Here is a 57204-nt window from a genome sequence, read left to right on the forward strand (position 1 = left end):
CGCTCTTGTTCGCGCCCTCGCCGCTCATCACGATCTCGACGATGCCGTGTTCATGCCGCCGCACGCGCAGCGCATGATAGTGGGCGTAAAAAGGATCGTTCATCGGCGGACCTCCTTTGCTTCGGATTGCTGATTACATGAATGCGATGACCGTGCGGCTCATCAATGCGGCTGATACACCCACTTGCCATCGCGGATCTCGACCATCACGCGCGCTCGCGCATCGAGGCCGAGGTGATCGGTGGCGCTCATGTTGACGACGCCATTGGTGTCGTGCAGATCGTGCGTCGCTTCGAGCGCGTCGCGCAGCGCGTGGCGAAACGCGGGCGTGCCGGGCGCCGCCGCCTTGAGCGCAACGGGTATTGCGTTCTGCAGCAGGAGGCCCGCGTCCCACGTGTATGCACCGAACGCCGACACCGTGCCCGCGCCGTTGCGTGCTTCGTAGCGCGAAATATAGTCGAGCGCGAGGCGACGGCCAGGCGCATCTTCGGGCAGCTGCGCGGCCACGAGCACCTGGCTCGCGGGCAGGAACGTGCCGTTGCAGTCGGCGCCGCACACGCGCAGGAAGTCGCGATTGCCCACGCCGTGGTTGTGATAGATGACGCCCTTGTAGCCACGCTCCTTGAGCGCCTTCGGCGGCAGCGCGGCAGGCGTGCCGGCGGCGCCCACCACGACGGCGTCGGGGTGGGCCGCGACGATCTTGAGCACCTGCCCCGTCACGCTCGGGTCGGTGCGATTGAAGCGCTCGTTAGCGACGAGCTTGATGTTGCGCTGCTGCGCGGCCTTCGCGATCTCCGCATAGAACGTCTCGCCGAGCGCGTCGGCCTGGCCGATATAGGCGAGCGTCTTCACGTTGTGCGCGGCGGCGTGCTCCATGATCGCGCCGGCCATCATCGCGTCGGTTTGGGGCGTCTTGAACATCCAGTGACGCTTGTCATCGACGGGCTCGATGATCTTCGCCGACGAAGCCAGCGATATGGTGGGCGTCTCTCCCTGCGCGATCACGTCGAGCATCGCGAGCGAATTCGGCGTGATCGACGAGCCGATGATCGCATCGACATGCTGTTCGTCGATGAGCTTCTTCGTGTCCTGCACGGCCTGGGTCGTGTCGGAGGCGTCGTCGAGCACGATGTACTGGACTTTCTGGCCCGCGATCTCGGTGGGGAACATCGTGGCGGTGTCGCGCGCGGGAATGCCGAGCGAGGCGGCCGGGCCCGTGAGCGACAGCACGAGGCCGATCTTGACCTGCGCGAGCGCAAGCGTAGGCACACCGATACCGAACAGCAGGGCGATACGTGCAGCAAGACGGCTGGGGCGAGAAGCGTTCACGATGTCTCCTTGTCGTTATGCATTCGTTTTGCGTTTTTTTCTGCATGCGGATGCTGCGTGCTTCTACGGCTCGTACTTTGACTGGTCTCCCCGACTTCTCTCGAAGAAAAAAGGGCGTTCGCCAGTGTAGCCGCACGCGTGGCGCGCGGCATCCGGCGAAACCCTTCAGCGCTTGCGTGTCACTGCTGCGTCACTGCTCGCCGTGGAGCGACGCCACCGCCTGATCGATCGCACCGAAAATCGACTTGCCCGCTTCGTCGAGCATTTCGATCTTCACGCTGTCGCCGAACTTCATGAATTCGGTGCTCGCCTGGCCGCTTTCGATCATTTCGAGGCAACGCTTCTCGGCGATGCAGCAGTAGCCGCGCTTGGCGTCCTTGTTCGAGACCGTGCCCGAACCCACGATGGCGCCCGCGCGCAGATTGCGCGTTTTCGCGGCGTGAGCGATCAACTGGCCGAAGTGGAACACCATGTCCGTGCCCGCATCGGGCTGACCGACCTTCTTGCCGTTCCAGTGCACGATGAGCGGCAAATGCACGCGCCCTTCGCGCCAGTGTTCGCCGAGTTCGTCGGGCGTAACCATCACCGGGGCGAACGCGCTGGCCGGCTTGCTCTGGAAAAAGCCGAAGCCTTTCGCGAGTTCCGCCGGAATGAGGTTGCGCAGCGAGACGTCGTTGACGAGCGTGACGAGCCGCACGGCCCTGAGCGCTTCGTCGGGGCTCGCGCCCATCGGCACGTCGCCCGTCACGACGGCGACTTCGGCCTCGAAGTCGATGCCGAACGCCTCGGATGCGCACACGATGTCGTCGCACGGTCCGATGAAGTCGTCGCTGCCGCCCTGGTACATGAGCGGGTCGGTCCAGAACTCGGCGGGCATTTCGGCACCGCGCGCGCGGCGCACGAGTTCGACGTGATTCACGTACGACGAGCCATCCGCCCATTGGTACGCACGCGGCAGCGGCGCCATGCAGTCGCGCGTGTCGAAGCTGAACGCGTTGCGCGCGCGCCCGTAGTTCAACGCGTCATACAGCTCGGCGAGCTGCGGCGCGTAGAAGCGCCAGTCGTCGAGCACGCGCTGCAGCGTGGGCGCGATCGCGTCGGCGATGGCGGCGCTGCGCAGGTCGCGGGAAACGACGATCAGTTGCCCGTCGCGGGTGCCGTCCTTCAGCGTGGCAAGTTTCATGGAATCAGACGTGAGTGACGATAAGGGAAATGTATTCTACGATGGTGAATCGGCGGGGCCCAAGCGGGGCGCGCCGCACGCCCTCAGTTGCCGTACATCGAACACCACAACGCCTCCATGCCGCCTACCGTCCGATCCGCCTCGCCACGCGCGAGCGCCACAGACGCCACGAACACCGAAGATCTCGCCGACGCCCTCGACACCGCCGAAGCCCCGGAAGGCTCTGAAGGCCCCGAAGCCGGCGAAGAAAAGCTGCGCTCGGGCATCCAGTCGATCGAAGTGGGTTTTCGCCTGCTCGAAGTACTTACCAGCGAGCCGCGCGCGATGATGCTGCGCGACCTCGCGCAGCGTGCGGGCATGAGCCCGGCGAAGGCGCATCGCTATCTCGTGAGCTTCATGCGCCTCGGCGTCGTTGCGCAGGACCCGCTTTCGGGCCGCTACGAACTGGGCGGCTTCGCCTTGCAGCTCGGCCTTGCCCGTCTGGCGCGCGTGGACGGCGTCAAACTCGCGCGCATCGCGCTCACCGAATTGCGCGACGCGCTCGACATTACCGTGGGCATCGCCGTGTGGGGCAACCAGGGGCCGACCGTCGTGCACTGGCTGGAGTCGAGCCACCCGGCGAAAGCGTCGCTCAAGCTCGGCGACGTCATGCCGATGCTCAGTTCCGCCACGGGCCTGCTGTTCGCCGCCTACCTGCCGCGCAGCAAGACCGCCCCGATGATCGAGCGCGAACTCGCGGGCGCGCAGCACTACTCGTACGGTTCCACGCCGCGCACGGCAGAAGCGCTCGAACGCGCACTCGCGCAAGTGCGCGAGCATGGCGCCGCCCGCGTGGAAGGCATGCTGCTGCCGACCATCCACGCGTTCTGCACACCCGTGTTCGACGCGAGCGGCGAACTCGCGCTCGGGCTCATCGCGCTCGGTCACGAAGGCGCGTTCGATATCGCCTGGAACGGCGCCGTGGACACCGCGTTGCGCGGTTGCGCCGAGAAACTGTCGTACGAATTGGGGTACAGTCCGACGCCGCGCTGAACGCTGGACAGCCCGGGCGGGTTGCATGTGACCCCGCCTCGCGCGGCGTCGGGCTTTCTGCGCGTCCCCGGCACGTTGTGTCACAGTAACGTCCGACAGATACAGACTGACGAACCGCCGATGTCCACCCCCGCCGCCCCGCGCGAGGCTCGCCGCCTCGACACCGACTCACGCAGCTCGCAGCGCTCGCGCGCGTGGCGCTGGGTCGGCGTGTTCGTCGCGGTCACGGCGCTCCATTGGCTCGCGGCCGAATGGTTCGAGCGGCATCACGGCGCGCCGCCGCCGGTCGCGCACGTGCGTGTGCCGGTGCAGGTGGCGCTTCTCAAGCCAGAGCGCATCGAGCGCGAGGCACGGCCCGCGGGCCCGGCGGCGGCGCCCGCGCATGCCGCGCCCAAACCCGCGCCAAAGCCTGCCGAGCCGCATACGCTGCATGCTGTCGCGCCGCCGAAACCGCACCCCAAAGCGCCTGCCTCGCCGCCGGATACGCAAGCGGCGCCTACGCCCGCAGCCGCTTCAGAAGCCGCCGCGAGCGCCGACGGCTCGAGTGACAAAAACGGCACGGCAAGCACCGCGCCCGGCAACGGCAAGCAGCCTTCGGCGCAAGCCACGCAGGCCTCGCATGGGCTGAAGTTTTCGGTGCCCCCATCGGGCGAACTGCAGTACGACACGTTCTATAACGGCGTGCGCAATCAGCCCGGCACGATCCACTGGTCAAGCGACGGGCAAGCCTACGAGATGGTCGTGCGCGTGCCCCTGCCCTTCGTCGGCGAGTTCAGCTGGACGAGCAAGGGCCGCGTGGACGCCTTCGGCCTCGCGCCCGATCAGTACATCGAAAAGCGCGGCCATCGCCCTTCGGATGTGACGATTTTCAATCGCACCGACAAGCAGATCGTGTTCACGCGCACGCCCAACTCGCTCGCGCTGACCGACGGCGCGCAGGACCGCTTCAGCATGGTGATGCAGCTCGCGAGCCTCGTGCGCGGCGACCCCGACGCGTACAAACCGGGCGTCACGCGCGAGTTCTATGTCGCGGACAACGACAGCGGCGAGACCTGGCCCATCACCACGATCGGCGACGAAACCGTGAGCACGGATCATGGCTACGTCACGGCTCGCCACTTCATGCGCCTGCCGCGCCGCGAGGGCGACAAGCGGCGCATCGACGTGTGGCTCGCGCCAGCGCTCGGCTGGCTGCCCGTGCGCCTCGTGCAGACCGAGCCGAGTGGCAACCAGTTCGAACTGGTGTGGCGTGGCGCGCTGACGGTGCCGAGCGCTGCGAACGCGCCGACGCCCGAGCCCTCGACGGCCGCGCCCACGACCGCCGCGACGCCCAACGCCACACCCGACACAACATCGCCACAATCCGCAACACCGCAGACTGCGCCAGACTCTGCGCCGCAGCCGCAATCGCCAGAGCAACCGGCGCCACCCGCCAATGCGCAGACAGAATCACCGTCGCAACCGTCCGCGGATGACGAACCGTCCCCCGCCTCGCCGGGCGCAATGCCCGAGCATCCCTGAGCGCGCCACCGCACGCAAACGCACGCATCGCCCGATCCAGCCGGCCCGCTTCACGACACAAACGCGTGAAATGGCGCATACTGGAATCGAGCCATGCGTCAAGGATCGCAAGGCGTTGCGCGCAGCATGAAGGGCCAAAAACAAGCAGACGAAACACGGCAACACGACACCGCGCGCAACTAGCGAATCAACGAACGGACCAGCACCAGCAAACCGATACAACGCTGCAAAAGACGGACAAAATCGGCACAACACAATAAACGGCGCAGCAAACAGGGACGCGACACACAAGCTAACGAACATCGCATCGCGCATCGTCTGCGCGCCCCAGGCGCGCGGATTGCTCCACCAGCATCGCGTGCATGCAGTACCTCGCAAACGGCTTGACTCCCAGCCTGGAAGGCGAAGGAGGAACCCATGCAAGTGACTGTCAACGGCATCGATACGCACTATGTCTTCGACGACAGGAGCGGTGGGCCCGCGCTGGCGTTCATTCATCAACTGGGCGGCGACCTTGGCGTGTGGGACACGCTCGCCGGACATTTCCGCCATCGTCACAGCGTGCTGCGCTATGACGTGCGCGGGCATGGCGCAAGTGCGGTCGCAAGCGAGCCCTTCGGCTTCGTGGATCTCGCCGCCGACCTCGATGCGCTTTTCGACGCAACGGGTGTCGAGCATGCCCATCTCGTTGGCATGTCGATGGGCGGCATGATCGCGCAGCAGTTCGCGCTCGATTACCCCGAACGCGTAACGACGCTCACGCTTTGCGACACGGCGAGCCATACGCCGGCACAAGCGCGCGAAACGTGGAACGAGCGCGCCGCCACCGTGCGCAGCGACGGTCTTGGCGCGCTCGTCGACGCGACGATGGCGCGCTGGTTCACCGCCGACTTCCGGCACACGCATGCGCCGACTGTCGAGCGAATTTGTGACGTTTTATTACGGACCCCTGCAGAAGGCTATGCGATGGCCTGCGAGGCGCTACGCGATTTCGACGTGGAAAAGAGGCTCGCGCAACTGCGCGTGCCGACGCTCGCCGTGGCAGGCCGCCATGACAGCGGCACGCCGATGGCCATGACGCAGGCGCTGGCAAGAGCGATAGAAGGGTCGCATTTCGTGGTGCTCGATGCCGCGCATCTGGCCCCGGTAGAGGAGTCTCACCGTTTCACCGCGTTGCTCGAAACGTTTCTCAAGCAGTTGGTCTAAGCAGTTCGAAGTAATAGTTCGAAGCAAATGCATCATGGCAGTGGCAGCAGACGCAGTTGAGAAGTGAAGTATAAAAAGGGAGAGCAGTCCACATAAGAGGTGATGCGGGACCCACCCCTTGAATTCCAGAACGAACGCTCCAAGTATTGACCGAGAAGGTCAGGGAGCACAGGAAAAAGGAGTGTCGCCATGCAAATGATCTACAACAGTCCCAACTATTGCGTCGTCGAGTTCCCACCGCAGGACGGCCACAGCGCCATGCGCGCAGGCGGCTACGAGATCGTCGACAAAAACGCACGCCGCGAGATCTTCATCGACGGCGTGATGGCGGCACGTTTTCGCGAAGACGTGCAAAAACTGATGGACGCAGACCAGTCGCTCGACGAAGTCGACGAATTCCTCGGACAGTTCGACAGCCTCATGCAGCAACCCGTTGTGCTTCACTGACGCTAGCGCACCCCGCGGCACTCAACGCGCAGCGTCCTTCACACGAAACCCCGCCCGGCTTGCCTGGCGGGGTTTTCTTTTGGCCGCTTCGTTTGCCCTTGCGCGCACGCCGCCACGGTTGCTCGCGCGCGACGCCGCAGGCAGCGGCCCATTGCCGCAGCGGCTACAATATGAGGTTTCCCAGTTCAACCGGCACCACGCCCGCCCGCGATCCATGAACCAGCCCGCAGCCCTTGCCTCGCGCCCCGCCGGGGACGCCAAATACACGCGCGGCGCAGCGCTTCCCGCGCTGCTCGCCTCGCGTATCGTGATCCTCGACGGCGCAATGGGCACGATGATCCAGCGCTACAAGCTCGACGAAGCGGCATACCGCGGCGAGCGCTTCAAGGACTACCCGCGCGACATCAAGGGCAACAACGAGCTGCTCTCGCTTACGCAACCGCAGATCATCAGCGAGATTCACGAGCAGTATCTCGCGGCGGGCGCGGACATCATCGAGACCAACACGTTCGGCGCGACCACGGTGGCTCAGGACGACTACGGCATGGGCGAGCTGGCCGTCGAGATGAACATCGAGTCGGCGAAACTCGCGCGCGCCGCATGCGAGAAGTATTCGACGCCGGACAAGCCGCGCTTCGCCGCAGGCGCAATCGGGCCGACGCCGAAAACAGCGAGCATCTCGCCCGACGTGAACGATCCGGGCGCGCGCAACGTCACGTTCGAAGAGCTTCGCCGCGCGTACTACGAACAGGCGAAGGCGCTCATGGATGGCGGCTGCGACCTCTTTCTCGTCGAGACGATCTTCGACACGCTCAACGCCAAGGCCGCGCTCTTCGCGCTCGACCAGCTCTTCGAAGACACGGGCGAGAATCTGCCGATCATGATCTCGGGCACCGTTACCGACGCCTCGGGCCGCATTCTCTCGGGCCAGACCGTCGAGGCGTTCTGGAATTCGCTGCGCCACGCGAAGCCGCTCACGTTCGGCCTGAACTGCGCGCTGGGCGCGGCGCTCATGCGCCCGTACATCGCCGAGCTGGCGAAGCTGTGCGACACCTACGTCTCGTGCTATCCGAACGCAGGCCTGCCCAACCCGATGAGCGACACCGGCTTCGACGAAACGCCCGCCGACACCTCGACGCTGCTCAAGGAGTTCGCAAGCGCCGGTCTCGTGAACGTGGCGGGTGGCTGCTGCGGCACGACGCCCGAGCACATCGCGGCCATCGCCCGGGCGCTGGCCGAAATCAAGCCGCGCCGCTGGCCCGGCCAGTACCGCGACGCCGCCTGAGAACACGTTCGATCGCTGCTTCCGAGTCCCGCTCCAAACAACATACGATCCGGTCCCACGCCATGACTGACCATACCCTGCGCCTTTCCGGCCTCGAACCCTTCAACGTGACCGAAGGCACGCTGTTCATCAACGTGGGCGAGCGCACCAACGTGACCGGCTCGAAGGCCTTCGCGCGGATGATCCTCAACGGCCAGTTCGACGAGGCGCTCGCGGTTGCGCGCCAGCAGGTCGAAAACGGCGCGCAGGTCATCGACGTCAACATGGACGAAGCCATGCTCGACTCGAAGGCGGCGATGGTGCGCTTCATGAACCTCATCGCCTCCGAGCCCGATATCGCGCGCGTGCCGATCATGATCGACTCGTCGAAGTGGGACGTGATCGAGGCGGGCTTGCAGTGCGTGCAGGGCAAGGCCATCGTCAACTCGATCTCGCTCAAGGAAGGCAAGGAGCAGTTCGTGCATCACGCGAAGCTGATTCGCCGCTACGGCGCGGCGAGCGTGGTGATGGCGTTCGACGAGCAGGGCCAGGCCGACACGTTCGCGCGCAAGACCGAGATCTGCAAGCGCTCCTACGACATCCTCGTGAACGAAGCGGGCTTCGCACCCGAGGACATCATCTTCGACCCGAACATCTTCGCAGTGGCAACGGGCATCGAAGAGCACAACAACTACGCGGTGGACTTCATCGAAGCCACGCGCTGGATCAAGCAGAACCTGCCCTACGCGAAGGTGAGCGGCGGCGTGTCGAACGTGTCGTTCTCGTTCCGCGGCAACGACCCGGTGCGCGAGGCCATCCACACGGTGTTCCTCTATCACGCCATCCAGGCGGGCATGGACATGGGCATCGTCAACGCGGGCCAGCTCGGCGTGTACGCCGACCTCGACGCCGAGTTGCGCGAACGCGTGGAAGACGTGGTGCTCAACCGCCGCGACGACGCGACCGACCGTCTGCTCGAAATCGCCGACAAGTTCAAGGCCGGCGCCGCGAAGAAGGAAGAGAACCTCGAGTGGCGCAACCAGCCCGTCGAGAAGCGTCTCGCGCACGCGCTCGTGCACGGCATCACGAACTTCATCGTCGAGGACACCGAAGAAGCGCGCGAGAAGATCATGGGCGCCGGCGGCCGGCCGATCAATGTGATCGAAGGCCCGCTGATGGACGGCATGAACGTCGTCGGCGACCTGTTCGGTCAGGGCAAGATGTTCCTGCCGCAGGTGGTGAAGTCGGCGCGCGTGATGAAGCAGGCCGTGGCGCACCTGATTCCGTTCATCGAGGAAGAAAAGCGCAAGCTCGCCGAAGCGGGCGGCGACGTGCGGGCGAAGGGCAAGATCGTCATCGCGACCGTGAAGGGCGACGTGCACGACATCGGCAAGAACATCGTGTCGGTGGTGCTCCAGTGCAATAACTTCGAAGTGGTCAACATGGGCGTGATGGTCCCGTGCAACGAGATTCTCGCGAAGGCGAAGGTCGAAGGCGCGGATATCGTCGGCCTCTCGGGGCTCATTACCCCCTCGCTCGAGGAAATGGCCTACGTCGCGAGCGAAATGCAGCGCGACGACTATTTCCGCGTGAAGAAGATTCCGCTGCTGATCGGCGGCGCGACCACCTCGCGCGTGCATACCGCGGTGAAGATCGCGCCGCACTACGAAGGCCCGGTCGTGTACGTGCCGGACGCGTCGCGCTCGGTTTCCGTGGCGTCGAGCCTGCTTTCGGACGAAGGCGCGACGAAGTACATCGACGAACTGAAGACCGACTACGAGCGCATTCGCGAGCAGCACGCCAACAAGAAGGCGCAGCCGCTCGTGACGCTCGAAGAGGCGCGCGCGAACAAGACGAAGATCGACTGGGCGAACTTCCAGCCTGTGAAGCCGAAGTTCATCGGCCGCCGTGTGTTCAAGAACTTCGACCTGAACGAACTGGCGAACTATATCGACTGGGGTCCGTTCTTCCAGACGTGGGATCTCGCAGGTCCCTATCCGCAGATCCTCAACGACGAGATCGTGGGCGAGTCGGCGCGCCGCGTGTTTTCCGACGCGAAGTCGATGCTTGCGCGCCTGATCCAGGGCCGCTGGCTGCAGGCCAACGGCGTGATCGCGCTGCTGCCCGCCAACACGGTCAACGACGACGACATCGAAATCTATACCGACGAATCGCGCAGCGAGGTCGCGCTCACGTGGCGCAATCTGCGCCAGCAGTCGGTGCGCCCCGTGGTGGACGGCGTGATGCGCCCGAACCGGTCGCTCGCCGACTTCATCGCGCCGAAGGACTCGGGCGTGGCCGACTACATCGGCATGTTCGCGGTCACGGCGGGCATTGGCGTGGACGTGAAGGAAGCGCAGTTCGAAAAGGACCACGACGACTACAGCGCGATCATGCTCAAGGCGCTCGCCGACCGCTTCGCGGAAGCGTTCGCCGAAGCGATGCACGCGCGCGTGCGCCGCGACCTGTGGGGCTATGCGGCCAGCGAAACGCTCGACAACGACGCGCTGATCGCCGAGAAGTACGCGGGCATTCGCCCGGCTCCCGGCTACCCGGCCTGCCCGGACCACCTCGTGAAGCGCGACATGTTCGACTTCCTGCAGGCGGGCGAAGTCGGCATGAGCGTGACGGAATCGCTCGCCATGCTGCCGGCTGCGAGCGTTTCGGGCTTCTACCTCGCGCACCCGGACAGCACGTACTTCTCGGTGGGCAAGATCGGCCAGGACCAGCTCGCCGACTACGCGCGCCGCATGTCGCTCTCCGACGAGGACGCCCGCCGCGCGCTCGCGCCGCAGCTTTAAGCTTCAATTCACAGACGGTACTGCGCGCCGCCCTTGTGCGGCGCGCTTCTTCCTGCTGCGCCCCTCCGCTTCACTACCCCCGTTGTCACCGCCCGACATACGCCATCCGGCAAGGTGAAAATTACGCGCGCGCAATTTTTCGGCTTTGTAAGATGGCCCGGCAAGACCCTCGTATGACCCGGCAGCACCTGCATGACGCCCGGCCACACGCGGCAACGCCGCGCCGGCTCGATCATCAGCAAATCCTTAAAACGCAAAATCGAAGCAACCTCGACGGAGAAATCGTATGAAGAAGCTGATGTTGATGTTGACCGCCTTCGGCGTGGCGGCGCTTGCGCAGCCGTCGTTCGCCCAGCCGGCCGCGCCGGAGCAGGCGAGCCCGGTAACGTCGTATTCGGCGCCTACCGAAAAGCACGTGAAGAAGCCGAAGAAAAAGAAGGTGAAGAAGTCGGAGGCCTCCGCTGCCGAGCCGGCGGCCGCCAGCGAGTAACGTGCGCCTAAGGTGAACAAAAGCAAAGAGCCCGCAACATTGCGGGCTCTTTGCTTTTGGAGCATCGGATCAGGCGGGGGTGCCCAGGCGGGCGCCACAAGCTAGCCAGCGCGCGTATTGGACGCAGCGCGACCACGCGCTTCCACGCTCAGGGACATCGAACAGGAAGCTCAAATGCCCCACAGAACGTCGTTGTCTTCCTTCTTCGCGGCGCGCAGCATGTCGAGGAAAGGAAAGGCGCGTTGCGCGAGGCCGACCGGCAGTTCGTGATGAGCGTGGTCGTCCTCGCCTTCGTGAAAGTGGCCTTCCTGCTCGTGGCGCTCTTTCTTGTCCGTGGCAATTGCCGCTTCGAGCTTGCTGATGGCGGTGTCGAGTTCGTCGTGGGTAATCACCCCGCGCGGACCGAGCCGCTTGCCAATGATGCCGAGAAGGTACTGTGCGAGGTTCTCCAGCATCGTGACGTCAGGCGCCGCGTGACATTTGAAAGTAACCAGCATGTCTGTTCCCTTTATGATTTTTTCGGATCTGCGCGTGACGTTCAGCCCTGCGAAGCCTGATGGGCCAAGGCGGCCCGTGTCGCGCTACCTCATTTCACATATTAGCACCTGCTAAAATCCGTCAGGACGGAATTACCCGCAGGGCGCGGCACCCGGACGTTCCGGCGTCAAAGACGCCGCCACGCCGCCTGCCGCAACGAGGCCGCCCGCGCATTGGCGCACGGTAGGCGGCCTGCCGCAAGGCTGACGCGCCCTCACCCGTATTCGGCGGTCCACGCCGGCAGCCAGAGGCCACATGCCTGAAGCGCCGGCCCCGCATCCCATTACCCGCACAGGACTTGCAACCAGCATGCTGCCCGCACAGAAACACACCCTGGAGACCCTGCTCGCGCAAGCCGTAGCCCAGGTGGCGAAGGCCACCGAAGGCGCGAGCGAAGCCGCATTCGTCGTGCCCGCGATCACGCTCGAGCGCCCGAAAGTCGCCGCGCACGGCGACGTCGCCTGCAACGTCGCGATGCAGCTCGCCAAGCCCATGCGCGCGAACCCGCGCCAGCTCGCCCAGCAGATCGTCGACGCCGTGCTCGCCCAGCCCGAGGCCGCAGGCCTCGTCGAGGCGGCCGAAGTGGCCGGCCCCGGCTTCATCAACCTGCGTCTCACCGCGAACGCGAAGCGCGCCGTGATCGGCGCCGTGTTCGAGCAGGGCGAGGCATTCGGCCGCTCGCAGCGCGAAGCCGGCCGGCACGTGCTCGTCGAGTTCGTCTCGGCCAATCCCACGGGCCCGCTGCACGTAGGCCACGGCCGTCAGGCCGCGCTCGGCGACGCCATCTCGAACGTGCTCGCCTCGCAGGGCTATGGCGTGCATCGCGAGTTCTACTACAACGACGCGGGCGTGCAGATCGGCAACCTCGCCGTCTCCACCCAGGCGCGCGCACGCGGCTTCAAGCCCGGCGACGCCGAGTGGCCCGAAGCCGCCTACAACGGCGAATACATCGCCGACATCGCGCGCGACTATCTCGCGGGCGAAACCGTCGCGGCCAAGGACGGCGAGCCCGTCACGGGCGAAAAGGATCCGGAGAACCTCGAAGCGATCCGCCGCTTCGCCGTGGCCTATCTGCGCCACGAGCAGGATCTCGATTTGCAGGCGTTCGGCGTGAAGTTCGATCGCTACTACCTCGAGTCGTCGCTGTACACGGAAGGCCGCGTCGAGAAGACCGTCGAGGCGCTGGTCGCGTCGGGCGAGACCTACGAGCAGGAAGGCGCGCTGTGGCTCAAGACCACGGACTACGGCGACGACAAGGACCGCGTGATGCGCAAGTCCGACGGCACCTACACCTACTTCCTGCCGGATGTGGCCTACCACGTCACGAAGTGGGAGCGCGGCTTCACGAAGGTCATCAATATCCAGGGCTCCGATCACCACGGCACGATTGCACGCGTGCGCGCGGGCCTGCAGGCGCTCGGCATCGGCATTCCGAAGGGATACCCCGACTACGTGCTGCACAAGATGGTGACGGTGATGCGCGACGGCCAGGAGGTGAAGATCTCCAAGCGCGCGGGCAGCTACGTAACGGTGCGCGACCTGATCGAATGGTCGGGCGGCGCGAACCCCGGCAGCGAAGTTTCGCCGGACTTGCTCGACGAGGCCACTATCCGCCGCGGCCGCGACGCGGTGCGCTTTTTCCTGATCTCGCGCAAGGCCGACACCGAATTCGTGTTCGACATCGACCTCGCGCTGAAGGAAAACGACGAAAACCCGGTGTATTACGTGCAGTACGCGCATGCGCGCATCTCGTCGATTCTCGGCGACTGGCAGGGCAAGTTCGGCGGCAATCTGGCCGCGCTGCCCAAGGTCGATCTCGCGCCGCTGTCGAGCGAGCGCGCGCTCGCGCTCATCGCGAAACTCGGCGAGTTCCCCGACATGCTCACGCATGCCGCCAGCGAACTCGCGCCGCACGCGGTGGCGTTCTACCTGCGCGAACTCGCCGCTGAGTTTCACTCGTTCTACAATGCCGAACGCGTTCTCGTCGACGACGCCGCCGAGCGCGACGCCCGCGTCGCCCTCCTCGCGGCCACGCGCCGGGTGCTCGCGAACGGCCTGGCCGTGATCGGCGTATCCGCGCCGGAGCGCATGTAACGAGACGCGCGAGACCCGCGCACAGAAACATGTTTGGGGCCGCCGCCTCGCGCGGACGGCCATTCCAGGATTCTCTTGTTTGCAGGTGATTCAGACGATGGCAAAACCGCGCCGCACTACAAAACAGCAGTCGAAGCAGTCCGGGGGAACCTTTCTCGGCATCGTGCTGGGCCTGATCGTCGGCCTTGCGATCGCGGTGGTGGTGGCGCTCTACATCACGCGCGCGCCCACGCCGTTCGTCTCGAAGGTCGCGCCGCCGGCCGCCTCCGACGTCAGCCAGAACAACGAGCAGGTCGACCCGAACCGCGCGCTGCAGGGCAAGTCGCCTGGCCAGCCGGTGCCGCAGGCGGCGCAAAGCACGCCGCCCAACACGGCGCCGGGCCAGACCACGAACCAGTCGCAGTCCTCGGGCATGCTCGAAGAGCCGCAAATCGTCGAAGTGCCGCCCTCGGGTGCGAACAACAACAGCGCCAACGGCGTAGCCGTTGCGCCGCAGCCGTCGACGGGTGAAACCGTCACGGGCGGCACGGCCATCGCGAAGAAGCCGCAGTCGGCCAGCAACTCGAACAGCGCGACCAACGCGACCAACCCGGCGCAGATTCTCGCGGGCAACCAGCCGCAGAAGCCCGCCAACGCGGTGCCGACGCCCCCGGCCGCCAAGCCCGGCAGCGCCACGCCCGCACCGGGCGACGCCAACACCGGCTACTTCCTGCAAGTGGGCGCGTACAAGACTTCCGGCGACGCCGAGCAGCAGCGCGCACGCCTCGCGTTCCAGGGGTTCGAGTCGAAGGTGACGCAGCGCGACGCCGGCGGTGTGACGTACTATCGCGTGCGCATCGGTCCGTTCACGAAGTTCGACGACATGAACTCGACGCGTCAGCGCCTGTCCGATGCCGGTATCGATACCGCCGTCATCCGCTTCACGAAGCAATAATCGCCGTTCCGCGCCGCGCACCCCGCGGCGCGGCGTCCTCTACGAGCAGCACCCCGGCAGCACCCCGGCAGCACCCCGGCAACAACCAGGCAACAACCAGGCAACACCCAGGCAACACCCAGGCAAAACTCGCGCAGCACCCGCCCGCGCCTCGTTCGCGCGAACGGCGTCCTGCGGCAAACAACCGGCCGCCGCCGGTCCAAGAACAGTGGATTCCTACGCCATGAAACGACTTCTCGGTACGCTTTTTCTCTCGCTTTCGCTGATCGCCGGCGTCGCACACGCCTCCGCCGACGCCCCCGTGGCCGGCAAGGACTACACGGTCCTGAAAACGCCTCAGGCGCTCGACGTGCCCGCGGGCAAGATCGAGGTGATCGAGTTCTTCTGGTACGGCTGCCCGCACTGCAACGCGTTCGACCCGTTCCTCGAATCGTGGATCAAGAAGCAAGGACCGGACGTCGTGTTCAAGCGCGTGCCGGTGGCATTCCGTGACGATTTCATCCCGCATTCGAAGATGTACTACGCGCTCGACGCGCTCGGCCTCGCCCAGAAGCTCACGCCGGTCGTGTTCCACGAAATCCACGTGAACAAGAACTACCTGCTCACGCCGGAAGAGCAGGCGAAGTTCCTCGCCACGCAGGGCGTCGATTCGAAGAAGTACATGGAAGCGTACAACTCGTTCTCGACGCAGAGCGCGCTGCAGCGTGACAAGGCCCTGCTCGATTCGTACAAGATCGACGGCGTGCCGACCATCGCCATCCAGGGCAAGTACGAAACCGGTCCGGCCATGGTCCAGGGTCCGGAAGACAAGGCGCTGCCGGGCACGCTGCAGGTGATGGACTTCATCGTCTCGCAGGTCCGTTCGAAGAAGATGTAATGCACAGCGCCATGCAAGACGCGCCACTGAAGGTCTTCATCACCGGCGCGTCGAGCGGCATTGGCGCCGCGCTCGCCGCCGAATACGCGCGGCAGGGCGCCGTACTCGGGCTCGTCGCGCGCCGCGGCGAAGCCCTTGCCGGCTTCCGGCAGTCCCACCCCGATCACCCCATCTCCATCTATCCCGCCGACGTGCGCGACGCCGATGCGCTCGCCGCCGCCGCGCGCGACTTCATCGCACAGCACGGCATGCCCGACATCGTCATCGCCAACGCGGGCGTGAGCCGCGGCGTGCTGACGGGCGAAGGCGACCTCGCCACGTTCCGCGATGTGATGGACACCAACTACTTCGGCATGGTCGCCACCTTCGAGCCGTTCGCCTCCGCCATGGCGAAAGCGAAACGCGGCACGCTGGTGGGCATTGCGAGCGTGGCGGGCGTGCGCGGGCTGCCGGGCTCGGGCGCATACAGCGCCTCGAAGGCCGCAGCACTCGCTTATCTCGAAGCGCTGCGTGTGGAAATGCGTCCGTTCGGCGTGCCGGTGGTCACAATCGCGCCCGGCTATATCCGCACGCCCATGACAGCGAAGAACCCCTACCGCATGCCCTTCCTGATGGATGCGGACCAGTTCGCGGCAAAGGCCGCGCAAGCCATCGCGCGCGGCACCGCGTTCGCGGTGTTCCCCTGGCCGATGCGCGTGGCCGCCACGATGCTGCGCGCGCTGCCGCGCTGGGTCTACGACCGCGTGTTCGAAAAGGCGCCGCGCAAGCCGCGCACGGCGAGCCACTGAGGCTCGTCTCATGGCGCGGGCCGCCTCCTGGCCCGCGCGCCGGACACTCGCACGGCGAGCCCATGCCATATGGGTATGTGGATTAAATTGTTGTCTCGGCATTTTCCCTTCGATAAGCTTGCCTCGTCCGGGCGCCCTTCCTGGCCTTCCCGCCTCTCCCGAATCAAACCAAGCCGCAAACAAAACGGGGCGCCGCCCGCCACCGAAGAACCACGGAGATCCCATGCGCTTTACCTCGCCCACCGCGCGCGCGCTTGTACCAGGCGTACCTGGAGTATCTGGACTCGTGCTCGCAGCTGCGCTTGGCGCCGCCTGCGCGTTCGCGGCCACGCCCGCGCTCGCCAAGCCGCTGACGGTCTGCACCGAGTCGAGCCCTGATGGCTTCGACGTCGTGCAGTTCAACTCGCTCGTCACGACCAACGCTTCCGCCGACGTCATCTTCAATTCGCTCGTGGCCTACGACGAAGCGCAAAAGAAGGTCGTGCCCTCGCTCGCGGACAAGTGGGATGTGAGCGCCGACGGCCTGACCTACACGTTCCATCTGCGGCCCAACGTGGCGTTCCAGACGACCGAATGGTTCAAGCCCACGCGCGCGCTCGACGCCGACGACGTGGTCTTCACGTTCGAGCGCATGCTCGACGCGAACAATCCGTGGCACAAGGTGGCTGGCGCGAGCGGCTTCCCGCACGCGCAGTCGATGGGCCTCGTGAAGCTCGTGAAGTCGGTCACGAAGGTCGATGCGAACACGGTCAAGTTCGAGCTCAACGAGCCGAACGCCACGTTCCTCTCGATCCTCACGATGGGCTTCGCGTCGATCTATTCGTCCGAGTACGCCGACCAGTTGCTCAAGGCCGGCAAGCAGGTCGACCTCAACGCGAAGCCGGTGGGCACGGGCCCGTTCGTGCTCAAGAGCTACACGAAAGACGCGCTGATCCGCTACGACGTGAACCCGGCCTACTGGGGGCCGAAGCCGAAGGTGGACCGCCTGATCTACGCGATCACGCCCGACGCCGCCGTGCGCGCGCAGAAGGTGAAGGCCGGCGAATGCCAGATCGCGCTCTCGCCCAAGCCCCAGGACGTGAGCGCGGCGAAGCAGGACAGCGCGCTCAAGGTGGTGGAAACGCCCGCGTTCATGACGGCATTCGTTGCGCTCAACACGCAGAAGAAGCCGCTCGACAACCAGAAGGTGCGCCAGGCGCTGAACATGGCGTTCGACCGCACCACCTACCTGAAGACGGTGTTCGACAACACGGCCACGCCCGCGACAAACCCGTGGCCGCCCATCACCTGGGGCTACGACAAGTCGATCCAGCCGTACCCGTATGACCCGGCGAAGGCGAAGCAGCTGCTCGCCGACGCGGGCCTGGCGGGCGGCTTCTCGACGACGCTCTGGGTGCGCCCGAACGGCAGCGTGCTGAACCCGAACCCGCGCGCGGGCGCCGAGCTGCTGCAGGCCGATTTCGCGAAGATCGGCGTGAAGGCCGAGATCAAGGTGATCGAGTGGGGCGAGCTGATCAAGCAGGCGAAGCAGGGCCAGCACGACACGCTTTTCATGGGCTGGGCCGGCGACAACGGCGACCCCGACAACTATCTCTCGCCGCTCTTTAGCTGCAATGCGGTGCAGTCGGGCATCAACTTCGCGCGCTTTTGCGATCCGCAGCTCGACAAGCTGATCGCCGACGGCAAGGCCACCGCCGATCAGGCCAAGCGCGTGAAGCTCTACGAAACCGCCCAGCAGATCATCCACGACCAGGCGCTGTGGATTCCGCTTGGCTACCCGACCGCCGCCGCGATCACGCGTACGAACGTGAGCGGCTATCAGGTGAGCCCGTTCGGCCGCCAGAACTTCGCAAGCGTCGCGGTGCAGTAACGGCAGCATTCACTGCGAGTGCGAGCCGGGCGTTTCGCGCCCGGCTCGCCGATTACAGACCTGCCCTGACGATCACGAATTGAAACACCGCCGCATGCGCGAAACATGCGAGAGCCCCGCCACAGGCGGGCGCGCGACCTTTCCTCCCATTACCGCCCGTAAAATTCGCGCGCAGTTTGTTGCAGTTTGGTAACTCAAGCGGGCGAGCGCCTGGCTACATTGAACCCATCGAATCTTCAACCGAAGGGGCTCAAAATGAAAACCAAACTCTTTGCCGCGCTGGGTGCTGGAGCACTCGTCCTGGCCGCCTCGCAAACCGCGATGGCCGGTGTGGTAGTCGGCCTGAATGTCGGCGTGCCCGCTCCGGTTTATGTTGCACCCGCGCCCGTGTATGTCGCGCCACAGCCGGTTTATGTCGCGCCGCGTCCGGTCTACGTCGCGCCGCCCGTGCGCGTGGGCTACGCGCCGCCGACTATCGTGGTCGGCTGGCACGGCGACCGCTACTGGGACGGCCATCGCTGGTACGGCCGCCGCGATGGGTACGGCCGTCGCGGCTGGTACTAAGCCGGTTTAGCGCCGCAACCGGCGCCACGAACGAAAACGCCTCGCAGATGATTTGCGAGGCGTTTTTTCGTGCGCGGGGGAAGAGAGTTACTTGCGGTCCGCCACGATCTGATCGAACGTGCCGCTGTCGGCGAAATGCGTGGCCTGCGCGTTCTGCCAGCTGCCGAACACCTGCTCGACCGTGAATGTCTTGATCGGCTTGAACTCGCTTGCGTGCTTCGCGAGCACGGCGGCATCGCGCGGACGCAGATGGTGCTGCGCGATGATCTCCTGTGCGGCGGGCGAATACAGATAGTCGAGATATGCCTGCGCGGTCTTGCGCGTGCCGCGCTTGTCCACGACCTTGTCGACGATCGTCACCGGCGGCTCAGCCAGCAAGCTCACCGAGGGATAGACCGCTTCGAAGTCCTTCGCACCCACCCCCGTATCGATGAGCGCCACTTCGTTTTCGAAGGTCACGAGTACGTCGCCGATGCCGCGTTGCGTGAACGTCGTCGTCGCGCCCCGGCCGCCCGCGTCGAGCACCGGCACGTTCTTCAGCAGGGCGCGCTCGAAGTCGAGCGCCTGCGCGTCGCTTGCGCCTTGTTGCTTGCGGTAGCCCCACGCAGCCAGATACGCGTAGCGGCCATTGCCCGAGGTCTTCGGGTTGGCGATCACGACCTGCACGCCGGGCTTCGCGAGATCGTCCCAGTCCTTGATGTGTTTGGGATTGCCCTTGCGCACGAGGAACACCATCGTCGTCGTATAGGGCGCGCTCGCGTCGGGCAGACGCGTACGCCAGTTCGCGGGCACGAGATGGCCCTGCTGCGCGAGCAGGTCGATGTCATTGGGCTGGTTCATCGTCACGACATCGGCTTGCAGACCTTGCAGCACCGAGAGCGCCTGCGCGCTCGAAGCGCCGTGCGACTGCTTGATCGACAGGGTCTCGCCGGTCTTCTTCTGATAGTCGGCGATGAAGCTCGCGTTGATGTCCTTGTACAGCTCGCGCGTCACGTCGTACGAGACGTTCAAGAGCGACGTTTCGGCATGCGCCGCCGCTGCGCTCAATGCGATGATGCCCGCGCCGAGCCAGCGCGCCGTGCGTCCCAAACCTGCCATGGTGATCCCCGTCTGTCGTTGAAAGGCGTTTCGGCCTGCTTGCATGATTTTCGTAAGCAGGCCGAACGCTCGATTCTAGCGAGCCGGGGCGCACGGCTTATACCGATGCGAGCTTTGCTATTCGGCTTTCGTGCTAAGCGTGCGAAGTGTGCTCTTACGCCATGATGTGCGCGCCGCCGTCGATGTACACGGTGTTGCCGCTCATGCGGCGCGCGTAGCGCGTGGCCAGATACGCGGTGGCATAACCCACGTCCATGATGTCGACGAGTTCGCCGAGTGGCGCGCGGTCCACGGCCTCCGCGAGCATGCGGTCGAAGTCGGGCAGGCCCGAGGCCGCGCGCGTCTTGAGCGGCCCCGGCGAGATGGCGTGCACGCGAATGCCGAGCGGCCCGAGTTCAAACGCGAGATAGCGGCACGACGCTTCGAGCGCCGCCTTCACCGGGCCCATGAGGTTGTAGTTGGGCACGACGCGGTTCGCGCCGTCGTAGCTCATGGCGAACAGTGTGCCGCCGTGCGGCATGAGCGGTGCGGCGCGCCTGGCCATACGGATGAACGAGTGGCACGACACGTCCATCGCATAGGCGAAGCCCTGCGCCGACGAATCGAGCAAACCGCCCTGCAGATCTTCCTTCGGCGCATAGGCGATGGAGTGCAGCACGATGTCGAGCGCGCCCCACGTGTCGCGCACGGCATCGAACACGGCATCCAGTTGCCCGTCCTCCTCGACGTTCAGCGGCAGCAGCAACTGCGCACCCAGTTCGTTGGCGAGCGGTTCGACGTAGGGCCTGGCCTTGTCGTTGAGATAGGTGATGGCGAGTTGCGCGCCAAGATCGGCAAATGCGCGGGCGCAGCCGTAAGCGATTGAATCCGCGTTCGCGATGCCGGTGACGAGCGCGCGCATGCCGGCAAGCGGCCGTTCGGGAGGGGTATGCATGGCTGACCTCGCAGTGGATGACGGCCTGTGACGGCCGCGGATGCAGTTGCCGATCTGGCGGCCGATGTGCCGGCATCAAAACGACGCGCCGCATCGGCGGGGATGCGGCGCGTCGAGGTGACACTGGAATGGACTGCTCTTTGCTCTTCCTTACTCGCCCGCGCTGCGCGTCGCGCGGCGGCGCGTGGCCGTCGCGCCCGCGGCGCGCGTAGCGGTGGGCGTAGACGCCGCGCGCGAGCGGCGCGCCGCCGATTTGGCGGCAGCCGGCGCCTTCTTCGCTTCGGCCGGCTCCGCCGCCTTCACCTTCACGCCGGCGCGCGCCGCACGAATGTGTTTTGCCGGGGCCGCGCTTTCGCTCGCTGCGGCGGCCTTCGCGCGGGAGGCCCTCGCGGGACCCGCCGGCGCTTCAAGTTCATCAGCTTGTGCGGCGGCGGATGCCTTGACGCCCGGCTCCAGGCTACTGTCGCCCGCCGCACCGCCGCCAGTGCCAGAAACGCCGCCGCCATCCGACGACGACCCGCCGCCATCGAGCGGCGGCAAGCCCGTCTTCTCGCTGCCCGGCTCGACGCCCAGCGCACGCTGCACGTCGCGATAGCGCTCGCGCCGCTCGCCTTCGAGCGGCCCGGACACGGTCGCGATGCGGTACACGGCCGCGAGCAGCGCGCGGCGCAACTTCATGTCGGGCACGATCTCGGGCAAGGCCTCGATCGCCGCCTGCGGGTCGAGCTGCACGATCGCGCCCTGGCGGCGCGCCGCTTCCTTGAGCTCGGCAATGCTCGGCTGACGATCCCCGAGATACTCGCGCGCGAGTTCACGCATGCGCTGGAACGGCCGGTACTGCACGGTATGCATTTCGTCGACGATGTACGCGGCAATGCGCATGAACGCGTCGACGAGCGTGCCCTTCGTGAGGTGCGCGCGCGCCGCGCGCAGGCGGTACTGCGCAAGTTCCTTGCGCAACGCCATGAGCGGCGGCGCAATCGGCTCGAGCGGCTGGTTCGGCGTCACGCCCACCCAGGCCTGCACCCACGGCGCGGTGTAGACGTTGTAGAAGGTGCTTTCGATCCAGGCGTCGCGCGCGTCGCGGTACGCATCCAACGACGCCTCGATGGTGGCCGAAGCCTGCTTTTCGAGCAGCGTGAACGGATTGTCGGGGGCGACCGGCTTGCGATGTTCCCGCACCGCTTGCGCGACGGCAGGCAGCACGCCCAGCGCGGGGTTCGCGTCGCTGATCACGCTGCGCTCCACGCGCGACGGGTGCGACTCGCGCAGCGCATGCGCGCTGTACGCATTGCTCGACGCGCGCACGAACGGTGAAACGACCAGGTCATAGAGACGCTGGTTGTTCTCCGCAAAACGGCGCACCACTTCGAAAGGCTGTTCGTCGTCGCGGCCGTCGTCGAGCGAGAGAATGTCTTCGATCGTGCGGCGCTCGAAGCGGATCTCGTAGCGCCCTTCGAGCGCTTCGAGCCGCCCGGCTTCCGGCGTCGAGTCGGTGATCTTCGCTTCGTAAAGGCCCGGCGGCAGCACGTCGATCAGGTCGAGCGCCGAGAATAGTTCGGTGTGCTCCTTATTGGCCACGCTCGCCGAAACGAAGATGCCGAGGTGCCCCACCTTGTCGTGCAGGCAGTACACGATCACCTGCTCGTTGGCGACGATCTCGTCAACGCTCGCATACAGGTCGGGAATCCAGTTCAGCGCCTGCTGCGGCGGCGTGATGTTGTCGCCCCAGGAGGCGAGCACGATGATCGGCGTGCGGATGTTGCGCAGATCCACCGGCGAGCGCGCGTTCTTCGCGAACACTTCGTTGCGCGTGAGGTGATTGCCCACGAACAGGTTCTGCACGATCCAGTCGATCTCGGCGCGGTTCAACTGGAAATGGCCGCCCCACCAGCGCTCGAATTCGAGGAAGCGCTCGCGCTCGGAATCGACCCTCGAATAGAGGTTGTAGAGCTTGCCCCAGTACGTGTTGGCCGGATTCAGGTACTCGAAGTTCTGCACGAGATACGCGCCGTCGAAGCGGCCGTCGCCCAGGTCCGCGGCGAGCGAGGACATCCACGAGCCGCCCAGCATGCCGCCCGAATAGCGCATGGGGTTCTTGCCGCGCACGCCGGCCCAGTACGACAGCGGCGAGCCCGCGAGCATGAGCGGGCCGACCAGCGCGGGCGCGGAAGCCGCGAGCAGCGCCGCGGCCCAGCCGCCCTGGCAGTTGCCGATGATGAACGGCAGGCCGTCCGCGTCGGGATGCAGGTCGCGCACGCGTTGCACGAATACGCCTTCGGCCTGCGCGACTGACTGGATCGTTTGTGTTTCGCAGGGCACCGGGAAGAAGGTCACGAAGTAGCACGGGTGACCCTTGCGCAGCGCGATGCCGACTTCGCTGTCCATCTTGAACCCGGCAATGCCGGGGCCGTGGCCCGCACGCGGATCGATCACGACGAACGGGCGCATGCGCGGGTCGGTCGGCACGCCTTCTTCGGGCTTGATGCGCAGGAGAGCGTAGTTGCAGGGATCGTCGAGTTCGCGGCCGTCGACAACCACTTCGTAGTCGAACGCGAGCACGGGCGGCATGCCCGCCTGCTCGTGCACATACGTCTGGTTGCCGCGCTCGCGCAGCACGTCGAGGAACAGGACGCTGCGCTGCCAGGCGTCGTAGAGGTAGTCGTAGAGCGGTTGCGCGGGCATAGGCGTGGCCTGCGCCGACTCGATGGCCTGGGTGACAACCGAAGAGACAGCCGAAGCCGCTTCGGTCAGCGGCGTGCGGGGCGATGACGCCTCGTCGGACGCGCCCGCGAGGGGCCAGAAAGACGCGAAGGGCCAGAAAGACGCGCCCGATGCGAGTGCGGGCAAAAAGGAAAACGGCGACGAAAGCTGCGGCGAGGAGGGGGAAACTGCCACGAGACGAATCTCCTTTAAGGGAGCGCCTGCTCGCCTCGCGGCAAGCAAGCGCCAGGCCGGCGCGGGTTGTGGACGCGCGCCTTCACGACGGATGGCGCGCGAGGCCTGACCGTTGCCCGCGCCGCCCTCGCGCGGGCGGCATTGCGGACGACGGGGCCGGCAAAGATATTCACGGCGGACATGCACGGCCGCGCGCGCGTTCCTTGCGCCTCGCGGCCGCGACATGAAAAGAGCCAGATCATGTTGCACTGCGGCATCTAAAAAGTTAGGCGGCGACATGCCGAAAGTCAAGGCACACCGCGGCCCCAAGTGCCTGCTCCATGATCACCCCGCGCTGTGAACGAAGCGTGACAGGCGCGCCGGACAACGCTTCGCGTGGCGTGTCACGATGTCGCGGCACGCTGGCGCGCATCTGGCCGACTGCGTCACTCACGCTGGTCTACACTGTTACGGCTTTGCGCGCCGCAGCATGGTTCGAACGCAGTGGTTCAAACGCAGGTCCTCGTGGAGACCGCCATGACGTCATCGCCCGACAAGTATTCGGTTCTGCTCGCCCGTTGCGGCGGCCTCGCGCCCGTGCCCACCGCCGTGGCGCATCCGTGCGACGTGTCCTCGCTCACGGGCGCGCTCGACGCCGCCAACCTCGGCTTGATCGTGCCGATCCTGGTGGGCCCCGAAGCGAAGATCCGCGCGGTGGCCGAGGAAGCCGACCTGCGCCTCGACGGCATCACCATCATCGACGCGCCGCACAGCCACGCCGCCGCCGAACTCGCGGTGCGCGCCGTGCGCGAAGGCGAGGCCGAACTGCTCATGAAGGGCAGCCTGCACAGCGACGAGCTGCTGCACGAAGTCGCGCTCGGCGCGAACGGGCTGCGCACCGAGCGCCGCCTCTCGCACGTGTTCGCAATGGACGTGCCGTCGTACCACAAGCCGATCTTCATTACGGACGCGGCCGTCAACATCTTCCCGAAGCTCGCCGACAAGGCCGACATCGTGCGCAACGCGATCGATCTCGTGCAGGCGCTGGGCGTCGGCACGCCCAAGGTCGCCATTCTCGGCGCGGTCGAAACCGTGTCCGAAAAGATGCCCTCCACCATCGACGCCGCCGCGCTCTGCAAGATGGCCGACCGCGGCCAGATCACGGGCGGCCTGCTCGACGGGCCGCTTGCCTTCGACAACGCGATCAGCGCCGAGGCCGCGCGCATCAAGGGCATCACCTCGCCCGTGGCCGGCGACCCCGACATCCTGCTCGTGCCCGACCTCGAAGCGGGCAACATGCTCGCCAAGCAACTCACCTTCCTTGCCGGTGCAGAAGCGGCCGGCATCGTCCTCGGCGCGCGCGTGCCGATCATCCTCACGAGCCGCGCCGACAGCGTGCGCTCGCGCATCGGCAGCTGCGCGATCGCCGTGCTGCTCGCACACGCACGGCGCGCGCGCAAAGCGACGGAGATCCTGTGAGCAGCGTCCAAGCCCAGCCGGCCGATCAAGGCCATGTCGTGCTCGTCGTGAATGCGGGTTCGTCGAGCATCAAGTGTTCGGTGTATCGCGTGATCGAAGACAACCACGTGGAAGGCGGTGCGCGCGCGCTGCATGGCGCGGGCGGCCAGATCGAGGGCATCGGCGTCGCGCCGCGCGTGGTCGCGCATATGGCCGACGGTCGCCTGATCGTCGACGAGAAGTTTCCGGTCGCCCAGGTCGCCGATCACGACGCCGCGTTTCGGCTTCTGCGCCTCGTGCTCGCCGTGGGCCTGCGCGACACGCCGCCCGCCGCGATCGGTCACCGCGTGGTGCACGGCGGTGCACGCTACGCCGACGCCGTGCTCATCAACGACGAAGTGATCCAGGAACTCGACGCGCTCACGCCGCTCGCCCCCCTGCATCAGCCGCACAATCTCGCCGCGATTCGCGCGGTGCGCCAGGCCGCGCCCGAACTGCCGCAGGTCGCATGCTTCGACACCGCGTTCCACGCCGGCAACGACATCATGGCGCAGCTTTTCGCACTGCCCTACAGCTATTACGGCGAGGGCGTGCGGCGCTACGGCTTTCATGGCCTCTCATACGAGTACATCGCCAAGCACATGCATCAGGTCGCGCCCGACATTGCGCGCGGGCGCGTGATCGTCGCGCACCTGGGCAACGGCGCGAGCCTGTGCGCGATGAAGGACGGCAAGAGCGTGGAGACGACCATGGGCCTCACCGCGCTCGACGGCCTGCCCATGGGCACGCGCTGCGGCGCGCTCGACGCGGGCGCCGTGCTCTGGATGATCGCGAAGGGCATGGATTACCACGCCATCGAGAAGGTGCTGTATCAGGAGTCGGGCCTCAAGGGCTTGTCGGGACTGAGCAGCGACATGCGTGAGCTGCTCGCGAGCGGCAGCGACCGGGCGAAGCTCGCGATCGACTTCTATACGTATCGCATCGCACAGGAGGTGGGCAAGCTCGCGGTGGTGCTGGGCGGCCTCGATGGCCTCGTGTTCACGGCGGGCATTGGCGAACACGCCGCGCCCATACGCGCGCAGGTGTGCGAACGGCTCGCGCCGATTTTCGGCACCGTGCTCGACGCGCAAGCCAACGAGGTGGGCAGCAGTCAGGGCAATGAACGGGTGAGCGCGCGCGAAAGCCGCGTGCCGGTATTCGCGATCCGCACCGACGAAGAAGGGATGATCGCACTCCACACGGCGCGGTTGTTGCGCTCAGCGCTCAAGCACTGAGCGCAAGGAACGCTGAACCGCAGTTTGCTGCGGCTCGGCTCAGGCGTACGCCGGACCGCTCTGGTCGAACGCCTCGTCGCGCAGCCGCCCTGGTGCTGCGCCGTGGATCAGCGTATCGACGAAATACTTGGCGCGCGGCCATGGGCCGAAGCCTGCCGCCGTGTTGATGTGTCCTGCATCGCCGAGGTTCACGAACGTGCTGCCCAACTGCTGCGCAAGCGCGCGGGCGCCTTCGAGCGGCATCCACGGATCGGTTTCGCTGCCGATGAGGATGGACGGCACGGGAAGCTGCCGCGCCTCGAATGCGCCGGCAAAGCGGAACTTCTCAGGACTCGCGGGCGCGACGAACAGCACGCCCGCAATGTCGGCGCCGTTTTCCCCCAGCACCCCCGTATGCAGCGCATGCGCCGTCACAAGGCAGCCGAAGCTGTGCGCGGCCAGCAGGAACGGCCCGCGCTCCCCGGCGAGCCGCCGCGCGAGCGCCGCACCCCAAACCGCGAGATCCGGCGCGTCCCAATCGTCCTGCTCCGCGCGCAGCGAGCGCGCGAACTGCCGTTCGAGCCAGCTCTGCCAGTGAGCGCCGTCGCTGCCGTGCAGGCCCGGCACGGTGACGAGGCGGGGCGGCCAACGCATTTGCGCGCACGAAAGCATGATTTTTTCCTCGCTGGAACACGGCGTGAAGGGATTGTGGCTTGCAAGCCGCGCGCGCCGAACCAATTTTTTTTGCTTAGCTTTTCCGCGCCCTCGCAGCGGCCCGGCGGGAGGCACGCCGCGCCGCGATTTGCCCGGCGGCCGCAGGCCCGAAAAAGTAGAATGGTGCCAGTGCACGCGGCGCTACCGTGCCGTTGGCAGCCACACCCGCATACCAGGGACAGGTTCACCCATCATGAAGATCATTTTCTGGTTCCCGCAGACCGACGCCTCCACATGGCTGCACGGCCTCGCGCGCGCCCTGCCCGACGCCGAGTTGCGCGAGTGGCAGCCCGGCGACACCGATCCCGCCGATTACGCAGTCGTCTGGCACCCGCCGCGCGAGCTTTTCGGCGTGCCGGGCCTGCGCGCCATCTTCAATCTGGGCGCGGGCGTCGACGCGATCCTCGCCCACGAACGCGAGCGGCCGGGCACACTGCCGGGCACCGCCATGCTCGTGCGGCTCGAAGACTCGGGCATGGGCCGGCAAATGAGCGAGTACGTGCAGCACGCCGTGCTGCGCTACCTGCGCCGCTTCGACGAATACGCGCTCGCGCAGGCGCGCCGCGAATGGCACGTGCTCGCGCCGCATCCGCACGAAACCTTCACGGTCGGCGTGCTCGGCCTTGGCGTGCTGGGCGCGCAGGTCGCGCACGCGGTCGCCGCGCTCGGCGTGCCGGTGCGCGGCTTTTCGCGCAGCGCGAAGACGATAGAGGGCATCGAAACGTTTTCGGGCGAGCTGCATGGCGAGCAGTTCGACGCTTTCCTCGACGGCGTCAAGGTGCTCGTGAACCTGCTGCCCGCCACGCCCGACACCGAAAGCGTGCTCAACGCGCGCACCTTCGGCAAGCTCCCGCGCGGCGCGTATCTGGTGAACGTGGCGCGCGGCACGCATCTGGACGAACAGGACCTGCTCGACGCGCTCGCCAACGGCACGCTCGCGGCGGCCACGCTCGACGTGTTCCGCGAAGAGCCGCTACCGCCCGATCATCTCTTCTGGCGCGAGCCGCGCATCACGATCACGCCGCACAGTTCGGCGCTCACGTTGCGCGACGAAGCGATTTCGCAGGTCGCCGACAAGATCGGCGCGCTCGCTCGCGGCGAAACCGTGAGTGGCGTGGTGCACGTCGGGCGCGGTTACTGAACGCGAGAACATCGAAGCATCGCAAGGCATTTCAAATATTCGTTGGAGACACGGCAATGGCATTACCCACCGCAGTGAAGATCGTCGAAGTCGGGCCGCGCGACGGCCTGCAAAACGAGAAGGAATTCGTTCCCACCGCCACGAAGATCGAGCTCATCAACCGGCTATCGGCCGCTGGCTTTCCGAACATCGAAGCCGCCTCGTTCGTCTCGCCCAAGTGGGTCCCGCAGATGGCCGACGGCGCCGAAGTCATGGCCGGCATCGAGCGCCGCGCGGGCGCGATCTACTCGGTCCTCACGCCGAATTTGCGCGGCTTCGAAGGCGCGCTCGCCGCGCGTGCGGACGAAATCGTGATCTTCGGCGCAGCGAGCGAGGCGTTCTCGCAGAAGAACATCAACTGCTCGATCGCGGAAAGCATCGAGCGCTTTGCGCCCGTGGCCCAAGCCGCGAAGGAACACGGCGTGCGCATTCGCGGCAGCGTGTCGTGCTCGCTCGGTTGCCCGTACCAGGGCGAAGTACCGGTCGCTTCGGTCGTCGACGTGGTGGAGCGCTTCGCGGCGCTCGGCTGCGATGAGATCGACATTGCCGACACCATCGGCGTGGGCACGGCCAGGCGCGTGCACGAAGTGTTCGAAGCGGTGACGAAGGTGTTTCCGCGCGAGCGGCTCTCGGGCCACTTCCACGACACCTACGGCCAGGCGCTCGCCAACATCTACGCGGCGCTCGAAGAAGGCATCGCGATTTTCCACGCGTCGGTCGCGGGGCTTGGCGGCTGCCCGTACGCGAAGGGCGCCACGGGCAACGTCGCGACCGAAGACGTGCTGTACCTCATGAACGGCCTCGGCATTCAAACCGGCATCGACCTGAACCAGGTGGTGGCGGCGGGCGACTTCATCTCGACGGCTATCGGCCGGGCGAACGTCTCGCGCGCGGGCAAGGCGTTGCTCGCGAAGGCGCGCAGCGAAGTCGCCTGCTCGTGAAGCGCGATGCATCGACTATCGAATCGCAGTACGAAGGAAATCAACTCATGACGGAAACCCTCGACAACCTCGACGCCCTGCCCGACTCCGCGCGCCGTGTGGCCCTGATGCTGCGCGAGCGCGGCCACGCCAAGCCGGTCGTGATGCTGCCGGAAACCGGCAAGACTTCCGCCGAAGCCGCCGCGGGCCTTGGCTGCGAAGTCGCGCAGATCGCCAAGTCGATCCTGTTCCGCCGCCGCAAAGACGATGCGCCCGTGCTCGTGATCGCGAGCGGCGCAAACCGCGTGGACGAAAAGAAAGTGGCTGCGCACGTGGGCGAAATCGGCCGCGCCGACGCGAAGTTCGTGCGCGAGAAAACCGGCTACGCGATTGGCGGCGTGTGCCCGATCGGCCACGCCACGACGCCCGTCACGCTGATCGACGCCGATCTGTTCGAACTCGAAAGCCTGTGGGCCGCTGCAGGCCATCCGCATGCGGTGTTCAACCTCTCGCCGCAGGAGCTGGAAGCGCTGACCGGCGCGCCCGTGGTGGACGTCGCGCTGCGCGACGCGTGAGCATGACCGCGACTCGCGACAGCCTGGACAACGTAGTGCCGCCGCCCTCGCCTTGCATCAACATCTGCCGCATGGATGAGCGCAGCGGCTTGTGCGAGGGGTGCCTGCGCACCATCGACGAAATTGCCAGCTGGTCCACGCTCGACGAAGCGGCAAAGCGCGCCGTCTGGGACGCGATCGACGCGCGGCACGCCGAATGGGTTGCGCAGCGCTTCGAATCGCAAGGGCGAGCGCAAGGAGAAAAACAATGAACGCGCCCGCCCGCGTCGTCACGCTCGGGGAAACGTTTCGCTCGACGCTGCAGCTCACGCCCGAATCGGTGAAATCGTTCGGACTGCTCGTGAACGACCTGAACCCGCTGCACCACGACGAAGCGTACGCCGCACAAAGCCGCTTTGGCGGCCTGATCGCTTCGGGCACGCAACCCACCGCGCATTTCATGGCGCTGCTCGCCACGCACTACTCGCAGTACGCGCAGCCGCTCGGGCTCGAATTCGACATGAAGCTCAAGCGCGCCGCACACGCGCACGACACGATCACGTTCGAATGGCGCGTGGAAGAAGCGTGGTGGAAGCCGAGCCTGAATGGCGACCTCGTGAAGCTTGCGGGCGAGGCTGTGAACCAGAAAGGCGAACTGCTCGTGGTGGGCCGCGCGACGATCCTCGTCATGCCGAAACCGGAGCACGCGCAAGCATGAGTGCAACGCCCGCACTCCCTGAATCGATCCGCGTTTTCGAGCGCGGCTGGCTCTCGTCGAACAACGTGCTGCTCATCGACGAGGCGCGCGCCGCACTCGTCGATACCGGCTACGCCACGCACGCCGAACAAACCCTCGCGCTCGTGCGCCACGCGCTGGGCCCACGAGCGCTCGACCTGATCGTCAACACGCACCTGCATTCGGACCATTGCGGCGGCAACGCGCGGCTGCAGGCGCACTGGCCCTGCGCAACGCTGATCCCGGCTGCGAGCGCGGCGATCGTGCGCGACTGGGACGAAACGCGTTTGAGCTTTCTCGCCACCGGTCAGACCTGCGAGCGATTCGCGTTCACAGGCACACTCGCGGCAGGCGAACGGCTCACGCTAGGCGGCTTCGAATGGGAGGTGATCGGCGCGCCGGGGCACGATCCCGACTCGGTGATGCTCTATGCCGCCGAGCCGCGTCTGCTCATCAGCGCCGATGCGCTTTGGGAGCACGGCTTCGGCGTGATTTTTCCCGAGCTCGACGGCGCAAGCGGTTTCGCCGAGCAGCAAGCGGTGCTGGAAGCCATTGCGAAGCTCGACGTGCGCACGGTCATTCCCGGCCACGGCAAGCCGTTCGCTAACGTCGAAGCGGCGCTCGAGCGCGCGTTTTCGCGCCTTGCGTGGCTGCGCGCCGACCCGACACGCAACGCGAAGAACGCGCTCAAGGTGCTGATCGTCTTCAAGCTGCTCGAGGTACGTGCGATGACTTTCGACTCGCTCATGACGATGCTCGAAAGTGCCGCCTCCCTGCGCGCCGCGGCGCAGCAGCTCGCCCCGCGCAGCGCGTGGCCGGCGCTGCTGCGCGAGCTGGCCGGGGAGCTGGCGAAGAGCGGCGCGCTGATCGCGAATGGCGAGCGACTCGAAACCCCGGCGGCAGCGGTCTAGCCGGGCCGCATAAAAAGGCGAAAAAAAACGCTCGTCCGTTTCCGAACGAGCGTTTGAATTAGCTCTGACGTGATCAAACTGTCAAACCATGATACTCGCGCCAAAAATCCCGAAGCATCGGTGATTTCCCTACAGATGACCTACGGCTGCGGTTTCGCGCGCCTCTGCCCGGGTGATTGATCTGGAATACGAATCAAATCAGTAACCCATCTTCAGCCGCGCAAGCTCGAACAGATGCGAGCACAGATAGAGCCCCAAGCCGATTGCGCCGCCGATCACCGTGCCGTTCACGCGAATTTCTTGCAGATCCTTGCCGATTTTGAGCTCGATGAGCCGCGCCGTTTCGCGCGTGTCCCAGTTCTGCACGGTGTCGCGGATGTGATGCGTGAGATAGCGCGCGAAGTCGGGCGCCATGGCGCGCGCGGCGTCCTCGAGGTGACCGTTGAGCGAGGCGCGCAGCTCGGCGTCGGCGGCGAGCGTCTCGCCTAGCCACCGGCCCGTTGCGGCCACCTTCGCGTGCAGTTCGGAGTCCTCTCGCGCGAGATCGTCGCGCAGCCACGCGCGCAGACTGTCCCACAGCGCGCGCGTGTACTCGTTGAGCGCGCTGCCCTCGCGCAGGCTCGCCTTCAGCTCCTCGCCTTTGCGCAGGAAAGCCGGATCGCTCTTGAGCTGCACGATCAGCTTTTCCACCACTTCATCGAACTTGCGACGCAGATGATGCTCGCGATCCCCGCTCACCTGCAGCAGCAGCCGGTTCACCGCGCTCTCCACCACGCGCGCGCCGCTCTCGCCAATCCACTCCGTTGGCAGAAACTTCTCGGTCGTCGGATAGTCGCTCTTGAGCCAGTCGACGATGGCCGTTGCGACGAACGCGCGCGTGCCCTCGTCGCGCAGCAGCGCGCCGAGCTGGTCGAGCACCTGGTCAAGCAGTTCCTGGTGGCGGCCGTCTTTGGTGAGCGTGTCGAGAATCGCGCCCGCCGACTTCGAGAGATCGACGCGCTCGAGTGCGGCATGCAGGCCCTCGCGGATGAAGTTCTGGATGCGCGCGTCGTCGGTGAGGCCGAGCACGCCCGACATCATGCGCACCGCGTACTTGCCCAGGCGCTGCGCGTTGTGCGGCGCGCTCAGCCACGTGGCAAGCCGCTCGACCGGGTCGTGACGGCGGATCAGACCGACGAGCGAGCCCACGTCGAGAAATTTGTCGCGCACGAAGTTGGCGAGCTCGTCGGCAATGCGGTCCTTGTTGCGCGGAATCACGCCCGTGCGCGCCGAAACGAACGGAATCGGCACGCGGCGAAACAGCGCGACTACGGCGAACCAGTCGGCGAGCGCGCCGACCATGGCGGCTTCGCTCACGGCCTTCACGCCATCGATCACGATGCCGGGCGGCGACAGCGCCGTGCCGACGAACACGGCCGCCGCACCGAGCAGCAGCAGCAGCGCGCGGCGCTTGGCGCGCGCGAGTTCGGCTTCGTCCTGGTTGGCGGGAAATTGCGTCATGCGGGGAAAAGGTCGCGGGTTCGAACCGCGCCATTATGCGGCCAGGGCGGCCACCCCCACATGACGAAGCACAGGTGCGTCAGGCGCGCCTCAGGCGCCGGTCACGCCGAACGCGTGTCGCGCCGTTGCGGCACGATCCGCCAGCCGAGATTCACGCCTGCCGCCGCGACCAGGATCAGCGCGGCGCCCACCACCTGGATCCACGCGAGGCGCTGACCGAACGCGAACCAGTCCACGAGGATCGCGACCACCGGGTAGATGAACGAGAGCGCGCCTGTCATCGCTGTGGGCAGCTTCTGGATCGCGCCGTAAAGCAGCACGTACATGATGCCCGTGTGCACGACGCCGAGCGTGACGAGCTGCGCCCAGTGCAGCGGCGTGGCCGGCAGCGTGCCGTAGTGGATGAACGGCGCGAGCGCGAGCGCGCCGAAGGCGAGTTGCACGAGCGCGAGGAGATGCGGCGGCGTGCCCTTCAGATGCCGCGTAATGATCGACGAAATCGCGTAGAGAAACGCCGCGCCCGCCGCGTAGGCCACGCCTTGCAGATACTCGCCGGGTACCGCGAGCACGGCGGGCTGCACCTCGACCACGCACACGAGGCCAAGGAAGGCCACCGCGAGCCACGCGAGCGTCGAGGCGCTCACGCGCTCGCGCAAAATGACCACGCCGAGGCCGACGAGCATGAAGGGCTGCGTGTTGTAGACGGCCGTAGCCATGGAAATCGATGCACGCGAATAGGCGGCGAACAGCAGCACCCAGTTCGCGACGATAGCTGCGCCCCCCAGCACGGCGAGCGCAAGCGTGCGCGGCGGCAGGTGCTTGCGGCGCAGCAGGCCGAGCGCGGCGCACACGAGCGTGAGCGTCGCGCCGCCGAGCACGCAGCGCAAGAAGGCGATATTGATCGGGGCCTGCCGCGAGGCGACCACGAGCCAGCCGATGGTGCCGGACATCAGCATCGCGACGATCATCTCGGCCGCGCCGCGGCGAATTTCGGGAGTGGTGGAAGACATGAACTTGCATCCTCTATATGGCGGACAAAGGGCGCGCAGCCCTTCGCATCTGCCAGCCAGTTTATCGGCTGCAAGGCGGGGAATACATGGCTAAACTTAGGCGAAAGGCTACACTTGCCTTCGATTGAAAGGCTAACTTGGCGGAGCACCCGCGCGATCATGAACCGACGTCCCAACCCGACGCCCGCCGCCGCGCCGCTCGACGACATCGACCGCATGCTGCTCGCGGCGCTCGCCGAGGACGCCCGGGCGAGCGTCGCCGAACTGGCCAAGCACGTGGGGCTTTCGGCGCCGAGCACGTCCGAGCGGCTGCGCCGGCTCGAAGCGCAAGGTGTGATCGGCGGCTATACGGTGCAGATCGATCCGCGCGCGCTTGGCTACACGCTGCAGGCCATCGTGCGCGTGAAGCCGCTGCCCGGGCAATTGCATCTGGTGGAAGAGGTACTGCGGCGCATTCCCGAATTCGTGGAGTGCGACAAGGTCACGGGCGACGACTGCTTCATCGCCCGGCTTTATCTGCACTCGATCGAACAGCTCGACGAGATTCTCGCGAAAGTCACCGAGCGCGCCGAAACCAGCACGGCCATCGTCAAGTCCACACCAGTGCCGCGCCGACTGCCGCCGCTGAGCTGATGCAGTGGTGCGGCGGCCAGGCGCCGCCGCCGCTCATTGCTCCGTAGTCTCGAAGAACGCCAGCATCTCCTCGACCAGCGCCTCGCTCGCCTCCTCGGGAATGTAGTGGCCGCACGGCAGCGCGCGCCCACTCACGTCGCGCGCCACCTTGCGCCATTCGGCGAGCGGGTCGAAGCAGCGCTCGATCACGCCTTCCGCGCCCCACAGCACACGCAGCGGACACGCCACCTTGTTGCCGCGCTCGAGGTCGGCGCGGTCGTGCTCGAGGTCGATGGTCGCGGAGGCGCGGTAGTCCTCGCACATCGCGTGCACCGCGCCCGGCTGGCGCAGCGCCGCGCGGTAGGCGCCGAGCGCCTTCGGCGCGAAGGGTGCGAGGCCCGCGTGGCGGCTGCCCATGACGCGCTCGATATAGACGTCGGGGTTCGCTTCGATGAGCGTTTCCGGCAACGGCTCGGGCTGGATCAGGAAGAACCAGTGGAAGTAGAGCGTGGCGAATTCGCGGTCGGTTTGCTCGTACATGGCGAGCGTGGGTGCGATGTCGAGCAGCATGAGCCGCTCGACCGCGTTCGGGTGGTCAAGCGCCATGCGATGCGCGACGCGCGCGCCGCGGTCGTGTGCGCAGACCAGAAAACGCTCGTGACCGAAGTGGCGCATCACCTCGACCTGGTCGGCCGCCATCGTGCGTTTCGAATAGGCGGCGTGTGTGTCGTCGCTGGCCGGTTTCGAGGAGGCGCCGTAGCCGCGCAGATCCGTCGCGATGACGGTGAAATGCTGTGCGAGCGCCGTGGCGCACCGGTGCCAGATCATGTGAGTTTGCGGATGGCCGTGCAGCAGCAATAGCGGCGGTCCGTCGCCGCCCTTCACGCCGCAGATGTCTACGCCGCCCGCAGTGCGAACGGTGAAAGGCTGGAATCCGTCGAAGGGCATGGGGCTCGTCTCTTGTGTTTGTTGGTCTGCGGTCATTGTATGAGGCGAGCACAACTCGCAAACGTGCTTTTGGGCCCACAACGGTAGAAACCGAACACTCCCTCGAATGCCGCGCGAGAGATGCCCGAACGACCCCAAGCCTATAATCGAACGGCCGTTTTCGCGATCGAATCACGTCGCGATTTCCTGTGCGATTGCGCCTGATCAAGTTAAATCGCGCCCAGTCGATACCGGCACCCCGTTCGCGTGCGCCCGCCGCGCCACCTGCCGAAGCGCCGCAAGGAGACCTCCCCATGGCACTCCCCGCCGTCCTGCAAAACCTCTCGCTGCCCGTCGTGGGCTCGCCGATGTTCATCGTCAGCTACCCGCAGCTGGTGCTCGCGCAGTGCAAGGCGGGCATCGTCGGGTCGTTTCCGGCGCTCAACGCGCGACCTGCCGAGGAGCTGGGTGTCTGGCTCACGCAGATCCGGGAGGAACTCACCGCGTACAAGGCCGCGAACCCCGAAGCCGTCATCGGGCCGGTCGCCGTGAACCAGATCGTGCATCAGTCGAATGCGCGGCTCGAGCACGACGTGCGCGTGTGCGTCGAGCACCACGTGCCGATCTTTATCACGAGCCTGCGCGCGCCGCCGCGCGAACTGCTCGACGCCGTGCACAGCTACGGCGGCATCGTGCTGCACGACGTCATCAACCTGCGCCATGCCGCCAAAGCGCTCGAAGCGGGCGTGGACGGCCTGATCCTCGTGGCCGCGGGCGCGGGCGGCCATGCGGGCACAATCTCGCCGTTCGCGCTGGTGGGCGAAGTGCGGCGCATCTTCGACGGCCCGATCGTGCTGTCGGGCGCGATCGCCAACGGCGGCTCGATCCTGGCCGCCCAGGCCATGGGCGCGGATCTCGCCTACATGGGCACGCGCTTCATCGCGACCAAAGAGGCGCACGCGGTGGAGGACTACAAGCACGCCATTCTCGAAGCGAAGGCCGCCGACATCGTCTATACGAACCTCTTCACGGGCGTGCACGGCAACTACATCCGCGAGAGCATCGTGAACGCCGGGCTCGATCCGGATGCGCTGCCCGAGTCGGACAAAACGAAGATGGATTTCGGCGCGGGCACCTCGAAGGCGAAAGCCTGGAAAGACGTGTGGGGCGCAGGCCAGGGCGTGGGCCTGATGGATGACGTGCCCTCCGTGGCCGATCTCATCGAGCGCCTGAGGCGTGAGTACGAAGAGACGAAAGCGCGGCTCGGCGTGAGCCGCTCGGCATAGCGAGGGCTGACGTCAGCGCGCGGTGGCGGCGCTTCGTGCGGCGTCGGCATTGACCGCCGCCGCGCGGATCGCCTCCACGCCCGGCCACAGTTCGCGCTCCGAAAAGCGCGCGGCCAGGAAGTCGACGAACGAGCGCACCTTCGCCGAAAGATGGCGGCGGCTCGCGTACACGGCGTAGATCGGCAGCTCGCGCGGCGGCAGCGCGTCGACGAGCAGCGGCACGAGGCGCCCTTCGGCGATATCGTCGCCCACCACCTCGGTGCCGAGCATCGAGAGCCCGCCGCCCTGCAACACCACCACGCGCAGCGCCTCCAGGTGATTGACGATGAGGTTGCCGCCCGGCTTCGGCTTCACGCCGCCCGCGCCCTCCGCGAACGGCGCGAGTTCCTGGGCCGACGCCCCCGCGTACTGAACGAAGTTGTGCCGGGCGAGATCGGCCACGGTCTTCGGCACGCCGTGGCGGCGCAAGTACTCCGGCGACGCGCACAGCACGATGTGCGCGGTGGCGAGCGGCCGCGCGATCAACGACGAAGACTTGAGCCCCGAAGGCGCGGCGCGGATCGCCACGTCGAAACCCTCGTCGATCAGCTCGACCACGCGGTCGGAGAGCGTGATGTCGACGGTCACCTGCGGGAATCCGGCTGCGTAGTCGGCAACCGCGCCCATCACATGACGCAGCCCGAACGCCGTGAGCGACGACACGCGCAGCCGCCCCTGCGGCACGACGCTCGCCGCGCCCACCGCCTGGCCGGCTTCGTCGAGCTCCGTGAGCGCCAGCGCCACGCGCTCGTAATACTCGCGCCCCGCCTCGGTGGGCGCGACGCGGCGCGTGGTGCGGTTCAGCAAACGCGCGCCAAGCTGCTGCTCCAGATGCATCACATGCTTGCTCGCCATCGCGGCGGACATGTCCATGCGCTCGGCCGCCGCGACGAAGCTGCCCGCCTCCACCACCTGGCGGAACACTTTCATGCTGACGAGGGTATCCATGGTGCGGCCTTCAACTCGAACATAAATAAACGGGAATCAATCGTCGATATTTTCCTCGTTTTATCAATTGCGGGTGTTGAAACGCGCAGGTACGCCTGGCATCTGGCGGCCCAGAAAGCAAAAAACCCCGCGCTGCACGCAGCGCGGGGTTTGGCTGTCGAACCTTGAACGTCGACCTGAGCGGCAGCGCCGGTCAGAACTTCGCGCGCAGACCCACGCCGTAGGTCTGGCCGCTCGACATGTTGTCGAAGTGGTCGTACATGTACGCCGCGTAGACGTCGGTGCGCTTCGAGAGCGGATAGTCGTAACCGATGGCCGCCGTCTGGCGCGTCTGGTTCAGGCCGCCGCCGTTGCGCGAGTAGGCGTACGAAGCCATGACCGTGCCCGGGCCGACGGGCGCCGTCACGCCACCCTGCGCCGTGTTCACGTGCCAGCTGCCTTCCTGCTGCCAGTTCGCCGTGTACATGTACTGACCGAAGAACTTCACGAACTTGAGATCGTACGAGAGACCGAGCTGTGCGACGCCCTGGCTCTTCAGGCCGACGATGGTCGTGTCGCCGCTCACGATGCTGCCAATGTCGCCCGGCGTGTTGTTGAAGTTCACGTACTGATAAACGGCGGTGGCAGCAAACGGGCCATGGAAGTACAGACCCTGCACGCTCCACTTCTTCGAGCCGTTCGAGCCGGCCTGGTTGCCGAACGCGTACATCGCCGAGCCCGAGAGGCCGTTGAAGTTCGGCGTGGAGTACTGGACCGCGTTGTTCCAGCCCGAGTCGCCCACCACGCCCTGGTCCGTCGTGTAGGTCGGGAACGTCGAGAGGCCGAGGTACACGTGGTACACCATCGGCGAGAAGGTGTACGAATCGCCAAACGGGTTGAAGAGAATCGTCGAGACGAACAGTTGCGTCGTCAGGCGCCCTGCCGTGACCGTGCCGTACGGCGACTCGAGGCCGACGTACGCGTTGCGCGCGAAGAACGTGTCGCCTTCGAAGCGGCCGAACTGGCCGTTCTGTGCGCGGAAGAAGCTTTCCAGCGTGAAGATCGCCTTGTAGCCGCCACCCAGATCCTCAGAGCCCTTCATGCCCCAGTACGACGTGGACATGCCGCCGCCGCCCACGTTCCAGGCGGTCTGGCCGCCCGGAAATTTCGTCGCCCCGACCCATTCGTCAACCTGGCCATAGAGCTGGACGCTCGACTGCGCAAACGCCGACGAGGACGCGGCGGCAAGAACAGCGGCGAGCGCGCTCGCCTTGAGGGTGGTGCGCAGCACGCGGCTGACCGTTGTATTCATGGGTTCTCCAGTCTTTGTCAAAAAAAGGTGTCGGGCGGCTGAGGCGCTCGCGCAAAGCTTTGTTTTTTCGTCGTTCGCAGGCGTGGCCGTTCTGGGCGGATCCATCTTTGCGGACCATTTATGTGGTCAAAAATAAACGGTGTTATTGCCGGTATATCGGGCGGATTAGTTTGCCGTCCAAAAGACCTGTTTAATCGCTGTCGACTCTGCCTTGCGCTGCGCTGCATCACCGCGACGCGCAGCCTGCCGGGCCGCGCCCAGCGGGGCGCTCCCGCACGCGCGGGGGCTGCCGGTGACGCGCCGCCGAAACGAAAGCGAGATTTCAGACGAAAGGGATCTGTATGACGAGAGATTTCCAAAAAAGTGTGGTATCCACGCGTCAGTTTTCGTAACGTGGACAAACCGGGCTTGTTTTGGACGTGTTTCGGCGGCGCTAGCAGGTCAGTGCCTGAAGCGAATCAACGGTAGAAAACGGGAGAAAAGCGCAGAAAGCGTGAGGCGGGGAGAAAGCGAAAGCGGCCGCGAGGGCAGCGCTCAATTGCGGTAAGGCGAGGGCATGGGCGGGCGCGGGACCTCGCCGCCGTTGCGCGGGAACGGCCGGTAGGTACCGCCGCGCTCTTCGTTGTACCGGGCAACGTCTTCGCGGATCGAGCCCGCGCGCACCGGCGAGTCCGCCGGCGGATGCGGCACCTGGCGCGTTTCCGCGCTCACGGGCGTGATGGGGTTGCCGCGGGGATAGCCGCCGTAGCCGCCGAACGGCGTGCCATAGCTGTAGTCGCGGCGGGGAGCCTGTTGCTGGACTTGCCCTTGCCACTGGTTCGGCGCACGGTTGCCGCCGCGTTCATAGCGGCCGCCCTGATCGGCCACGCGCATGGGCGCTGCGGCGGGGCCGCGGGCGCGCTCGGGAGCGCCGTGGTAGCCGCCGCCCCACGACATGCCGGCCCGCGGCGCGGGCATCGAATGCATGGCAGGCATCGAATGCATGGCGGGCATGGAAGGCGCGCGCGCAAAGCCGCCGCCGCCGCCGTGCCCCGAAAAACCGGGCTGAGCATGGGCGAGCGCAACGAGGGCCGCTAATCCGGCCCCCAAGATCCACTGTCCCAGTTTTGACAACCCTGCGTGCATTGTGACGTTTCGCCTGCCCGACGTTTGCGCTTGGCAACCCGCCACTCGGGCCATGGCGGGCCAGTCCCGGGACGCACGCCGCGCAGCGCGTAACGATTGCCGCCACAACGATTCCGGGCGTCCCTTTGACGGTAATTTATGGGCGTGCCGAATGGGTGTCGAGCCAAAAGATGTTATGCCGCCCGAAGGGTTGTAACACCATGTTACTGCTGGGTTTTCTGGCTCCGGACGCGGCCCGGGAAGGCCGTCCGGCAAGGCTCTTCGGGCAGCCAGGGGAGCGCTCCGCTTGATGCTTGAGCAAGGGCTCAACATCTGAAGAATGCGCGGACTCCTGACGACTTTTGCGGCGCGCGAATGCTCCTCGCACGTCGATGAGGAATCCGGCATAAAGGAGTCATCGATCTTGACGATCCATGCGTATCCGTCATCAATCGATGCTTCAAATGAATTTGCTTTTTCAATCGGCTTGCGCCGACAATAGGCGTTCCGATTCACTCGTTGCACGCACACCGATTGCGCGCAGCCAGCGCCCAGGCGCGCACTAGAGATTGTCCGATGGCACGTCCGAAATTCCTGCCCGATAACTTCACCCTTTGCCTTGTCGGCACGGTGGTTCTTGCGAGCCTGTTCCCGGTGCACGGCCAGGCCGCCACCGGTTTCAACTGGCTGACCAATGTAGCGGTCGGCCTGCTGTTCTTCCTGCACGGCGCCAAGCTTTCGCGCGAGGCGATCGTCGCCGGTGCGACGCACTGGCGCCTGCACATCGTCGTCCTGCTCAGCACCTTCGTGCTCTTTCCCGCGCTAGGGCTCGCGCTCAAGCCCGTGCTTTCGCCGCTCGTCACCCCGGCGCTCTACGCGGGCGTGCTGTTCCTCTGCACGCTGCCTTCCACGGTGCAGTCGTCCATCGCCTTCACCTCGATGGCGCGCGGCAACGTGCCCGCCGCCGTTTGCAGCGCTTCGGCGTCGAGCCTGATCGGGATCTTCGTCACGCCCGCGCTCGTGAGCCTGATCGTCACGAACCAGAACGCGGGCGGCGGCTCGGCCTGGCACACCGTGTGGAACATCGTGCTGCAACTGCTCGTGCCGTTCGTGGCGGGCCAGTTGCTGCGCCCGGTGATCGGCCGCTGGATCGAGCGCAACAAGGGTGTGCTCAAGTTCGTCGATCAGGGCTCGATCCTGCTCGTGGTGTTCGGCGCATTTTCCGAGGCCGTGAACGAAGGGCTTTGGCATCACATCCCGCTCGCCGCGCTCGGCGGGCTGCTCGTCGTGAACGCGGTGCTGCTCGCGCTCGCGCTTGGCATCACGATTTACACGAGCAAGAAGCTCGGGTTCTCGCGCGCCGACCAGATCACCATCATTTTCTGCGGCTCGAAAAAGAGCCTCGCGGCCGGCGTGCCGATGGCGAAGGTGATCTTCGCCTCGAACGCCGTGGGCGCGGTCGTGCTGCCGCTCATGCTGTTCCACCAGATCCAGCTCATGGTGTGCGCGGCGCTCGCCCAGCGCTGGGGCGCTCGCGACATGAGCGCCGAGCGCGCCGCCAGCGCGGGCGACGAATCGCGCGCCGGTGCGGGTGAGCGCACGACGACTGCTACGGCCGCGCGCCGGTAAGCGCCACTGAGCTCCTTCGTTCAGGGCGGCGAGAAATCGTCGCCCTGCTGCAGCAAACGCCGCGGCCAGTGCGCGGCGCACCCCTCTCTGCCTCCCGCCCCTCCCCCGCGTTCCGCCCGCATGCGCCACACGTTCAAAACGTGGGCTTCGCTGCACTGTCACCAAAAATTCATTTAATTCATCCGATGATATGCCGTTAAGTTCAACGTCTTCGCCCGTTCTGGCCTGTCCATGTCTGCGTCTGCTCGCGCGCCACTCCATCACGCCACGCCCGGCGTCGGGGCACTGATCGCCCAGCGCCAGCTACGCGCGGTCTTCCAGCCCATTGTCGATTTCGACGGTGGCGCGATCCTCGGCTACGAGGGCCTCATTCGCGGGCCGGCCGGCTCGCCGCTCGAAACGCCCGCCGCTCTCTTCGCGCGCGCCGGCGACGAACACTGCACCGCCGCGCTCGAACGCGCGGCCGCCCGCACCTGCATCGAAACGTTCGCCGGGCTCGACTGCCCCGGCAAGCTGTTCCTCAATTTCAGCGCCGACGCGCTGCGCCAGCTCACCGCCGCCGGCGACGCCGCGCTCGCCCTCTTCGACGGCCCGATCGACCCGACGCGCTTTGTGATCGAACTCACCGAGCAGAGCGCCATCCACGACCTGCGCAACTTCTCGCCCGTGGTCGAAACGTTGCGCGCGGCAGGCGCCCAGTTCGCGCTCGACGACTACGGCACGGCCAACGCCAGCCTCAACCTCTGGGTGCAGCTGCAGCCCGATGTCGTGAAGATCGATCGCTTCTTCATCCATGACATCGCCCACGACGCGCTCAAGTTCGAAGCCGTGCGCGCCATGCAGCATTTCGCGCAGGCGAGCGGCGCGCGCCTCGTGGCGGAAGGCATCGAGAACGCCGCCGACCTGATCGTGCTGCGCGACATGGGCATCGACTGCGGCCAGGGTTTTTTCTTTGGCCGCCCCAACGGAGAGCCGCTGCGCGTGCTCGCACGCGAAGCGCGCGAGGCGATTCGCGCGGACCATATCGCCGTGTTCCCCGAGGCCACGCGCAGCGCCGCCACGCAGCCGGCGGGCGGCGGCGCGCCCGCCAGCAAGATGCTCGTGCACGCGCCCGCGCTGCCGCGCCACGCGACCAACAACGACGTGCTCGACCTGTTCAACGGCCAGCCCGATCTGCACGCGGTGGCCGTGGTGGAAGACGAAGCGCCCGTTGCGCTCATTAACCGGCGCGCGTTCATGGACCGCTATGCGCTGCCCTACCACCGCGAGCTGTTCGGCAAGAAGGCCTGCCTGCAATTCGCCAACGCGCAGCCGGTGCTGATCGAGCAGTCGATGAGCGTCGAGCAGATGGCCACGCTCCTTGCGAGCGACGACCAGCGCTATCTCGCCGATGGCTTCGTGATCACCGACAACGGCCGCTATGCCGGACTCGGCACGGGCGAAAGCCTCGTGCGCGCGGTGACGGAGGTGCGCATCCAGGCCGCGCGTTACGCGAATCCGCTCACCTTCCTGCCGGGCAACATTCCGATCAGCTCGCATATCGAGCGCCTGCTCTCGCACGACGCGGGCTTTCACGCGTGCTACGTCGACCTGAACCTGTTCAAGCCCTTCAACGATCAGTACGGCTACTGGCAAGGCGACGAGGTGCTCAAGTTCGCCGCGACGGTGCTCGCCGACGCCTGCGACCCCACACGCGACTTCCTCGGCCATGTGGGCGGCGACGACTTCCTGATCCTGTTCCAGAGCGAGACGTGGCGCGAGCGCGCGCGCCAGGCGATCGAAGCGTTCAACGAAGGCGCGCAGCGCTTCTACGCGCCGGGCGACCGGCTCGCGGGCGGCATTCACGGCGAGGATCGCTACGGCAACGCGACCTTCTTTACCTTCGTGACGATGGCGATAGGCTGCGTGCGCGTCGCGCCGGGCGAAGGCGCGCAGCACAGCAGCGACGCCATCGCTTCGCTCGCGGCCCTCGCCAAGCGCCGCGCGAAACAGGAAGCCAGCGGACTCGTTGTGATCGACGGCAGCACGAGCGCCGACCTCCTCCCCACGCTTGGCCCGACGGCAGGCGAAGGCGCCAACGCGTCATAACGGCCGGAATTTTCCCCGGTGGCAGCCCCAAAAAAGCGCGGGCCGGCCGCGCGGCTCATGCCGCGCGCCGGCCCGTTCTGCTTTCGTTTCCTCGCCGCTACGCCGTCGCTAGATCGTCCCCATCAACACCAGCACGACCACCACGATAACGACGATGCCGAGCGTGCCCGAAGGCGCGTAGCCCCACGAGCGGCTGTGCGGCCACGCTGGAAACGCGCCAATGAGCAGCAGGATCAGAATGACCAGAAGCAGGGTGCCGAGCATGATGCCTCCGTACGTCGAATGTGAATGCCCAAGCTTCCGCAATCGCCGTACCCGCAACCGTTTAGTTATTTTTACTAAACACACAAGTTTGCGTTTATTTCATTGTTTACTGGTATTTACCTGGAATTTGAGGCGTAGATCCGGGTTTTTTGGACCAATTTTTACTATACAATCGCCGCACACCTGACCACTCCCGGAACGCTCACCGCGTTCACCGCAAGCCAGGAACCATGGGGACAACCATTCGTGACGTCGCGCAGGCCGCCAACGTGTCGATCGGCACCGTGTCGCGCGCGTTGAAAAACCAGCCAGGCCTTTCCGAAGCCACGCGCGAACGCATTGTCGAAGTCGCGCGCGCGCTCGGCTATGACTGCGCGCAACTGCGCCCGCGCATTCGCCGGCTCACCTTCCTGCTCCATCGCCAGCACAACAACTTCGCGGCAAGCCCGTTCTTCTCGCACGTGCTGCACGGCGTGGAAGACGCCTGCCGCGAACACGGCATCGTGCCCGCGCTGCTCACGGCCGGCCCCGCCGACGACACCGTCCAGCAGTTGCGCCTGCACGCGCCCGACGCCATCGCCGTGGCCGGTTTCGTCGAGCCGGAAATGCTCGCCGCGCTCGTCGCGCTGCAGCGGCCGCTCGTGCTGATCGACCTGTGGGCGCCTGGCCTGCGCTCGGTGAACATCGACAATGCGGCGGGCGCCGCGCTCGCCATGCAGCATCTGTTCGAACTCGGGCGGCGGCGCATTGCGTTCATCGGCGGGTCGCTCGCGCACTACAGCATCGCGCAGCGCGCGCTCGGCTACCGGCGCGCGTTCTTCGAGGCGGGCCTGCTGTTCGACCCGTCGCTCGAAACGACGATCGACGGCGGCCTCGACCCCGACACGGGCGCGTCGCTCGCCATGCAGCGCCTGATCGATGCGGCGCGCGCCGGATACCCAACCCCGCGCCCGCCGCCCGACGCCCTGTTCGCCTACAACGACGCCGCCGCGCTCGCCGCCATGCGCGTGTGCCTCGCCAACGGCCTGCGCGTGCCCGAGGACATCGCGATCATCGGTTTCGACGATATCGCGGGCGCCACGCACGCCACGCCGCCGCTCTCGACGATCGCCGTCGACAAGGAAGCGCTCGGGCGGCGCGGCGTCGAACTGCTGCTCGAAGAAGCGCCTGCCACGAGCGAGATCCGCTTGCCGGTGCAGCTCGTCGCGCGCGCGAGCACCCTGGGTGCGGCGTCATCGAATCTCGTCGCCGCGCACGCTGTCCGTCACACTGCAAGCACGCCGCAGAGCGCCTGAGGCGCTCCGCTGAAAACACGTTGAAACAACGCTGAAGCCACGTCCAAGCCAGAAGAGAACGCCATGACGACGACCGCCGACACCGCCTCCTCCGCCACCGCACATCCCGTTGCCGCGCCCGCCGTCGCGAGCTTTCGCGACCGCGGCTTCCTGCTCGGCCACGTGCAGGACACCCTGCGCTTCTACGCGCCGAACGTGCTCGATCCGTCGGGCGGCTTCTTCCACTACTTCCGCGACGACGGCTCGATCTACAACGCGCATTCGCGCCACCTCGTGAGCAGCTGCCGCTACGTCTTCAACTACGCGATGGCGTATCGCGAGTTCGGCGATCCGCAGCACCTGGAATACGCGCGCCACGGCTTGCAGTTCCTGCGCGAAGGCCACTGGGACCCGCAACTGCAAGGCTACGACTGGGAGATCGACTGGCGCGACGGCAAGAAGCGCGTGCTCGACGCCACGCGCCACTGCTACGGCCTCGCGTTCGTGCTGCTCGCGTACGCGCATGCGGCAATGGCCGGCATCGAGGAAGCGCGGCCGATGATCGGCGCGACCTTCGATCTGATGGAACACCGCTTCTGGGACGGCGCGGCGGGCCTCTACGCGGACGAGGCGAGCGCCGACTGGATCGTCTCGGGCTATCGCGGCCAGAACGCCAACATGCACACGACCGAGGCGCTGCTCGCGGCCTACGAGGCGACGGGCCATCTCGTGTATCTCGACCGCGCCGAGCGCGTCGCGTCGAACATCACGCTGCGCCAGGCGAAGCTCTCGCAAGGGCTCGTGTGGGAGCACTTTCACGCGGACTGGTCGGTGGACTGGCATTACAACGAGGAAGACAGCTCGAATATCTTCCGCCCGTGGGGCTTCCAGCCGGGCCATCAAACGGAATGGGCGAAGCTGCTGTTGCTGCTCGAGCGTCACCGCCCGCTGCCCTGGCTGCTGCCGCGCGCGATCGAGCTCTTCGACGCCGCCATGGCGCACGCCTGGGACAACGATCACGGCGGCCTTTATTACGGCTTCGGGCCGGACGGCACCGTGTGCGATCACGACAAGTACTTCTGGGTGCAGGCGGAAACCTTCGCCACGGCTGCGCTGCTTGGCAAGCGCACCGGCAACGAGCGCTTCTGGGACTGGTACGACGAGATCTGGCGCTACAGCTGGGCGAATTTCGTCGATCATCGCTACGGTGCGTGGTATCGCATCCTCACCTGCGACAACCGCAAGTACAGTGACGAGAAGAGCCCCGCGGGCAAGACCGACTATCACACCATGGGCGCGTGCTACGAAGCGCTGAACGCGCTGCCCGGACGCGGCATGGCGCCGGTCGTGGGCCGCGAGGAAGCGACCGCCGCCGATGCCGGCATGACGGGCACAAGCGGCCAGAACTAAACAGAGGAAGACGACGATGAGCACCTGCAGCACCGGCCCGGACTTCTCATCCGGCTTCCCGGCCTTCATCTCGGCCGGCGACATCCTCACCGATCTCGTGCGCACGCCTGCGCCCGAAGGCGCGCCGCACAGTTCGCCGCCGGGCGCGCCGGGCATGGACTCGCACTGGCGCGCGCACCCTGGCGGCGCGGGCTGGAACGTTGCGCGCGCGGTCGCGCGCCTCGGGCTGCCCACGGCAAGCGTGGGCGCGCTCGGCGTGGACAACTTCTCTGACGAGCTCTGGAACGCAAGCGTGGCCGCCGGGCTCGACATGCGCTTCATGCAACGCGTGGAGCGCGCGCCGCTGCTCGCGATCGTGCATCAGACGCATCCGCCCGCGTACTACTTCATCGGCGACAACAGCGCCGACCTTGCCTTCGATCCCGCGAAGCTGCCTGAAGGCTGGCGCGCGCATGCGAAGTGGGCGCACTTCGGCTGCATCAGCCTCGTGCGCCAGCCGCTCGGCGAAACGCTCGCCACGCTTGCCGCCGAACTGCGCGCGGCCGGCGTGAAGATCAGCTTCGATCCGAACTACCGCAACCTCATGGCGCACGGCTACGAGCCGATCCTGCGCCGCATGGCCGCGCTCGCCGATCTCATCAAGGTCTCCGACGAAGACCTGCGCATGCTGTTCGCCGGCAAGAGCGAAGCGCAAGCCATCGAAGCCGTGCGCGCGCTCAATCCGGCCGCCACGCTGCTTGTCACGCGCGGCGCGCAGGCGGCCACGCTCTACGCGGGCAACGACGTAATTGAGGCAGCGCCGCCGCGCGTCGAAGTGGCCGATACGGTGGGGGCGGGCGACGCTTCCATCGGCGGCCTGCTGTTCAGCCTCATGAGCACGCCGCAGCGCAACTGGCGCCAGCATCTCGGCTTCGCGCTCGCCGCGGGCGCGGCCGCGTGCCGCCGGCCCGGCGCGTATTCGCCGACGCTCGACGAAGTCGTCGCGCTGCTCGCCGACTGAAGGCGCACGGCAAGGTGAACTGCGAGGCGAACTGCGAGGCACACGCCGAGGACACGGCGCGGCGCTGACACGAAAGCGCCGCGCCGCCGTCATTTGCATGTCCCGCAGCCGCGCGGGCAACGTGCTAGCATGGAATTTCCCTCTTGTTGCGGGCGAGGCGCGACACTTGCGCGCTTCACCCTGCGCGGCCCGATCCGAGCGGCCCGTCGAGGGGTTTCCTTCCACGAGGAGCACGTTATGGAAGACGTCAGCTACACCAAGGGGATCTACACGGCCGTCGCCTCAGTACGGCCCATGAACGCCGGCCAGTACCAGGGCCTGGTCTCCCTGGCGCGCGACGACGGCGAGGAACTCGAAAACGCGGTGTATGAAGTCGAAGCCGCATCGGGCACGCCGGAAGAGGCTCTCGAAGAAGCCAAGGCACTGGCGCATCGCATTCTCGGCGAACTCGAACTGTAGGTCGCGCGTTGAGGCCGGCGCCCGCCCAGGGACGGCTGGCAGCGCTGGATGAGACGGGGGTGCTCTGCATGGGGCCGCGTAGTGTGCGGTCGACAGCCCTGCATGGGACCGGAGTCAGTGCTAAAGCGCTCACTCCGGATCGACAGGAGGTTAGCCATGTCCGAACAGCTCTTTCTATACGGCGTCTACGCCATCCACGTGCATCCGCTCGAACTGCAGGGCGCTCGCTGGGACGCCGAGTATCAAATCACGCATCGCGACAAGGCCGTGCAACCGTGGGTCACGGTCGGCGGCAACGCGGGCTTCGACGCGCCCACGCAAGCCGTGGACGCCGCACGCCGCCAGGCTATCGCCGATATCGAACACGGCGCGGGCATTCCCAAGCCGCACGGATTTCCGTAAACCCAACGCGCGCCGCGCGCCACTAACGCTCACTCCCGCCCGCGCTGCGGGCGTGAGGCGCTAGCGCATCGTCCCAGCATCGCTTCCCCCATACCGTCTTGCGGTACGCTTGACGTGTCGCGTCGTTGTCGCGTCGCTTTGGCATGGCTACGCTCCCTATCCCGATTCAGAACCGCAGGAACACCATGACGCCCGAAACGCCGGAGCGCGTCGCAAACCAGGAAGCGGCCCAGCAAGCCGAGGCGGCGCCGCAGGATTCGCCGGGTGTGGACATGGCCGCCTGCACGTCCGAAACGCCTGCGGGACCAAAGCAGAAAGCGCGGCGCGGCACGCCGCGCAAACTGATGGTCGGCTCGCGCGAGGTGCTCGTCTACGGCATGCCGCAGGCCTGGGGCGACTTCTATCACTCGGCGCTCACCATGCGCTGGCCCACCTTCTTCGCCTCGCTCGCGGCCCTCTTCCTGTTCATGAACGGCGTGTTCGCGTGCCTCTACCAGCTCGGCACCGCGCCCATCGCCAACCAGTACCCGAAGGGCTTTCTCGGCGCGTTCTTCTTCAGCGTGGAGACGCTTGCGACCGTCGGCTACGGCGACATGCATCCGCAAACGATCTACGCGCACATCGTCGCCACGCTTGAAATCTTCGTCGGCATGTCGGGCATCGCCTTGGCCACGGGTCTCGTGTTCGCGCGCTTCTCGCGTCCGCGCGCGAAGATCATGTTCGCGCGCCAGGTGGTGGTGCACCCCATCGAAGGCCGCATGACGCTGATGGTGCGCGCCGCCAACGCGCGTCAGAACGTGATCGCCGAAGCGGGGGCGAAGCTGCGGCTCATTCGCATCGAAACCTCGTCGGACGGCTTTCGCGCGCGGCGCATTCACGACCTCAAGCTCGTGCGCGACCAGCATCCGCTCTTCACACTGGGCTGGAATCTCATGCACGTGATCGACGAGTCGAGCCCGCTTTACGGCGCGACGCCCGAGATGCTGGCCGAGCAGCACGCCACGCTCCATGTCGTGATCGAGGGCTCCGACGAGTCCACCGCGCAGACCATGCAGGCACGCTTTAGCTGGTCGGACCGGCAGATCCGCTGGCAGTACCGCTACGTCGACCTGATGAGCGACGCGGACGGCGTGAGCACGATGGACTACACGCACTTTCACGATGTCGTGCCGTTCGACGGGGCGAGAGCCTTCGGGCCCCGCGTGATCTGACAGACTTCCCCGAAGGCCGATGCAAACGGGATCGCGCCGGGGCCGGGAAGATCTCTCTCCAAATTCGCCCGGCGTGGGCAGGCTCTCGCGCGAATAACCGGCAGCGCCGGAGAGTTAGCAAAAAATTTCCGTCATTGGCGAGAAAAAATAGAGTCTCTTTCGCCGCTCTGTGATCGGGGCCATGCGAATGCACTAGAAACGGAGACTCCCCCAATGACCGCGCGCCCCGCGTTTGGCGACACGCCGCCTCTCGCCGATTACAAGCTCACCGACAACCTCACCGCCACGCGCGGCCGCATCTTCCTGACCGGCACGCAGGCGTTGATCCGTCTGCCGCTCATGCAGCGCGCGCTCGACCGCGCGCATGGCCTGAACACGGCAGGCTTCATCAGCGGCTATCGCGGCTCGCCGCTCGGCATGGTCGACCAGCAGGCGTGGAAGGCGAAGAAACTGCTCGAAGCCGCCGACGTGCGCTTCCTGCCCGCCATCAACGAGGAACTGGGCGGCACGGCCGTGCTCGGCACGCAGCGCGTGGAAGCCGACCCCGAGCGCACCGTCGAAGGCGTGTACGCGATGTGGTACGGCAAGGGCCCGGGCGTGGACCGCGCCGGCGACGCGCTCAAGCACGGCAACGCCTACGGCTCGTCGCCGCATGGCGGCGTGCTGGTGGTGGCCGGCGACGATCACGGCTGCGTGTCGTCGTCCATGCCGCACCAGAGCGACTTCGCGATGATGTCGTGGCATATGCCGGTCGTGAATCCGTCGAACATCGCGGACATGCTCGAATTCGGCCTGTACGGCTGGGCGCTCTCGCGCTACTCGGGCGCGTGGGTGGGCTACAAGGCGATTTCGGAAACGGTGGAGTCGGGCTCGACCGTCGATCTCGATGCCATCAAGACCGACTGGCAAGCACCTGAAGGTTTTACGCCGCCGCCCGGCGGCCTGCACAACCGCTGGCCCGATCTGCCGAGCCTCGCCATCGAGCAGCGTCTGGCCGCCAAGCTCGACGCCGTGCGCCACTTCGCGCGCATGAACAGCATCGACAAGTGGATCGCGCCGAGCCCGCACGCGAACGTGGGCATCGTCACCTGCGGCAAGGCGCACCTCGACCTGATGGAAACGCTGCGCCGCCTCGATCTCACCATCGAGGATCTCGATAAAGCCGGCGTGCGCGTCTACAAGGTGGGCCTGTCGTTCCCGCTGGAAATGTCGCGTATCGACGCGTTCGTCGCGGGCCTCACCGACGTGCTCGTGATCGAAGAAAAGGGCCCGGTGATCGAGCAGCAGATCAAGGACTACCTGTACAACCGCAAGGAAGGCGCGCGCCCTACTGTCATCGGCAAGCACGCCGAGGACGGCACGCTGCTGCTCTCCGAGCTTGGCGAGCTGCGCCCCTCGCGCATCCTGCCGGTGTTCGCCGCGTGGCTCGCGAAGCACCGGCCGGCGCTCGACCGCCGCGAGCGCGTGGTGGATCTCGTCGCGCCGCAAATCCTCTCGAACGCCGCCGATGCCGTGCGCCGCACACCGTACTTCTGCTCGGGCTGCCCGCACAACACGTCGACGAAGGTGCCGGAAGGCTCGATCGCGCAGGCCGGCATTGGCTGCCACTTCATGGCTTCGTGGATGGAGCGCGACACCACGGGCCTGATCCAGATGGGCGGCGAAGGCGTGGACTGGGCCGCGCATTCGATGTTCACGAAGATGCCGCACGTATTCCAGAATCTCGGCGACGGCACCTACTTTCATTCAGGGATCCTCGCGATTCGCCAGGCCGTAGCCGCGAAGACCAACATCACCTACAAGATCCTTTACAACGACGCCGTGGCGATGACGGGCGGCCAGCCCGTGGACGGCAGCATCTCCGTGCCGCAGATCGCGCGCCAGGTGGAGGCCGAAGGCGTCTCGCGCTTCGTGGTGGTGAGCGACGAGCCCGAGAAGTACGACGGCCATCACGGCCTGTTCCCGAAGGGCACGACGTTCCATCACCGCAGCGAACTGGACACCGTGCAACGCGAGCTGCGCGAAACGCCGGGCGTGACCGTGCTGATCTACGATCAAACGTGCGCGGCTGAAAAGCGCCGCCGCCGCAAGAAAGGCGAATTCCCCGACCCGGACAAGCGCCTCTTCATCAACGAGGAAGTGTGCGAAGGCTGCGGCGACTGCGGCGTGCAGTCGAACTGTCTTTCGGTCGAACCGGTGGAAACGGAACTGGGCCGCAAGCGCCGCATCGACCAGTCGTCGTGCAACAAGGACTATTCGTGCGTGAACGGCTTCTGCCCGAGCTTCGTGACCATCGAGGGCGGCAAGCTCAAGAAGGCCGCGGGGGCCGCGTTCGATCCGCAGGCGCTGACTGCGCGCGTCAATGCGCTGCCGATGCCGGCTACGCACCTGGACAACGCGCCCTACGACATTCTCGTGACGGGCGTGGGCGGCACGGGTGTCGTGACCGTGGGCGCGCTCATCAGCATGGCCGCGCATCTGGAAGGCAAGAGCGCTTCGGTGCTCGACTTCATGGGCTTCGCGCAGAAAGGCGGCTCGGTGCTCTCGTTCGTGCGCTTCGCGGCGACCGACGCGCTGCTCAACCAGGTGCGCATCGACACGCAGCAGGCCGACCTGCTGCTCGCCTGCGACATGGTGGTGGGCGCGAGCGCCGACGCGCTGCAAACGGTGCGTCACGATCGCACGCGCATTGTCGTGAACACGCATGAGATTCCGAATGCGTCGTTCGTGCAGAACCCCGAAGCGAACCTGCACGCCGACGCGCTGCTCGCGAAGATGCGGCACGCGGCGACCAACGGCGCAACGCCCGCGCAAGATCCGCTTGCCGCGTGCGATGCACAGGCGCTCGCACAGCGCTATCTCGGCGACACGATCGGCGCGAACATCGTGATGCTCGGTTTTGCGTGGCAACTGGGCCTCGTGCCGGTATCGCTTGCGGCGCTCACGCGCGCCATCGAGCTGAACAACGTGGCCGTGAAGGCGAACCTGTTCGCGTTCTCCATCGGCCGCATGGCTGCCGCCGATCCGGCCGCGCTCGAAGCGCTCGACACGCAACGCGCGGCGGCTGCCAAAGCCACGGCGCGCAAGCTCACGCAAACGCTCGACGAACTGATCGCCGATCGCGAAACGCGCCTGCTCGCCTACGGTGGCGCGAGCTACGTGAAGCGCTATCGCGCACTGGTCGATGCCGCTCGCAGCGCGGACAAGACCGCCGAGCAAACGCTCGCTCGCGCCGTCGCGACCACGTTCTATCGGCTGCTCGCCGTGAAGGACGAATACGAAGTCGCGCGCCTGCACACCGACCCGGCGTTCCGCGCCGCGCTCGAAGCGCAGTTCGAAGGCACGGCGGGCAGCGACTTCACCGTGAAGTTCAACCTCGCGCCGCCGCTCATCGCGCGTGAGAAGAACGGCCAGCCGCCGCGCAAGATGCAGTTCGGCCAGTGGCTGTGGAGCGCGCTCGGGCTGCTGAAGAAGGGACGCAGCGTGCGCGGCACGTGGCTCGATCCGTTCGGCAAGACGCTGGAGCGCCGCATGGAGCGCGCACTGGCCGGCGACTACGAGGCGACGCTGCGCGGTGCGTTCGCCAGCCTCACCGCCGAAAACGCCGACGACATCGCCAAGCTCGCCAACCTGCATCAGCGTGTGCGTGGCTATGGGCACGTGAAGCTTGCGAACCTCGCGGCGGTGAAGCGCAGCGAGCGCGAACTGGCTGCGCGCCTTGCCATCGAGGTGAAGACAAGCGCTGCTGTGCAGGAAGCACTCGCTTCGTTCAAGGGCGTGGGCGCGTTGCGCGGCATCCCGGTGGTGGTGGCGAAGTAAGCCGAAGCGAAGTCAGGAAGCGCGCGCCGTTCATCTTCTGAATGGCGCGCGTTTTTTTATTCATCAGACGTCGAGCAGCGTCCGCACGCGCCGCACCTTGTTTCCGTCGACAGGAGCGAGCCCCTTCCCGTCAACGCGCACGCCGGAGCCGAAGTGAACCGCGCGCACCCGCGTCGCGCTCACGAAATCCGCCACGCGATCGACCGTAAGTCCTGCGCCCGCGAGCACCGTGCAATGCGTGTGCGCCGCACGCTGCACGAGCGTTTCGATCTGCGCCTGCGCATCGAGCACCGAAGGCTTGCCGCCCGAGGTGAGCACGTTCGTCACGGCTTCGAAACCAAGCAGCACGTCGAACGCTTCCTGCAGATCGCGCGCTTCGTCGAACGCGCGGTGAAACGTGAGCGGCATGCCATCGGCGGCGTCGATCGCGCGCTGCAAGCCGTCGCGATCCACTTCATGCGATGGCGTAAGCATGCCGATCACGACCGCATGCGCGCCCACGAGCTTCGCGCCACGCACGTCGCGCAGCATCACCTCGTAATCGTTCGAATCGTAAACGAAGGAGCGGCTGTGCGGCCGCACGATCACGTTCACGGGAATCGTCACGGCCTCGACCACGGCTTCGATCATGCCGATGCTCGGCGTGAGGCCGCCCTCGCCCATGGCGGTAATGAGTTCGAGACGATCCGCGCCGCCGCGCGCGGCGGCTTGCGCGTCGGCGACCGTGGTCGCGATGACTTCCAGCACCACCCGTTCACGCTGTTGTGTGATTGGCATGTTTGCGCGCCATGTCGTGAAGAACACGACATGATCGCAGATGCACGCCTACTCGAACCAGTCGATATCGCCGCACAGCACGCACAGGCGATCGCCCACCTGCACCGCCATCGACAGCGTCAGACACGGGAGCGCCTCGTTGATCGACAGGTATGGTCCGGTCACGTGCACGCGCCCTGGTGTGATGAGCGCGCTGCGAAAGTATGGCCTGCGCAGCCAGCTCGCCCCTTGTGCGTCTTCCAGCGGCAAGAAGCGCGCGTCGCGCTCCGCGCGATCGACGCGCAGCACGACGTTGCGACCCGCCTGCCGGCCGTTCGAATCGAGCAGATAGCAGCGCGCCGCGTGATCGAGCGCGAGGAAATTCCAGCACACCTCTTCCATCGGCTCGCCGTCCGAAAGGCGTTCTGCCGCGCGCTCGAATGCCCGCAGGTAGGGCGCGAGGCGACTGGTCTCGCCGCGCTCGCGCGTTTCGGTCTGCTGACGAAAGCGCTCCGTCGCTTCGGCGATCACACCTTGCACCTGCGCGGCGTCGGTGAGCCCGGGCGCCGGCCGCGCGAAGAAAAAGCCCTGCACGAAGTCCGCGTTGCACGCGAGCGCGAGCTGCGCCTCGTGCTCCGTCTCCACTCCTTCGATCAGCACGAGCTTGCCCGCGTCGTGCAGCAGCGCCACGAGCGCGGGCAGCGTCGCGGCCATGTCGGCGCGATGCTGCGCGTGCATCAGCATGATGCGGTCGAGCTTGACGATGTCGGGGTTGAGCTGCCACACGCGGCCGATGTCGACGTTGCCCGCGCCGAAGTCGTCGAGCGCCACCAAAAAGCCGCGCTCGCGAAACGTCGCCACGGCCTGCGCGAGGGCCTCGAGGTCCGTCCCTTCATCTTCGAGCACTTCCAGCACCACACGCCGCGGCGCGATGTTCAGCCGCCGCAGGTTCGCAAGCAGCGCCGCCGAGTGATACGCCTCGATCAGCGTGCCCGGATGCACGTTGAGAAAAAGCCACTCGCGCTCCGCGCCCAGCAGCGCGAAGTTCTCCAGATGCAGCCCCTGGGCGAGCCGGTCCACCAGCAGCGCGTCGCCCACGCGCGCAGCGTCGCCGAACACGTCGAGCGGCGAAACCGGGCGGTCGAGTGGATCGTGCGCGCGCAGCAGCCCTTCGTAGCCCACCGCACGCATGTGCGAAAGGCTGAACACCGGCTGGAACACGCTCGTGAGCGTGAGGTCGCCGTGGTGTGCGCTGTAGCGCTGCAGCCCCGAAGTGACGCTGAGATCGAAACCGTGAGGGGCCACGGCCGTTTTGTCCTGTTGCTCTGTGATCATGCCATCCTCTAGCGCGTAGGAAGGACGCTGCCGTCCGCACAACCTTTGCACGGTCTGCGCGTTCCTCCGTAGCCTGCTTTTCATTGCGTCACAGGAGGGATCAAGCAAGGTCCGTGCTCGCTCGCACTGCGATCTGGCACGCATCGCGAAATACGTTTTAGCCGGTCGCGTGCGCAGCGATTGGGCACGCCATGCACCGTACGAAGCATCGCGGGGTGCACCGATATCGTGCGCCTTTCCACGCGCCTTTGCTTCGGTAGTGACGCGCTCCAGCGGACAGATTGCCGCATTCCCGGCGCCTTGCCGCAGGCAAATGGAGGCTGGATGTGTGCCTCGCCACGCACACACTCTGCGCGCTTCGCGGCGGCTTACAGACGCGTCAGGCTACACTCTCCCTCGACCGGCCCGCCCCTCTGTAATGCGCGCCAGAACGCAGTGCCGTACCGCGCGCGAACGAAGAACACGGCTTCCCGCTTCGGCGCTCCTGCGCATCGTCCCGTTTTTGTCCCGTTTTTCGTCCCGTTTCGCCCCCGCCAAGTTTTTCGATGGACATCCTCTTCACCGTTCTCATTCTGCTGCTTGCTGTCGCCCTGTCCGGCGTCATCGCGCGCACCGTGCCCCTCAAGCTGCCGTTGCCGCTCGTGCAGATCGGCATTGGCGCGCTGCTCACGTTTCCGCTCGTGAATCCGCACGTCACGTTCGATCCCGACATCTTCATGGCGCTGTTCATTCCGCCGCTGCTGTTCGCCGACGGCTGGCGCATGCCCAAGCGCGAGTTCTTCATGCAGCGCCGCGCGATTCTCATGCTCGCGCTCGGCCTCGTGCTGCTGACGGTCGTTGCCGTAGGCTATTTCGTGCACTGGCTCGTGCCGCAGATCTCGCTGCCCGTCGCCTTCGCGCTCGCCGCCGTGCTCTCGCCCACCGACGCCGTGGCGCTCGCGGGCATTGCCGGCAAGGACCGGATTCCCTCGCAGCTCATGCACATTCTCGAAGGCGAAGCGCTGATGAACGACGCCTCGGGCCTCGTCGCGCTCAAGTTCGCCGTGGCGGCCGCGCTCACCGGCTATTTTTCGCTGCGCGCGGCGGCGCTGAGCTTCGTGCTGATCGCGGCGGGCGGTCTCGCGCTGGGGGCGCTGATCGGCTGGCTCTTCAGCTTCGTTTCGGAGCGCTTTCTCAACGTGACCGAAGAAGGCGACCCCGCGCCCGGCGTCGTGCTGACCTTGCTCATTCCGTTCGCGGCGTATCTGTTCGCGGAGCACCTCGAAGTG

At 66.3% G+C, this 57204-nt stretch carries 50 protein-coding genes (2 of these 50 running past the window's edge); 33 read left to right on the forward strand and 17 right to left on the reverse strand.

Going from position 1 to position 57204, the window contains the following annotated elements:
- The 3 genes from U5A52_RS07340 to U5A52_RS07350 all read right to left on the reverse strand — a co-directional run.
- Positions 1-103 carry the start of an enoyl-CoA hydratase/isomerase family protein gene (locus tag U5A52_RS07340; protein WP_321907539.1) on the reverse strand. 722 nt of this gene lie to the left of the window's left edge, so 103 of the gene's 825 nt are visible here — the first part of the coding sequence; it begins with the start codon at positions 101-103; the stop codon falls past the left edge of the window.
- Between the two features lie 59 nt (positions 104-162).
- Positions 163-1293: an ABC transporter substrate-binding protein gene (locus tag U5A52_RS07345; RefSeq protein WP_321934516.1), complete on the reverse strand. Its 1131-nt coding sequence runs from the start codon at positions 1291-1293 to the stop codon at positions 163-165.
- Positions 1294-1519: 226 nt separating this feature from the next.
- Positions 1520-2512 (reverse strand): fumarylacetoacetate hydrolase family protein, encoded by a 993-nt coding sequence (locus U5A52_RS07350; RefSeq protein ID WP_321934376.1) that lies wholly within the window; start codon positions 2510-2512, stop codon positions 1520-1522.
- Positions 2513-2629: 117 nt separating this feature from the next.
- On the opposite strand from U5A52_RS07350, the gene U5A52_RS07355 reads away from it, so the two are divergent.
- The 7 genes from U5A52_RS07355 to U5A52_RS07385 all read left to right on the forward strand — a co-directional run bounded on the left by U5A52_RS07355 (position 2630) and on the right by U5A52_RS07385 (position 11273).
- Positions 2630-3544, forward strand: a complete 915-nt coding sequence (locus U5A52_RS07355; RefSeq protein ID WP_321934377.1) for an IclR family transcriptional regulator — start codon at positions 2630-2632, stop codon at positions 3542-3544.
- A 120-nt stretch (positions 3545-3664) separates the two neighbouring features.
- The gene (locus tag U5A52_RS07360; RefSeq protein ID WP_321934378.1) at positions 3665-5065 is read left to right on the forward strand and encodes a DUF3108 domain-containing protein; all 1401 of its coding nucleotides are present in this window, start codon (positions 3665-3667) and stop codon (positions 5063-5065) included.
- Positions 5066-5482: 417 nt separating this feature from the next.
- Positions 5483-6271: a 3-oxoadipate enol-lactonase gene (pcaD, locus tag U5A52_RS07365; RefSeq protein WP_321907530.1), complete on the forward strand. Its 789-nt coding sequence runs from the start codon at positions 5483-5485 to the stop codon at positions 6269-6271.
- Positions 6272-6460: 189 nt separating this feature from the next.
- Positions 6461-6718, forward strand: coding sequence for a DUF3567 domain-containing protein (locus U5A52_RS07370; protein ID WP_158756783.1), 258 nt, complete (start codon positions 6461-6463; stop codon positions 6716-6718).
- 214 nt (positions 6719-6932) lie between these two features.
- Positions 6933-8003 (forward strand): homocysteine S-methyltransferase family protein, encoded by a 1071-nt coding sequence (locus tag U5A52_RS07375; protein ID WP_321907528.1) that lies wholly within the window; start codon positions 6933-6935, stop codon positions 8001-8003.
- 11 nt (positions 8004-8014) lie between these two features.
- Entirely contained in the window at positions 8015-10783 is a 2769-nt protein-coding gene (gene metH, locus U5A52_RS07380; RefSeq protein WP_321934517.1) for a methionine synthase, read from the forward strand.
- A gap of 286 nt (positions 10784-11069) precedes the next feature.
- Positions 11070-11273, forward strand: a complete 204-nt coding sequence (locus U5A52_RS07385) for an acid-shock protein (protein WP_321907527.1) — start codon at positions 11070-11072, stop codon at positions 11271-11273.
- Positions 11274-11443: 170 nt separating this feature from the next.
- Here the strand turns inward: U5A52_RS07385 and U5A52_RS07390 are convergent, their stop codons facing one another.
- Entirely contained in the window at positions 11444-11770 is a 327-nt protein-coding gene (locus U5A52_RS07390) for a DUF1840 domain-containing protein (RefSeq protein ID WP_321907526.1), read from the reverse strand.
- A gap of 349 nt (positions 11771-12119) precedes the next feature.
- Between U5A52_RS07390 and argS the strand changes: the two genes are divergently transcribed.
- The 6 genes from argS (at position 12120) to U5A52_RS07420 (ending at position 18937) form a co-directional block, all read left to right on the forward strand.
- Positions 12120-13904, forward strand: a complete 1785-nt coding sequence (argS, locus tag U5A52_RS07395; protein ID WP_321934379.1) for an arginine--tRNA ligase — start codon at positions 12120-12122, stop codon at positions 13902-13904.
- Between the two features lie 79 nt (positions 13905-13983).
- Positions 13984-14838 (forward strand): SPOR domain-containing protein, encoded by an 855-nt coding sequence (locus tag U5A52_RS07400; protein WP_321934380.1) that lies wholly within the window; start codon positions 13984-13986, stop codon positions 14836-14838.
- A 223-nt stretch (positions 14839-15061) separates the two neighbouring features.
- Positions 15062-15715, forward strand: coding sequence for a thiol:disulfide interchange protein DsbA/DsbL (locus U5A52_RS07405; RefSeq protein ID WP_321907522.1), 654 nt, complete (start codon positions 15062-15064; stop codon positions 15713-15715).
- Positions 15716-15726: 11 nt separating this feature from the next.
- The gene (locus U5A52_RS07410; RefSeq protein WP_321907520.1) at positions 15727-16503 is read left to right on the forward strand and encodes an SDR family oxidoreductase; all 777 of its coding nucleotides are present in this window, start codon (positions 15727-15729) and stop codon (positions 16501-16503) included.
- 223 nt (positions 16504-16726) lie between these two features.
- The gene (locus U5A52_RS07415; protein ID WP_321934381.1) at positions 16727-18373 is read left to right on the forward strand and encodes an ABC transporter substrate-binding protein; all 1647 of its coding nucleotides are present in this window, start codon (positions 16727-16729) and stop codon (positions 18371-18373) included.
- A 255-nt stretch (positions 18374-18628) separates the two neighbouring features.
- A complete protein-coding gene (locus U5A52_RS07420; RefSeq protein ID WP_321907517.1) occupies positions 18629-18937 on the forward strand; it encodes a hypothetical protein in 309 nt (102 codons plus the stop codon).
- Between the two features lie 87 nt (positions 18938-19024).
- Here U5A52_RS07420 and U5A52_RS07425 read toward each other — a convergent pair whose 3' ends face one another.
- From U5A52_RS07425 to U5A52_RS07435, 3 genes are all read right to left on the reverse strand, one after another.
- Positions 19025-20035: a sulfate ABC transporter substrate-binding protein gene (locus tag U5A52_RS07425; RefSeq protein ID WP_321934382.1), complete on the reverse strand. Its 1011-nt coding sequence runs from the start codon at positions 20033-20035 to the stop codon at positions 19025-19027.
- A 154-nt stretch (positions 20036-20189) separates the two neighbouring features.
- Positions 20190-20969, reverse strand: coding sequence for an enoyl-ACP reductase FabI (fabI, locus tag U5A52_RS07430; RefSeq protein ID WP_321934383.1), 780 nt, complete (start codon positions 20967-20969; stop codon positions 20190-20192).
- A gap of 150 nt (positions 20970-21119) precedes the next feature.
- Entirely contained in the window at positions 21120-23867 is a 2748-nt protein-coding gene (locus U5A52_RS07435; protein ID WP_321934384.1) for a DUF3141 domain-containing protein, read from the reverse strand.
- A gap of 516 nt (positions 23868-24383) precedes the next feature.
- Between U5A52_RS07435 and U5A52_RS07440 the strand changes: the two genes are divergently transcribed.
- Together U5A52_RS07440 and U5A52_RS07445 are read left to right on the forward strand one after the other, a co-directional pair.
- Complete coding sequence (locus U5A52_RS07440; RefSeq protein ID WP_321907510.1) at positions 24384-25325, forward strand: bifunctional enoyl-CoA hydratase/phosphate acetyltransferase; 942 nt, start codon at positions 24384-24386, stop codon at positions 25323-25325.
- Positions 25322-26578 (forward strand): acetate/propionate family kinase, encoded by a 1257-nt coding sequence (locus tag U5A52_RS07445; RefSeq protein WP_321934385.1) that lies wholly within the window; start codon positions 25322-25324, stop codon positions 26576-26578. The genes U5A52_RS07440 and U5A52_RS07445 overlap by 4 nt, the downstream gene beginning before the upstream one ends.
- A 39-nt stretch (positions 26579-26617) precedes the next feature.
- Here U5A52_RS07445 and U5A52_RS07450 read toward each other — a convergent pair whose 3' ends face one another.
- Positions 26618-27229, reverse strand: coding sequence for an alpha/beta hydrolase (locus tag U5A52_RS07450; RefSeq protein WP_321907507.1), 612 nt, complete (start codon positions 27227-27229; stop codon positions 26618-26620).
- A 235-nt stretch (positions 27230-27464) separates the two neighbouring features.
- On the opposite strand from U5A52_RS07450, the gene U5A52_RS07455 reads away from it, so the two are divergent.
- The 6 genes from U5A52_RS07455 to U5A52_RS07480 are packed head-to-tail and all read left to right on the forward strand — an operon-like array spanning position 27465 to position 31572.
- Positions 27465-28412: a glyoxylate/hydroxypyruvate reductase A gene (locus U5A52_RS07455; protein WP_321934386.1), complete on the forward strand. Its 948-nt coding sequence runs from the start codon at positions 27465-27467 to the stop codon at positions 28410-28412.
- Between the two features lie 56 nt (positions 28413-28468).
- Positions 28469-29392, forward strand: a complete 924-nt coding sequence (locus tag U5A52_RS07460) for a hydroxymethylglutaryl-CoA lyase (protein ID WP_321934387.1) — start codon at positions 28469-28471, stop codon at positions 29390-29392.
- A gap of 47 nt (positions 29393-29439) precedes the next feature.
- Entirely contained in the window at positions 29440-29946 is a 507-nt protein-coding gene (locus tag U5A52_RS07465; RefSeq protein WP_321907503.1) for a YbaK/EbsC family protein, read from the forward strand.
- A gap of 2 nt (positions 29947-29948) precedes the next feature.
- Positions 29949-30197 carry a DUF1289 domain-containing protein gene (locus U5A52_RS07470; protein WP_321907500.1) on the forward strand — a complete coding sequence of 83 codons (249 nt, stop codon included), beginning with the start codon at positions 29949-29951 and terminating at the stop codon, positions 30195-30197.
- The gene (locus U5A52_RS07475; protein WP_321934388.1) at positions 30194-30643 is read left to right on the forward strand and encodes a MaoC family dehydratase; all 450 of its coding nucleotides are present in this window, start codon (positions 30194-30196) and stop codon (positions 30641-30643) included. The genes U5A52_RS07470 and U5A52_RS07475 overlap by 4 nt, the downstream gene beginning before the upstream one ends.
- Positions 30640-31572, forward strand: a complete 933-nt coding sequence (locus U5A52_RS07480) for an MBL fold metallo-hydrolase (RefSeq protein WP_321934389.1) — start codon at positions 30640-30642, stop codon at positions 31570-31572. The genes U5A52_RS07475 and U5A52_RS07480 overlap by 4 nt, the downstream gene beginning before the upstream one ends.
- Before the next feature lie 198 nt (positions 31573-31770).
- Here the strand turns inward: U5A52_RS07480 and U5A52_RS07485 are convergent, their stop codons facing one another.
- Positions 31771-33072: a DUF445 domain-containing protein gene (locus U5A52_RS07485; RefSeq protein WP_321934390.1), complete on the reverse strand. Its 1302-nt coding sequence runs from the start codon at positions 33070-33072 to the stop codon at positions 31771-31773.
- 101 nt (positions 33073-33173) lie between these two features.
- Positions 33174-34082: a DMT family transporter gene (locus U5A52_RS07490; RefSeq protein WP_321934391.1), complete on the reverse strand. Its 909-nt coding sequence runs from the start codon at positions 34080-34082 to the stop codon at positions 33174-33176.
- Between the two features lie 159 nt (positions 34083-34241).
- Between U5A52_RS07490 and U5A52_RS07495 the strand changes: the two genes are divergently transcribed.
- Positions 34242-34715 (forward strand): Lrp/AsnC family transcriptional regulator, encoded by a 474-nt coding sequence (locus tag U5A52_RS07495; RefSeq protein WP_321907495.1) that lies wholly within the window; start codon positions 34242-34244, stop codon positions 34713-34715.
- A 33-nt stretch (positions 34716-34748) separates the two neighbouring features.
- Here U5A52_RS07495 and U5A52_RS07500 read toward each other — a convergent pair whose 3' ends face one another.
- Positions 34749-35642, reverse strand: coding sequence for an alpha/beta hydrolase (locus U5A52_RS07500; RefSeq protein WP_321934392.1), 894 nt, complete (start codon positions 35640-35642; stop codon positions 34749-34751).
- A gap of 293 nt (positions 35643-35935) precedes the next feature.
- On the opposite strand from U5A52_RS07500, the gene U5A52_RS07505 reads away from it, so the two are divergent.
- Positions 35936-36907: a nitronate monooxygenase family protein gene (locus U5A52_RS07505; RefSeq protein WP_321907492.1), complete on the forward strand. Its 972-nt coding sequence runs from the start codon at positions 35936-35938 to the stop codon at positions 36905-36907.
- 12 nt (positions 36908-36919) lie between these two features.
- On the opposite strand, the gene U5A52_RS07510 is transcribed toward U5A52_RS07505, so the two are convergent.
- The 3 genes from U5A52_RS07510 to U5A52_RS07520 all read right to left on the reverse strand — a co-directional run bounded on the left by U5A52_RS07510 (position 36920) and on the right by U5A52_RS07520 (position 40274).
- A complete protein-coding gene (locus U5A52_RS07510) occupies positions 36920-37894 on the reverse strand; it encodes a LysR family transcriptional regulator (RefSeq protein ID WP_321907491.1) in 975 nt (324 codons plus the stop codon).
- Positions 37895-38087: 193 nt separating this feature from the next.
- Positions 38088-39185 (reverse strand): porin, encoded by a 1098-nt coding sequence (locus U5A52_RS07515; protein ID WP_321907490.1) that lies wholly within the window; start codon positions 39183-39185, stop codon positions 38088-38090.
- A 534-nt stretch (positions 39186-39719) separates the two neighbouring features.
- Complete coding sequence (locus U5A52_RS07520; protein ID WP_321907488.1) at positions 39720-40274, reverse strand: hypothetical protein; 555 nt, start codon at positions 40272-40274, stop codon at positions 39720-39722.
- 591 nt (positions 40275-40865) lie between these two features.
- On the opposite strand from U5A52_RS07520, the gene U5A52_RS07525 reads away from it, so the two are divergent.
- Positions 40866-41918, forward strand: coding sequence for a bile acid:sodium symporter family protein (locus U5A52_RS07525; protein WP_321907487.1), 1053 nt, complete (start codon positions 40866-40868; stop codon positions 41916-41918).
- A 231-nt stretch (positions 41919-42149) separates the two neighbouring features.
- Positions 42150-44006, forward strand: a complete 1857-nt coding sequence (locus tag U5A52_RS07530; RefSeq protein ID WP_321934393.1) for a phosphodiesterase — start codon at positions 42150-42152, stop codon at positions 44004-44006.
- Positions 44007-44114: 108 nt separating this feature from the next.
- Here the strand turns inward: U5A52_RS07530 and U5A52_RS07535 are convergent, their stop codons facing one another.
- Positions 44115-44270, reverse strand: coding sequence for a DUF3309 family protein (locus U5A52_RS07535; RefSeq protein WP_042296285.1), 156 nt, complete (start codon positions 44268-44270; stop codon positions 44115-44117).
- Between the two features lie 230 nt (positions 44271-44500).
- Here U5A52_RS07535 and U5A52_RS07540 point away from each other — a divergent pair, with 230 nt between their 5' ends.
- The 7 genes from U5A52_RS07540 (at position 44501) to U5A52_RS07570 (ending at position 53845) form a co-directional block, all read left to right on the forward strand.
- The gene (locus tag U5A52_RS07540) at positions 44501-45565 is read left to right on the forward strand and encodes a LacI family DNA-binding transcriptional regulator (protein WP_321907485.1); all 1065 of its coding nucleotides are present in this window, start codon (positions 44501-44503) and stop codon (positions 45563-45565) included.
- A 63-nt stretch (positions 45566-45628) separates the two neighbouring features.
- Positions 45629-46954 carry an AGE family epimerase/isomerase gene (locus tag U5A52_RS07545; protein ID WP_321934394.1) on the forward strand — a complete coding sequence of 442 codons (1326 nt, stop codon included), beginning with the start codon at positions 45629-45631 and terminating at the stop codon, positions 46952-46954.
- A 16-nt stretch (positions 46955-46970) separates the two neighbouring features.
- Positions 46971-47954, forward strand: coding sequence for a carbohydrate kinase (locus tag U5A52_RS07550; RefSeq protein WP_321934395.1), 984 nt, complete (start codon positions 46971-46973; stop codon positions 47952-47954).
- 237 nt (positions 47955-48191) lie between these two features.
- Complete coding sequence (locus tag U5A52_RS07555) at positions 48192-48413, forward strand: hypothetical protein (RefSeq protein WP_028201740.1); 222 nt, start codon at positions 48192-48194, stop codon at positions 48411-48413.
- Positions 48414-48569: 156 nt separating this feature from the next.
- Positions 48570-48815, forward strand: a complete 246-nt coding sequence (locus U5A52_RS07560; protein WP_042265602.1) for a hypothetical protein — start codon at positions 48570-48572, stop codon at positions 48813-48815.
- 272 nt (positions 48816-49087) lie between these two features.
- A complete protein-coding gene (locus tag U5A52_RS07565; protein ID WP_321907809.1) occupies positions 49088-50026 on the forward strand; it encodes an ion channel in 939 nt (312 codons plus the stop codon).
- Positions 50027-50239: 213 nt separating this feature from the next.
- Positions 50240-53845 (forward strand): indolepyruvate ferredoxin oxidoreductase family protein, encoded by a 3606-nt coding sequence (locus tag U5A52_RS07570; RefSeq protein ID WP_321934396.1) that lies wholly within the window; start codon positions 50240-50242, stop codon positions 53843-53845.
- Between the two features lie 63 nt (positions 53846-53908).
- Here U5A52_RS07570 and U5A52_RS07575 read toward each other — a convergent pair whose 3' ends face one another.
- Together U5A52_RS07575 and U5A52_RS07580 are read right to left on the reverse strand one after the other, a co-directional pair.
- Positions 53909-54622 carry a copper homeostasis protein CutC gene (locus U5A52_RS07575; protein WP_321934397.1) on the reverse strand — a complete coding sequence of 238 codons (714 nt, stop codon included), beginning with the start codon at positions 54620-54622 and terminating at the stop codon, positions 53909-53911.
- A gap of 48 nt (positions 54623-54670) precedes the next feature.
- Positions 54671-55936 carry an EAL domain-containing protein gene (locus U5A52_RS07580; protein ID WP_321907476.1) on the reverse strand — a complete coding sequence of 422 codons (1266 nt, stop codon included), beginning with the start codon at positions 55934-55936 and terminating at the stop codon, positions 54671-54673.
- Positions 55937-56481: 545 nt separating this feature from the next.
- On the opposite strand from U5A52_RS07580, the gene U5A52_RS07585 reads away from it, so the two are divergent.
- Positions 56482-57204, forward strand: partial view of a Na+/H+ antiporter gene (locus tag U5A52_RS07585; protein WP_321907473.1) — the beginning only. Its footprint extends 945 nt past the window's final position; 723 of the gene's 1668 nt are visible here — the first part of the coding sequence; the start codon lies at positions 56482-56484; its stop codon lies off the right edge, out of view.

It is taken from the genome of Paraburkholderia sp. J8-2, from assembly GCF_905220195.1.
GTDB lineage: Bacteria > Pseudomonadota > Gammaproteobacteria > Burkholderiales > Burkholderiaceae > Paraburkholderia.

Excerpts from the sequence above, each read along its gene's own strand:
- U5A52_RS07475 (WP_321934388.1), top strand. The coding sequence starts at position 30,194 with ATGAACGCGCCCGCCCGCGTCGTCACGCTCGGGGAAACGTTTCGCTCG.
- U5A52_RS07405 (WP_321907522.1), top strand. The coding sequence starts at position 15,062 with ATGAAACGACTTCTCGGTACGCTTTTTCTCTCGCTTTCGCTGATCGCC.
- U5A52_RS07510 (WP_321907491.1), bottom strand. The coding sequence starts at position 37,894 with ATGGATACCCTCGTCAGCATGAAAGTGTTCCGCCAGGTGGTGGAGGCG.
- argS (WP_321934379.1), top strand. The coding sequence starts at position 12,120 with ATGCTGCCCGCACAGAAACACACCCTGGAGACCCTGCTCGCGCAAGCC.
- U5A52_RS07575 (WP_321934397.1), bottom strand. The coding sequence starts at position 54,622 with ATGCCAATCACACAACAGCGTGAACGGGTGGTGCTGGAAGTCATCGCG.
- U5A52_RS07480 (WP_321934389.1), top strand. The coding sequence starts at position 30,640 with ATGAGTGCAACGCCCGCACTCCCTGAATCGATCCGCGTTTTCGAGCGC.
- U5A52_RS07560 (WP_042265602.1), top strand. The coding sequence starts at position 48,570 with ATGTCCGAACAGCTCTTTCTATACGGCGTCTACGCCATCCACGTGCAT.
- U5A52_RS07495 (WP_321907495.1), top strand. The coding sequence starts at position 34,242 with ATGAACCGACGTCCCAACCCGACGCCCGCCGCCGCGCCGCTCGACGAC.
- U5A52_RS07525 (WP_321907487.1), top strand. The coding sequence starts at position 40,866 with ATGGCACGTCCGAAATTCCTGCCCGATAACTTCACCCTTTGCCTTGTC.
- U5A52_RS07440 (WP_321907510.1), top strand. The coding sequence starts at position 24,384 with ATGACGTCATCGCCCGACAAGTATTCGGTTCTGCTCGCCCGTTGCGGC.
- U5A52_RS07370 (WP_158756783.1), top strand. The coding sequence starts at position 6,461 with ATGCAAATGATCTACAACAGTCCCAACTATTGCGTCGTCGAGTTCCCA.
- pcaD (WP_321907530.1), top strand. The coding sequence starts at position 5,483 with ATGCAAGTGACTGTCAACGGCATCGATACGCACTATGTCTTCGACGAC.
- U5A52_RS07545 (WP_321934394.1), top strand. The coding sequence starts at position 45,629 with ATGACGACGACCGCCGACACCGCCTCCTCCGCCACCGCACATCCCGTT.
- U5A52_RS07460 (WP_321934387.1), top strand. The coding sequence starts at position 28,469 with ATGGCATTACCCACCGCAGTGAAGATCGTCGAAGTCGGGCCGCGCGAC.
- U5A52_RS07390 (WP_321907526.1), bottom strand. The coding sequence starts at position 11,770 with ATGCTGGTTACTTTCAAATGTCACGCGGCGCCTGACGTCACGATGCTG.
- U5A52_RS07515 (WP_321907490.1), bottom strand. The coding sequence starts at position 39,185 with ATGAATACAACGGTCAGCCGCGTGCTGCGCACCACCCTCAAGGCGAGC.
- U5A52_RS07505 (WP_321907492.1), top strand. The coding sequence starts at position 35,936 with ATGGCACTCCCCGCCGTCCTGCAAAACCTCTCGCTGCCCGTCGTGGGC.
- U5A52_RS07375 (WP_321907528.1), top strand. The coding sequence starts at position 6,933 with ATGAACCAGCCCGCAGCCCTTGCCTCGCGCCCCGCCGGGGACGCCAAA.
- U5A52_RS07565 (WP_321907809.1), top strand. The coding sequence starts at position 49,088 with ATGGCCGCCTGCACGTCCGAAACGCCTGCGGGACCAAAGCAGAAAGCG.
- U5A52_RS07455 (WP_321934386.1), top strand. The coding sequence starts at position 27,465 with ATGAAGATCATTTTCTGGTTCCCGCAGACCGACGCCTCCACATGGCTG.
- U5A52_RS07580 (WP_321907476.1), bottom strand. The coding sequence starts at position 55,936 with ATGATCACAGAGCAACAGGACAAAACGGCCGTGGCCCCTCACGGTTTC.
- U5A52_RS07350 (WP_321934376.1), bottom strand. The coding sequence starts at position 2,512 with ATGAAACTTGCCACGCTGAAGGACGGCACCCGCGACGGGCAACTGATC.
- U5A52_RS07530 (WP_321934393.1), top strand. The coding sequence starts at position 42,150 with ATGTCTGCGTCTGCTCGCGCGCCACTCCATCACGCCACGCCCGGCGTC.
- U5A52_RS07355 (WP_321934377.1), top strand. The coding sequence starts at position 2,630 with ATGCCGCCTACCGTCCGATCCGCCTCGCCACGCGCGAGCGCCACAGAC.
- U5A52_RS07425 (WP_321934382.1), bottom strand. The coding sequence starts at position 20,035 with ATGGCAGGTTTGGGACGCACGGCGCGCTGGCTCGGCGCGGGCATCATC.
- U5A52_RS07420 (WP_321907517.1), top strand. The coding sequence starts at position 18,629 with ATGAAAACCAAACTCTTTGCCGCGCTGGGTGCTGGAGCACTCGTCCTG.
- U5A52_RS07500 (WP_321934392.1), bottom strand. The coding sequence starts at position 35,642 with ATGCCCTTCGACGGATTCCAGCCTTTCACCGTTCGCACTGCGGGCGGC.
- U5A52_RS07490 (WP_321934391.1), bottom strand. The coding sequence starts at position 34,082 with ATGTCTTCCACCACTCCCGAAATTCGCCGCGGCGCGGCCGAGATGATC.
- U5A52_RS07540 (WP_321907485.1), top strand. The coding sequence starts at position 44,501 with ATGGGGACAACCATTCGTGACGTCGCGCAGGCCGCCAACGTGTCGATC.
- U5A52_RS07550 (WP_321934395.1), top strand. The coding sequence starts at position 46,971 with ATGAGCACCTGCAGCACCGGCCCGGACTTCTCATCCGGCTTCCCGGCC.
- U5A52_RS07450 (WP_321907507.1), bottom strand. The coding sequence starts at position 27,229 with ATGCTTTCGTGCGCGCAAATGCGTTGGCCGCCCCGCCTCGTCACCGTG.
- U5A52_RS07485 (WP_321934390.1), bottom strand. The coding sequence starts at position 33,072 with ATGACGCAATTTCCCGCCAACCAGGACGAAGCCGAACTCGCGCGCGCC.
- U5A52_RS07570 (WP_321934396.1), top strand. The coding sequence starts at position 50,240 with ATGACCGCGCGCCCCGCGTTTGGCGACACGCCGCCTCTCGCCGATTAC.
- U5A52_RS07410 (WP_321907520.1), top strand. The coding sequence starts at position 15,727 with ATGCAAGACGCGCCACTGAAGGTCTTCATCACCGGCGCGTCGAGCGGC.
- U5A52_RS07555 (WP_028201740.1), top strand. The coding sequence starts at position 48,192 with ATGGAAGACGTCAGCTACACCAAGGGGATCTACACGGCCGTCGCCTCA.
- U5A52_RS07535 (WP_042296285.1), bottom strand. The coding sequence starts at position 44,270 with ATGCTCGGCACCCTGCTTCTGGTCATTCTGATCCTGCTGCTCATTGGC.
- U5A52_RS07360 (WP_321934378.1), top strand. The coding sequence starts at position 3,665 with ATGTCCACCCCCGCCGCCCCGCGCGAGGCTCGCCGCCTCGACACCGAC.
- U5A52_RS07415 (WP_321934381.1), top strand. The coding sequence starts at position 16,727 with ATGCGCTTTACCTCGCCCACCGCGCGCGCGCTTGTACCAGGCGTACCT.
- U5A52_RS07470 (WP_321907500.1), top strand. The coding sequence starts at position 29,949 with ATGACCGCGACTCGCGACAGCCTGGACAACGTAGTGCCGCCGCCCTCG.
- fabI (WP_321934383.1), bottom strand. The coding sequence starts at position 20,969 with ATGCATACCCCTCCCGAACGGCCGCTTGCCGGCATGCGCGCGCTCGTC.
- U5A52_RS07385 (WP_321907527.1), top strand. The coding sequence starts at position 11,070 with ATGAAGAAGCTGATGTTGATGTTGACCGCCTTCGGCGTGGCGGCGCTT.
- U5A52_RS07465 (WP_321907503.1), top strand. The coding sequence starts at position 29,440 with ATGACGGAAACCCTCGACAACCTCGACGCCCTGCCCGACTCCGCGCGC.